Source organism: Nocardioides sp. (assembly GCF_044226765.1).
In the GTDB taxonomy this organism is placed as follows: Bacteria; Actinomycetota; Actinomycetes; order Propionibacteriales; family Nocardioidaceae; genus Nocardioides.
Genome location: NZ_JBGAGJ010000018.1, coordinates 1 through 47,155, shown reverse-complemented (window position 1 = coordinate 47,155; position 47,155 = coordinate 1). Strand labels below are relative to the sequence as shown.

49 protein-coding genes are annotated in these 47,155 nt (G+C 73.0%); 25 read left to right on the top strand and 24 right to left on the bottom strand.

Translation table 11 applies throughout. The features are described 5' to 3' along the window. Positions 1-143: 143 nt before the first annotated feature. The gene (locus ACILRH_RS22975) at positions 144-2,546 is read right to left on the bottom strand and encodes a penicillin-binding protein (protein WP_395696406.1); all 2,403 of its coding nucleotides are present in this window, start codon (positions 2,544-2,546) and stop codon (positions 144-146) included. A 249-nt stretch (positions 2,547-2,795) separates the two neighbouring features. Here ACILRH_RS22975 and ACILRH_RS22970 point away from each other — a divergent pair, with 249 nt between their 5' ends. Next, positions 2,796-3,083, top strand: a complete 288-nt coding sequence (locus ACILRH_RS22970) for a WhiB family transcriptional regulator (protein WP_395696405.1) — start codon at positions 2,796-2,798, stop codon at positions 3,081-3,083. Between the two features lie 8 nt (positions 3,084-3,091). Here ACILRH_RS22970 and ACILRH_RS22965 read toward each other — a convergent pair whose 3' ends face one another. Genes ACILRH_RS22965 through ACILRH_RS22955 form a run of 3 tightly spaced genes read right to left on the bottom strand, consistent with a single transcriptional unit; the run spans position 3,092 to position 6,085 of the window. Continuing rightward, a complete protein-coding gene (locus ACILRH_RS22965; RefSeq protein WP_395696404.1) occupies positions 3,092-4,291 on the bottom strand; it encodes an ArsA family ATPase in 1,200 nt (399 codons plus the stop codon). Further along, positions 4,288-5,295: an ArsA-related P-loop ATPase gene (locus tag ACILRH_RS22960; protein WP_395696403.1), complete on the bottom strand. Its 1,008-nt coding sequence runs from the start codon at positions 5,293-5,295 to the stop codon at positions 4,288-4,290. Before ACILRH_RS22960 ends, ACILRH_RS22965 begins: the two co-directional genes overlap by 4 nt. A gap of 31 nt (positions 5,296-5,326) precedes the next feature. After that, on the bottom strand, positions 5,327-6,085 hold the full coding sequence (locus ACILRH_RS22955; RefSeq protein ID WP_395696402.1) for an IclR family transcriptional regulator: 759 nt from the start codon (positions 6,083-6,085) through the stop codon (positions 5,327-5,329). Between the two features lie 104 nt (positions 6,086-6,189). On the opposite strand from ACILRH_RS22955, the gene ACILRH_RS22950 reads away from it, so the two are divergent. After that, the gene (locus tag ACILRH_RS22950) at positions 6,190-6,963 is read left to right on the top strand and encodes a CoA transferase subunit A (RefSeq protein WP_395696401.1); all 774 of its coding nucleotides are present in this window, start codon (positions 6,190-6,192) and stop codon (positions 6,961-6,963) included. Then, a complete protein-coding gene (locus ACILRH_RS22945; protein WP_395696400.1) occupies positions 6,963-7,601 on the top strand; it encodes a 3-oxoacid CoA-transferase subunit B in 639 nt (212 codons plus the stop codon). Before ACILRH_RS22950 ends, ACILRH_RS22945 begins: the two co-directional genes overlap by 1 nt. Here ACILRH_RS22945 and ACILRH_RS22940 read toward each other — a convergent pair. Beyond that, positions 7,570-8,946 (bottom strand): MFS transporter, encoded by a 1,377-nt coding sequence (locus ACILRH_RS22940; RefSeq protein WP_395696399.1) that lies wholly within the window; start codon positions 8,944-8,946, stop codon positions 7,570-7,572. The two genes, ACILRH_RS22945 and ACILRH_RS22940, sit on opposite strands and share 32 nt — an antisense overlap. A 61-nt stretch (positions 8,947-9,007) precedes the next feature. On the opposite strand from ACILRH_RS22940, the gene ACILRH_RS22935 reads away from it, so the two are divergent. The 7 genes from ACILRH_RS22935 to ACILRH_RS22905 all read left to right on the top strand — a co-directional run bounded on the left by ACILRH_RS22935 (position 9,008) and on the right by ACILRH_RS22905 (position 13,734). Further along, positions 9,008-9,676 (top strand): VOC family protein, encoded by a 669-nt coding sequence (locus tag ACILRH_RS22935; RefSeq protein ID WP_395696398.1) that lies wholly within the window; start codon positions 9,008-9,010, stop codon positions 9,674-9,676. 75 nt (positions 9,677-9,751) lie between these two features. Further along, entirely contained in the window at positions 9,752-10,351 is a 600-nt protein-coding gene (locus ACILRH_RS22930; protein ID WP_395696397.1) for a dihydrofolate reductase family protein, read from the top strand. Between the two features lie 32 nt (positions 10,352-10,383). Next, on the top strand, positions 10,384-10,539 hold the full coding sequence (locus tag ACILRH_RS22925) for a DUF4177 domain-containing protein (protein ID WP_395696396.1): 156 nt from the start codon (positions 10,384-10,386) through the stop codon (positions 10,537-10,539). Next, entirely contained in the window at positions 10,536-11,000 is a 465-nt protein-coding gene (locus tag ACILRH_RS22920) for a RidA family protein (RefSeq protein WP_395696395.1), read from the top strand. Before ACILRH_RS22925 ends, ACILRH_RS22920 begins: the two co-directional genes overlap by 4 nt. Before the next feature lie 10 nt (positions 11,001-11,010). Further along, positions 11,011-11,880 carry an NUDIX hydrolase gene (locus ACILRH_RS22915; RefSeq protein WP_395696394.1) on the top strand — a complete coding sequence of 290 codons (870 nt, stop codon included), beginning with the start codon at positions 11,011-11,013 and terminating at the stop codon, positions 11,878-11,880. Then, positions 11,877-12,686: an MBL fold metallo-hydrolase gene (locus tag ACILRH_RS22910; RefSeq protein ID WP_395696393.1), complete on the top strand. Its 810-nt coding sequence runs from the start codon at positions 11,877-11,879 to the stop codon at positions 12,684-12,686. The genes ACILRH_RS22915 and ACILRH_RS22910 overlap by 4 nt, the downstream gene beginning before the upstream one ends. A 145-nt stretch (positions 12,687-12,831) precedes the next feature. Next, entirely contained in the window at positions 12,832-13,734 is a 903-nt protein-coding gene (locus ACILRH_RS22905; RefSeq protein ID WP_395696392.1) for a DUF559 domain-containing protein, read from the top strand. Positions 13,735-13,814: 80 nt separating this feature from the next. Here the strand turns inward: ACILRH_RS22905 and ACILRH_RS22900 are convergent, their stop codons facing one another. Next, positions 13,815-14,492, bottom strand: coding sequence for a Crp/Fnr family transcriptional regulator (locus ACILRH_RS22900; RefSeq protein WP_395696391.1), 678 nt, complete (start codon positions 14,490-14,492; stop codon positions 13,815-13,817). Between the two features lie 155 nt (positions 14,493-14,647). Here ACILRH_RS22900 and nth point away from each other — a divergent pair, with 155 nt between their 5' ends. From nth to ACILRH_RS22880, 4 genes are read left to right on the top strand one after another with little or no spacing between them, the layout of a single operon-like run. Further along, positions 14,648-15,361 (top strand): endonuclease III, encoded by a 714-nt coding sequence (gene nth / locus ACILRH_RS22895; RefSeq protein ID WP_395696390.1) that lies wholly within the window; start codon positions 14,648-14,650, stop codon positions 15,359-15,361. Next, positions 15,358-15,966 (top strand): TlpA family protein disulfide reductase, encoded by a 609-nt coding sequence (locus ACILRH_RS22890; RefSeq protein WP_395696389.1) that lies wholly within the window; start codon positions 15,358-15,360, stop codon positions 15,964-15,966. The genes nth and ACILRH_RS22890 overlap by 4 nt, the downstream gene beginning before the upstream one ends. A gap of 20 nt (positions 15,967-15,986) precedes the next feature. Next, entirely contained in the window at positions 15,987-16,682 is a 696-nt protein-coding gene (locus ACILRH_RS22885) for an NUDIX hydrolase (RefSeq protein ID WP_395696388.1), read from the top strand. Then, complete coding sequence (locus ACILRH_RS22880; protein WP_395696387.1) at positions 16,679-17,854, top strand: MarP family serine protease; 1,176 nt, start codon at positions 16,679-16,681, stop codon at positions 17,852-17,854. Before ACILRH_RS22885 ends, ACILRH_RS22880 begins: the two co-directional genes overlap by 4 nt. A 150-nt stretch (positions 17,855-18,004) precedes the next feature. On the opposite strand, the gene ACILRH_RS22875 is transcribed toward ACILRH_RS22880, so the two are convergent. Both ACILRH_RS22875 and ACILRH_RS22870 read right to left on the bottom strand, forming a co-directional pair. Further along, a complete protein-coding gene (locus ACILRH_RS22875; RefSeq protein ID WP_395696386.1) occupies positions 18,005-18,406 on the bottom strand; it encodes a phage holin family protein in 402 nt (133 codons plus the stop codon). Between the two features lie 66 nt (positions 18,407-18,472). Continuing rightward, on the bottom strand, positions 18,473-19,747 hold the full coding sequence (locus ACILRH_RS22870) for an ArsB/NhaD family transporter (protein WP_395696385.1): 1,275 nt from the start codon (positions 19,745-19,747) through the stop codon (positions 18,473-18,475). 123 nt (positions 19,748-19,870) lie between these two features. On the opposite strand from ACILRH_RS22870, the gene ACILRH_RS22865 reads away from it, so the two are divergent. Then, complete coding sequence (locus tag ACILRH_RS22865; protein ID WP_395696384.1) at positions 19,871-20,341, top strand: CBS domain-containing protein; 471 nt, start codon at positions 19,871-19,873, stop codon at positions 20,339-20,341. On the opposite strand, the gene nhaA is transcribed toward ACILRH_RS22865, so the two are convergent. The 12 genes from nhaA to ACILRH_RS22805 all read right to left on the bottom strand — a co-directional run bounded on the left by nhaA (position 20,328) and on the right by ACILRH_RS22805 (position 31,848). Next, complete coding sequence (nhaA, locus tag ACILRH_RS22860; protein WP_395696383.1) at positions 20,328-21,629, bottom strand: Na+/H+ antiporter NhaA; 1,302 nt, start codon at positions 21,627-21,629, stop codon at positions 20,328-20,330. The genes ACILRH_RS22865 and nhaA overlap by 14 nt on opposite strands. A 60-nt stretch (positions 21,630-21,689) precedes the next feature. Beyond that, entirely contained in the window at positions 21,690-22,139 is a 450-nt protein-coding gene (locus ACILRH_RS22855; RefSeq protein WP_395696382.1) for a hypothetical protein, read from the bottom strand. 92 nt (positions 22,140-22,231) lie between these two features. After that, positions 22,232-24,226, bottom strand: a complete 1,995-nt coding sequence (gene acs / locus ACILRH_RS22850; RefSeq protein WP_395696381.1) for an acetate--CoA ligase — start codon at positions 24,224-24,226, stop codon at positions 22,232-22,234. 98 nt (positions 24,227-24,324) lie between these two features. After that, positions 24,325-24,552 carry a GPR1/FUN34/YaaH family transporter gene (locus tag ACILRH_RS22845; RefSeq protein ID WP_395696380.1) on the bottom strand — a complete coding sequence of 76 codons (228 nt, stop codon included), beginning with the start codon at positions 24,550-24,552 and terminating at the stop codon, positions 24,325-24,327. Then, positions 24,549-24,929: an acetate uptake transporter gene (locus tag ACILRH_RS22840; RefSeq protein WP_395696379.1), complete on the bottom strand. Its 381-nt coding sequence runs from the start codon at positions 24,927-24,929 to the stop codon at positions 24,549-24,551. Before ACILRH_RS22840 ends, ACILRH_RS22845 begins: the two co-directional genes overlap by 4 nt. 171 nt (positions 24,930-25,100) lie before the next feature. After that, a complete protein-coding gene (locus ACILRH_RS22835; RefSeq protein WP_395696378.1) occupies positions 25,101-26,738 on the bottom strand; it encodes a cation acetate symporter in 1,638 nt (545 codons plus the stop codon). Between the two features lies 1 nt (position 26,739). Continuing rightward, on the bottom strand, positions 26,740-27,105 hold the full coding sequence (locus tag ACILRH_RS22830; RefSeq protein ID WP_395696377.1) for a DUF485 domain-containing protein: 366 nt from the start codon (positions 27,103-27,105) through the stop codon (positions 26,740-26,742). 168 nt (positions 27,106-27,273) lie between these two features. Further along, a complete protein-coding gene (locus ACILRH_RS22825) occupies positions 27,274-28,779 on the bottom strand; it encodes a cation acetate symporter (RefSeq protein WP_395696376.1) in 1,506 nt (501 codons plus the stop codon). Continuing rightward, entirely contained in the window at positions 28,776-29,168 is a 393-nt protein-coding gene (locus ACILRH_RS22820) for a hypothetical protein (RefSeq protein ID WP_395696375.1), read from the bottom strand. Before ACILRH_RS22820 ends, ACILRH_RS22825 begins: the two co-directional genes overlap by 4 nt. Next, complete coding sequence (locus ACILRH_RS22815; protein WP_395696374.1) at positions 29,165-29,896, bottom strand: LytR/AlgR family response regulator transcription factor; 732 nt, start codon at positions 29,894-29,896, stop codon at positions 29,165-29,167. The genes ACILRH_RS22820 and ACILRH_RS22815 overlap by 4 nt, the downstream gene beginning before the upstream one ends. After that, a complete protein-coding gene (locus tag ACILRH_RS22810; RefSeq protein ID WP_395696373.1) occupies positions 29,893-31,005 on the bottom strand; it encodes a sensor histidine kinase in 1,113 nt (370 codons plus the stop codon). Before ACILRH_RS22810 ends, ACILRH_RS22815 begins: the two co-directional genes overlap by 4 nt. A gap of 27 nt (positions 31,006-31,032) precedes the next feature. Then, positions 31,033-31,848, bottom strand: coding sequence for a class I SAM-dependent methyltransferase (locus ACILRH_RS22805; RefSeq protein WP_395696372.1), 816 nt, complete (start codon positions 31,846-31,848; stop codon positions 31,033-31,035). A gap of 35 nt (positions 31,849-31,883) precedes the next feature. Between ACILRH_RS22805 and ACILRH_RS22800 the strand changes: the two genes are divergently transcribed. Beyond that, complete coding sequence (locus ACILRH_RS22800) at positions 31,884-32,606, top strand: oxidoreductase (RefSeq protein WP_395696371.1); 723 nt, start codon at positions 31,884-31,886, stop codon at positions 32,604-32,606. A 674-nt stretch (positions 32,607-33,280) separates the two neighbouring features. On the opposite strand, the gene ACILRH_RS22795 is transcribed toward ACILRH_RS22800, so the two are convergent. Next, complete coding sequence (locus ACILRH_RS22795) at positions 33,281-34,078, bottom strand: HAD family hydrolase (RefSeq protein ID WP_395696370.1); 798 nt, start codon at positions 34,076-34,078, stop codon at positions 33,281-33,283. A 120-nt stretch (positions 34,079-34,198) separates the two neighbouring features. Between ACILRH_RS22795 and ssd the strand changes: the two genes are divergently transcribed. The 4 genes from ssd to ACILRH_RS22775 are packed head-to-tail and all read left to right on the top strand — an operon-like array spanning position 34,199 to position 37,903. Beyond that, on the top strand, positions 34,199-35,257 hold the full coding sequence (gene ssd, locus ACILRH_RS22790; protein WP_395696369.1) for a septum site-determining protein Ssd: 1,059 nt from the start codon (positions 34,199-34,201) through the stop codon (positions 35,255-35,257). Continuing rightward, entirely contained in the window at positions 35,254-36,417 is a 1,164-nt protein-coding gene (locus ACILRH_RS22785; RefSeq protein ID WP_395696368.1) for a TadA family conjugal transfer-associated ATPase, read from the top strand. The genes ssd and ACILRH_RS22785 overlap by 4 nt, the downstream gene beginning before the upstream one ends. Continuing rightward, the gene (locus ACILRH_RS22780; protein ID WP_395696367.1) at positions 36,414-37,184 is read left to right on the top strand and encodes a type II secretion system F family protein; all 771 of its coding nucleotides are present in this window, start codon (positions 36,414-36,416) and stop codon (positions 37,182-37,184) included. The genes ACILRH_RS22785 and ACILRH_RS22780 overlap by 4 nt, the downstream gene beginning before the upstream one ends. Continuing rightward, positions 37,181-37,903 carry a type II secretion system F family protein gene (locus ACILRH_RS22775; RefSeq protein WP_395696366.1) on the top strand — a complete coding sequence of 241 codons (723 nt, stop codon included), beginning with the start codon at positions 37,181-37,183 and terminating at the stop codon, positions 37,901-37,903. The genes ACILRH_RS22780 and ACILRH_RS22775 overlap by 4 nt, the downstream gene beginning before the upstream one ends. Here ACILRH_RS22775 and ACILRH_RS22770 read toward each other — a convergent pair. Beyond that, positions 37,880-40,186, bottom strand: coding sequence for a glycoside hydrolase family 3 N-terminal domain-containing protein (locus ACILRH_RS22770; RefSeq protein ID WP_395696365.1), 2,307 nt, complete (start codon positions 40,184-40,186; stop codon positions 37,880-37,882). The genes ACILRH_RS22775 and ACILRH_RS22770 overlap by 24 nt on opposite strands. 218 nt (positions 40,187-40,404) lie before the next feature. Between ACILRH_RS22770 and ACILRH_RS22765 the strand changes: the two genes are divergently transcribed. Genes ACILRH_RS22765 through ACILRH_RS22755 form a run of 3 tightly spaced genes read left to right on the top strand, consistent with a single transcriptional unit; the run spans position 40,405 to position 41,332 of the window. Then, entirely contained in the window at positions 40,405-40,590 is a 186-nt protein-coding gene (locus tag ACILRH_RS22765) for a DUF4244 domain-containing protein (protein WP_395696364.1), read from the top strand. Further along, the gene (locus ACILRH_RS22760) at positions 40,587-40,967 is read left to right on the top strand and encodes a TadE family type IV pilus minor pilin (protein WP_395696363.1); all 381 of its coding nucleotides are present in this window, start codon (positions 40,587-40,589) and stop codon (positions 40,965-40,967) included. Before ACILRH_RS22765 ends, ACILRH_RS22760 begins: the two co-directional genes overlap by 4 nt. Next, entirely contained in the window at positions 40,964-41,332 is a 369-nt protein-coding gene (locus ACILRH_RS22755; protein WP_395696362.1) for an Rv3654c family TadE-like protein, read from the top strand. Before ACILRH_RS22760 ends, ACILRH_RS22755 begins: the two co-directional genes overlap by 4 nt. 7 nt (positions 41,333-41,339) lie before the next feature. On the opposite strand, the gene ACILRH_RS22750 is transcribed toward ACILRH_RS22755, so the two are convergent. Continuing rightward, a complete protein-coding gene (locus tag ACILRH_RS22750) occupies positions 41,340-41,642 on the bottom strand; it encodes a hypothetical protein (RefSeq protein WP_395696361.1) in 303 nt (100 codons plus the stop codon). A 65-nt stretch (positions 41,643-41,707) separates the two neighbouring features. Beyond that, entirely contained in the window at positions 41,708-44,023 is a 2,316-nt protein-coding gene (locus ACILRH_RS22745) for a DEAD/DEAH box helicase (RefSeq protein ID WP_395696407.1), read from the bottom strand. A gap of 262 nt (positions 44,024-44,285) precedes the next feature. Between ACILRH_RS22745 and ACILRH_RS22740 the strand changes: the two genes are divergently transcribed. Further along, on the top strand, positions 44,286-44,624 hold the full coding sequence (locus ACILRH_RS22740) for an STAS domain-containing protein (protein WP_395696360.1): 339 nt from the start codon (positions 44,286-44,288) through the stop codon (positions 44,622-44,624). A gap of 225 nt (positions 44,625-44,849) precedes the next feature. After that, positions 44,850-47,155: sodium-translocating pyrophosphatase (locus tag ACILRH_RS22735; protein WP_395696359.1), on the top strand; the 2,306-nt coding region annotated here is incomplete at its 3' end.

Sequence of the window (47,155 nt, the reverse complement as noted above, 5' to 3'; positions counted from 1 at the left end):
CAGCGAGGTCGAATACGTCAGCGTGGGCGCCCCGGCACCCCACAGCCAGGCACGCCGACAACACGCCCGCCACCAGCTCCCAGCGCGGAGTTAACGAAGCGCGCCCGACCAGAGACTTGACGCGACCTACAGCCAGCTAGGGCCTAGCGGCGCCCGTTGCCCCCGCCGTTGCCGCCACCGTTGCCGCCACCGTTGCCGCCACCGTTGCCGTGGCCACCGCCGTGACCCGGCGGCGGGGCGGGTGGGATGCCGTTGGACTCGTAGATGGTGATCACCGAGCCCGACGGCGCCGAGGAGCCGCCGGAGGGCGAGGAGTAGGCGACGGTGCCCGCGGGCGAGGTCGAGTTGGCCTGGCCGCCCTCGATCGGCGTGAAGCCCGCGCTCGACAGGGTGCTCTTAGCCGCCTCCACCGACATGCCCGAGACGCTCGGGACGGTCGTCGGCACGCCGTTGACCGCCTGGGCCTCCGGCGCGTGGAAGTCCTCGTAGTCGAGCCGGCCCTGGATGGCGTGCATGGCCTCGGCCCACATCGGACCGGCGAAGCCCGAGCCGCTGACCGAGGAGATGTAGGTGCCGTGGATAGTCTGGCCGGCCAGCGGGATCGGCCGCTGGCCGTCCTTGCTGGCACCGGCGATCATCGCGGCGGTCGCGATCTGCGGCGTGTAGCCCATGAACCACACGGACTTGCCGTCCTGCGTGGTGCCGGTCTTGCCGGCGGAGGGGACCGTCAGCCCGGTGCCGCCGTAGTCGTAGCCGAACCCGCCCGGCTCCTGCACGCCGCGCAGCACGTCGTTGACGGCGTCCGCGGTCGACTGCGGCAGTGCCTGCTGGCACTGCGCGGGGTACTTGCGGATCTCGTTGCCGGTCGAGTCGTCGATCGTCGTCACCGGCCGGGCGTCGCAGTGCAGGCCGCGGGCCCCGAAGGTCGCGTACGCCTCGGCCATCTCCAGCGGGCTGGCGTTGGCGATGCCGAGGGTGAACGTCGGCACCCGCTCCGCGCCGTAGCCGTGGGAGTCGCCGGTCGGGTCGGTGAGGTCGACGCCGAGCGCGCGGGCGATCTTGTAGGGCTCACAGACCCCGGTCACCTTCTCGAGCATCGCGTAGAAGGTGTTCACCGACTCCCGGGTGCCCCGGTAGACGTCCATGGTGCCGTCGCTGGTCGAGCTCGAGACCGTCCACTCGCCGACGAAGTTGCCGGCGCCCGGGCAGTTCGCGAACTCGTCCTGCGGGATCGTCATCGTCCGCGGCGCGTTGAAGGTGGTGCTCAGCGGCACGCCCTTGTTGATCGCCGCGGCCAGCACGAACGGCTTGAAGGTCGACCCTGCCTGGAACCCGGCGGAGCCGCCGTACTGCGTGGGCACGCTGTAGTTCAGGTAGGTCTCGCCCTTGGGCTCCGAGCGGCCCATCGGGCGGGACTGGGCCAGGGAGAGCACGTTGCCGGTGCCGGGCTGGATCATCGCCATCGCGCCCACGGCCTGGTCGCCCTGGGCGACGTGGTCGCGGACCGCCTGGTCGGCGGCGTTCTCGTCGGGCAGGCTCAACGTGGTGTGGATGACCAGACCGCCGGACTTCAGCAGCTTCTTGCGGTCCTCGTAGGTGGCGCCGAGCCGCGGGTCGGTCAGCAGCCAGCTGATCGCGTAGTCGCAGAAGAACGGCGCCCGCGAGTTCAGGCAGCCGTTCTTGGCCGGGATGACGTGCAGGCCGAGACCCTGCTTCTTGGTCTCCTCGGCCTTGGCGTGGCTGATCACGTTGAGCTGGGCCATCCGGTCCAGGACGACGTTGCGACGCTCGAGGGCGGCGTCGGGGGAGTTCGTGGGGTCGTAGCCGGTGGGGTTCTTGACCAGCCCGGCCAGCAGGGCCGACTGCCGCAGGTTCAGGTTCTTGGCGTTCGTGCCGAAGTAGTGCCGGGCGGCGGACTGGACGCCGTACGTGCCGTCGCCGAAGTAGGCGATGTTGAGGTAGCGCTCCAGGATCCAGTCCTTGGAGTGCTGCTGCTCGACGGCGATCGCGTAGCGCAGCTCGCGCAGCTTGCGCGCGTAGGTGTCGTCGGTCGCGGCCTCGCGCTCGGCCTTGGTGTCGGCCTGGGTGAGCAGCGTCATCTTCACCATCTGCTGGGTGATCGACGACCCACCCTGCACGACGCCGTTGTTGGCCTCGTTGGTGATCAGGGCGCGCAGCGTGCCCTTCATGTCCAGCGCGCCGTGCTCGTAGAAGCGGTAGTCCTCGATCGCGACGATCGCCTGGACCATCGTCCGCGAGACCTGGTCCAGCGGGACGTTCACGCGGTTCTCGTCGTAGAGCGTCGCGATCAGGCTGCCGTCGGCGGCCAGCACCTTCGTCTTCTGCGGCAGCGGGTCGGTCTCGAGCTCGGCCGGCAGGCTGTCCATGGCGTCGGCGACCTGCCGGGCGCCGATGCCGGCGACTCCGGCGAAGGGGATCGCGAGCCCCGCCACGACGACGCCGAGGATCGCGGCCACCGCGAGCATCACGCCGAGATGGGACGCCACCCGGGCCGGTGGCAGGCGGTCGCTGCGCGGACGAGGCATGTCTCCCAGGGTACGGGAGCCCCCCTACCACGACCCACTCGGCGACGCCGGTGCCCCCGCCACTCCGGCCTCCGTCGACCCGGGTCCGGCCTGCCCCGGACGGACTAGTCATTTCGGACTACGATTATTGGACCGGATGTGTCTGCCCCACCGAAGAACATCTCCTTAACTTCTACGTGAGGGGAGTCATCCCGGGTGGGCGTCATGGGGACGCTGCCTATCTCGGACGGATGGATGTGGGGACATCTCATGTGGGTTGAGGATTGGGCGCCGGCGGCCGCATGCCGTGAGACGCACCCGGACCAGCTCTTCGTACGTGGTGCGGAGCAGAACAAGGCCAAGCAGCTGTGCTCGGGGTGCTCGGTGCGCACCGAGTGTCTCGCGGAGGCGCTCGACAACCAGATCGAGTGGGGTGTCTGGGGCGGCATGACCGAGCGTGAGCGACGTGCGCTCCTGCGTCGCCGCCCGACCGCGTCGTGGCGTGCGGTCCTCGAGGCCGCCCGCGAGAGCTCCGCCGCGAGCGCCGTCTCCGTCTAGGAGTCGGCTCAGCCCTCGGCGCCGCCGAGCAGCTGGCCCACCCGGCGCAGGCCCGCGAGGTCGTGCACGTCGCCGGGGAGCGCCGGCACGACGGCCGTCGGCACCTGCGGGTGGGCGGCGGCGAAGCGGGAGCGCAGCAGCGCCTCGCGCTCGACCACCCGGGTCTGGTCGGCGTGGAGCCGCAGCAGCCCGGCAGTGAGCGACGTCGGCTCGCGCTTGCGCAGCCGCGCGGAGGCAGCCATCGCCTCGTCCGCGGACAGCGTCCCGGCCGGGACCGGGCCCGCCCGGTTGACGATCAGCCCGGCCAGCGGCATGTCGTCCTCCCCGAGCCGCTCGACGAAGTACGCCGCCTCGCGCAGCGCGTCGGGCTCCGGCGCCGCCACCACCAGGAACGCGGTCTTGTCGGCCTGCAGCAGCTCGAAGGTCTTCTGGGCCCGCTGGCGGAACCCGCCGAAGAGCGTGTCGAAGGCGGACACGAAGGTCTGCATGTCGCTCAGAACCTGGGTGCCGAGGATCTTGTTGAGCGCGTTGGTCACCACGCCGAGCCCGGCGGTCATCAGCCGGGCCGGGCCGCGGGCGGGCGTCAGGAGCAGCCGGATGAACCGGCCGTCGAGGAAGCTCGAGAGCCGCTCGGGCGCGTCGAGGAAGTCCAGCGCGGAGCGTGACGGCGGGGTGTCGACGACGATCAGGTCGTAGGTGCCCTGCGCCTGCGCGTCGGCGTGGATCTGGCCCAGCTTCTCCATCGCCATGTACTCCTGGGTGCCGGCGAAGGAGCTCGACAGCGCGATGTAGAAGGGGTTCTCCAGGATCTGGCGGGCCTTCTCGGGGGTGGCCTGGCTCTCGACCACCTCGTCGAAGGTGCGCTTCATGTCCAGCATCATCGCGTCGAGGCTGCCGCCCCGGCGGTTGCCCTTGATGTTCGCGCGCAGCCCGGCGACCGGACGCGGAACGTTGTCGAGCCGCTCGATGCCCATCGACTGCGCCAGCCGCCGGGCGGGGTCGATGGTCAAGACGACGACCTTGCGGCCGCGCTCGGCGGCACGCAGGGCGAGCGCCGCGGAGGTCGTCGTCTTGCCGACCCCGCCCGAGCCGCAGCACACGATGATCCCGGTGGTGCGGTCGTCGAGCAGCGCGTCGACGTCCAGCGCGGGTGCCGGGCCCGGACTGGTGGCCAGGGGTCCGACCCGGGGGCGGGAGGTCGTGCTCACGCCAGCCCCTCCTTCTTCAGCGTCGCGGCGAGCTCGTAGAGGCCACCGAGGTCGACCCCACCGGGGAGACGGGGGAGCTCGTAGGTCGGGCGGCCGAGGCCGTCGACCACCGCGCGCTGTGCGTCCTCGAGCGCCCGGCGCTCGGCGTGGTCGCGCGCCTCGGCGACCAGGCCGCTGACCAGGTCCGCGCCGCCGTCGATGCCGGCCTCGCCCAGGTCCGCCGCGATCCGCTCGGTGTCGAGCCGCCCCTCGAGCGCCGCCCGGAGGTCCGCCGGGGCGATGTCGCGCGGCCGGACCTGGTTCACGACCACCGCGCCGACCGGCAGGCCCGCCCGACGCAGCTCTGCGATGCCGTCCGCGGTCTCCTGCACCGGCATCTCCTCCAGCACGGTGACCAGGTGGACCGCCGTGCGCGGGGACCGGAACAGGGTCATCACCGTGTCGGCCTGGCTCCGGATCGGACCGACCTTGGCGAGCCCCGCCAGCTCATCGTTGACGTTGAGGAACTGCGCGATCCGGCCGGTCGGCGGCGCGTCGAGCACGACGGCGTCGTACTGCGTCGCGCCCTTGTTGCGGCTGTTGCGCTGCACCGCCTCGAAGACCTTGCCGGTCAGCAGGACGTCGCGCACGCCCGGCGCGATCGTGGTGGCGAACTCGATGACCCCGAAGCGGTCGAGGGCGCGACCGGCGCGGCCGAGCTTGTAGTACATCGCCAGGTACTCCAGCAGCGCCGACTCCGGGTCGATGTGCAGCGCGTGCACGGCGCCCGGCCGGTCGCCGTTGTGGCGCAGGCCCGCCGCGATCCGTCGCTCGGCGTACGGCAGCGGGTCGACGTCGAACATCCGGGCGATGCCCTGCCGGCCCTCGACCTCGCACAGCAGCACCTGCTTGCCCTCCGACGCCAGGCCCAGCGCGAGGGCGGCCGCCACGGTGGACTTGCCCGTGCCGCCCTTGCCGGTGACGACGTGCAGGCGCAGGCGCGACCAGTCGGCGGGATCGGGCATGTGGACAGCGTATTGCTCGGGTGGGGAGCGATCAGCGGCGGCGCAGCGCCAGCGTCAGCTCGTGAGCGGCGCGGAGCAGGAGCGGGCCGAGCTCGCGCCGGCGGCCGGCGGTGAACCGCTGCTCGATCCCGGTGAGGCTCAGCGCCCACTGCGGCCGCTCGTCGCGGTCGAACACCGCGGCGCCCATGCCCCAGCTGCCCTCGACCAGCAGGCCCGGGTTCAGGGCGTAGCCGTGGGACCTGGTGTCCGCGATCCGCTGCCGCACCGCGGCGGCATCGTGGTTCCCGCCGTACGTCGCGACCAGGTCGGTGCGGGCCAGGTAGGCCTCGACCTCGGCGTCGGTGAGGTAGGCGAGGACGACCATCCCGGCCGACGCGACCCCGAGCGGGAAGCGGATGCCCTCGTGGAGCACGTGCGAGCGGATCGGGAAGCTCCCGTCCTCCCGGAGCAGGCACACCGTCTCGTCCCCCCGGCGCGCGGAGAAGAACGCGCTCTCCCCGGTCGCCAGCGAGAGCTGGCGCACGAACGGCTGGGCGACCTCGGTGACGTCGTAGCGGCTGCTGGCCGCGCTGCCGAGCAGGTAGAGCTCGGGCCCGAGGAGCCACCGACCGTCCGCGGCGCGGTCGACCAGGCCCTCGCCGAGCAACGAGGTCAGCATCCGGTGGGCGGTCGGCCGGGCCAGGCCCGCGCTCCGCGCGACCGCCGAGGTCGAGCCACCCGTCGGCTCGTGTGCCGACACGGCCCGCAGCACGGCGCCGATGCGCCCGACGACGTCTCCGGGGGTGTCCACTCAGTGGACGCTAGCCCATCGCGATGTCCGACTGGTGAGTGATCGCCGACCGGTGGGTGGTCGGTCGTTGACCGCGGCCGCCCGGCGGGGCTTTGATCGAGGGCATGGACAAGGTGGTGGGCTCGGCCGCGGAGGCGGTGGCGGACATCCCCTCCGGCGCGACGTTGTCGGTGGGTGGGTTCGGGTTGTGCGGGATCCCGTCGGTGCTGATCGCGGCGCTGCTGGAGGCGGGCACGACGGACCTGGAGGCGGTGTCGAACAACTGCGGTGTGGACGACTGGGGGCTGGGGCTGCTGCTGTCGCAGAAGCGGATCCGGCGGATGATCTCCTCCTACGTGGGGGAGAACAAGGAGTTCGCCCGGCAGTACCTGCACGGGGAGCTGGAGGTGGAGCTGACCCCGCAGGGCACGCTGGCGGAGCGGATGCGCGCGGGCGGCTCCGGGATCCCGGCGTTCTTCACTGCGACCGGCGTGGGCACCCAAGTGGCCGAGGGCGGCCTGCCGTGGCGGTACGACGATGCCGGCAACGTGGTCGTGTCCAGCCCGCCCAAGCAGACGCAGGTGTTCCCGACGCCCGAGGGGGACAAGGAGTTCGTGCTCGAGCACGCGATCGTGGCGGACTTCGGGCTGGTGCGGGCCTGGAAGGGCGACCGGCACGGCAACCTGGTGTACCGCGACTCCGCGCGCAACTTCAACCCGCTGGCCGCGATGTGTGGTCGCGTGACGATCGCGGAGGTCGAGGAGCTGGTCGAGCCCGGCGAGCTGGACCCCAACCAGGTCCACACGCCCGGGGTGTTCGTGCAGCGCGTCGTCCCGCTCACTCCGGAGCAGGCCGCGGACAAGCGGATCGAGAAGCGGACCGTGAGGAGTCGAGCCTGATGGCGTGGACGCGTGAGGAGATGGCCGCGCGGGCGGCCGCGGAGCTGCACGACGGGTCGTACGTGAACCTGGGGATCGGGCTGCCGACGCTGGTGCCGAACTACGTGGGTGACGACGTGGAGCTGGTGCTGCAGTCGGAGAACGGGATCCTCGGTGTGGGCGCCTACCCGGTCGACGGCGAGGAGGACCCCGACCTGATCAACGCGGGCAAGGAGACGGTCACGCTGCGCCGCGGTGCGTCGTTCTTCGACTCCGCCACGTCCTTCGGGATGATCCGGGGCGGCAAGATCGACGCCGCGATCCTGGGCGCGATGCAGGTCTCCAAGAGCGGGGACATCGCGAACTGGATGATCCCGGGCAAGATGGTCAAGGGCATGGGCGGCGCGATGGACCTGGTCCACGGCGCGAAGCAGGTGATCGTGCTGATGGAGCACGTCGCCAAGGACGGGTCCTACAAGATCGTCGAGGAGTGCTCGCTGCCCTACACCGGCCGCGGGGTCGTGCAGCGGATCATCACCGACCTCTGTGTCATCGACGTCACCCCCCCATCAGAGGGCGGCGGCCTGCGCCTCGTGGAGCTCGCGCCCGGCGTCACCGAGGACGAGGTCAGGCAGAAGACGGAGCCGCCGCTCCGCTGACCCCGGTCCGGGTCGCGGTGACCACGGCCAGTGCCCCGAGCGCCAGGGCGATCACGAACACCGCGAGGAAGGCATCGACGCCGGCCCGGGACGCGGCGGCGAACGCCACCCCGGAGACCGAGAGCGCGATCGCGCCGCCGAGGGAGTCGGCGACCGACAGCGCCGAGGAGTTGAACCCGCGGTCGGCGTCGGTCGAGGCGGCGAGCATCGCCACGCTGGTGCGCGGGTAGCCGAACCCCATGCCGGCGCCGGCGACGACGTACGACGCCATCGCGAGCGCCCACGGCAGGTCGACTCGGACGACCGCGGCGAGGGCGAGAGTGCCGGCGGCGACGAGGGCACTGCCCCACACCATCGCCGCCGTGTTCGACACCCGGTCGCCCAGGCGGGCCTGGACCTGGCTGGCGCCGGCCCAGCTGAGCCCGACGCCGGTCAGCGCGAGACCGGCGGTGCCGGGGGTCAGGCCCCAGTGGTCCTGCAGGACGTAGACGATGTAGGCCTCGACGCAGAAGAACGAGGCGCTGAAGAGCCCGCGGGTCGCCACAACCGCCGGCAGCCCCCGCCTGCCGACGAGGCTGCCGGCCGGGAGCAGGCGCTGCAGCGCCAGGACGACGAGCACGAACGCGGCCACCGCCGCCACTGCGGCGGCGCCGTGGTGGGAGCCCAGCAGCTCCAGGGCCAGGACGGCGACCGCTCCGACGACCGACCAGGCCAGGCGGCCCCACGGGGTCGGTCCGTCCCCGTCGAGCGGGGTGATCCCGCGCAGGGCCGGGACGATGAGCACGGTCGCGACGGCGACGAGCACGACGACCCCGAGGAAGACCCAGCGCCACCCGAGCAGATGGGCGACGTACGCCGCGAGGGCCGGCCCGAACAGGGTGGGCAGCACCCAGGCCGCGGCGAAGCTGGCGAAGAGAGCGGGCTGCAGCGCCGCGGGGAAGCCCAGGCCGACCACGACGTAGAGGCAGACGGTCATCGCCCCCGCGCCGAGACCCTGCAGCACCCGGCCCGCGACCAGCACCTCCATCGTCGGAGCGAGGCCGCAGACGACCAGGCCGACCGAGAAGAGCACGAGTGACACCACCAGCGGCGCCACCGGCCCGCGCCGGTCGCTGCGGGCGCCGGCCGCCACCATGCCGACGACGCCGCTGGCCAGCGGTGCCGCGAACGAGAGGGCGTAGAGACCGAGCCCGTCCAGGTCCCGTGCGACCGTGGGCATCACCGTCGTGACCGCCGTCGCCTCGAACGCGCTGAAGGCGACCAGCGCGAACATGCCGATGGTCGTGGCGGCGTACGCCGGCGCGAGCAGGCGCGGGGCGCGGCTCGCGGGCGCGGTCGAGGTCACGCCGAGGACGGTAGGACCTCGACCGCGGTTGAGGTCAAGCGGGTTGGGACACCATGGAGGCGTGATCGCTTCCTGGAAGGACCTGTGCATCGACGCCGTCGACACCGGCCTGCTCGGCCGGTTCTGGGCGGACACCTTGGGCCGGGAGGTGACCGAGCGCGGCGACGGCCTGCTGGAGCTGACCGGGCCGACCCCGCACCACCGGGTGTGGATCAACCCGGTGCCGGAGCCCGTGACGGTCAAGCAGCGCGTGCACCTCGACATGCACGCGGCGAGCACCGGCGAGGTGGTCGCTCGGGGGGCGACGCCGCTGGACCTCACGTCCTTCCGGTGGGACGTGCTGCGCGACCCCGAGGGCGGAGAGCTGTGCGTCTTCCCGCGGGAGCAGGTGCCCGACGAGCGGCTCTACGAGATCGTGGTCGACTCGGTCGACCCGGCCGCCCAGGCGCGGTGGTGGGCCGAGGCGATCGGCGGCCGGTGGGAGCACGACGAGGAGCACGGCTGGGCCTGGGTCGAGGAGATCCCCGGTGCGCCGTTCGAGTGCCTCGTCTTCGTGCCCGTCCCCGAGCCGAAGACCGTGAAGAACCGGATCCACTGGGACGTCGACACCGCCGACGTGGGCCTCCTGGTCGAGCACGGGGCGACCGTGCTGCGCGAGCCCGACGACGACATCTCCTGGACGGTGCTGGCCGACCCGGAGGGCAACGAGCTCTGCGCGTTCGTCCAGTGACCGTCGGCGGGCCGCGATGAGTCGGGTCCGTCCGCCGGGTCTGTCCGGGTGCAGGTCCCCAGCACAGGAGGAGCCATGGGCAAGGTCGTCGCATCCATCACCACATCGGTCGACGGCTACGTCACCGGCCCCGACGACGGGCCCGGCCAGGGCCTCGGGCGCGGCGGGGAGCGGCTGCACTACTGGGTGATGGGCGGCCCGTGGACGTACGACGGTGAGCACGACCTCGCGATGCACGGGCCGGACCAGGAGTTCTTCGACGAGCTGACCGCCGGGCTCGGTGCCGGCGTGGTCGGTCGTGGGATGTACGACGCCGCCGGCGCGTGGGGCGGCACGAACCCGTTCGGCGGCCCGCTCTTCGTGCTCACCCACCGGGTCGAGGACCAGCCGGCCGCCGAGAGCGGCTTCACCTTCGTGCCGTCGCTGGACGAGGCGCTCGACCGGGCGGTGGCGGCCGCCGGTGACGGTGACGTCTCGGTCGGGGGTGGCGCGAGCACGATCCGGCAGGCGCTGGCGGCCGGGCGGGTCGACGAGCTGGTCATCTCGACCGCCCCCGTCGTCCTCGGCGGCGGCAAGCGGCTCTTCGAGGGCTTCGAGCACGACCTCGACCTCGAGGTGCTGACGACCGTCGGCTCGCCGTACGCGACCCACGTGCGCTACGCCGTCGTCCGGTAGCGCCGCGTCACCGCCTGGGTAGAGTCCGCGGCATGACCAAGTGGGAGTACCTCACCGCGCCGATCCTCACGCACGCGGCCAAGCAGATCCTGGACAACTTCGGGTCCGACGGCTGGGAGCTGGTGCAGATCGCGCCGGGTCCGAACCCGGAGAACCTGGTCGGCTACTTCAAGCGGCCGCTCGCATGAGCGTCGTCGAGGAGCGCCTCGCGGCGCTGGGTCTGGCGGTGCCGGAGGTGGCCGCGCCGGTCGCGAAGTACGTCCCGGCCGTGGTGTCGGGCGACCTGGTCTTCACCTCCGGGCAGCTGCCGATGCGGTCGGGCGAGCTGATCGCGACCGGCAAGGTCGGTGGCGAGGTCGGCGTCGAGGACGCGGTCGCCTGTGCCCAGCAGTGCGCGCTCAACGCGATCGCGGCGGTCAAGTCGATGGTCGGCGACCTCGACCGGGTCGCCCAGGTCGTGAAGGTCGTGGCCTTCGTCGCGTCCACGCCCGACTTCACCGGGCAGCCGGGGGTCGCCAACGGTGCCTCCGAGCTGCTGGGCGAGGTCTTCGGCGACGCCGGCGTGCACGCCCGCTCGGCGGTGGGGGTGCCGGTGCTGCCGCTCGACGCCCCGGTCGAGGTGGAGATCGTCGTCCGGGTCGCCCCGTGAGGCGGCTGCGGTGAGGATCCCGCTGCCGCCGGTCCCGCTGCCGGACCGGCTGGTCGAGGTCGCGCGCGAGTTCGAGGACGGCCGGCAGGTGCCGGCCGACCCCCGCAACGCCGCGACCGTCATCCTGATGCGGCCCTCCGACCAGGGCCCCGAGGTCTACTACCTGCGCCGGCACGTCTCGATGGACTTCGCCGGCGGCATGTGCGTCTACCCCGGCGGCGGCGTGGACCCGCGCGACTTCGACGCCGCCGTGGCCTGGGCCGGCCCGCCGCCCGAGGCCTGGGCCGCGCGGCTGGGGTGTGACGAGGAGACCGCGCGGGCGCTCGTGTGCGCCGCCGTACGCGAGACGTTCGAGGAGTCCGGCGTGCTGCTGGCCGGTGCGTCGGTCGACTCGGTCGTCGCCGACACGACCGGCGCGGACTGGGAGGCCGACCGGGTGGCGCTGGAGTCGCGCGACCTGTCGATGACCGACTTCCTCACCCGGCGCGGTCTCGTGCTGCGCACGGACCTGCTCGGGGTGTGGGACGCGTGGCTGACGCCCGTCTTCGAGCCGAAGCGCTACCGCACCTGGTTCTTCGTGGCGCTGCTCCCCGAGGGCCAGGTGACCCGGGACGTCTCGTCGGAGTCCTCGGAGGTCGCCTGGATCCCGGCCCGGGTGGCGGCGGAGCAGGCCGACGCCGGTGCGCTGGCGCTGATGCCGCCGACGTACCTCACCTCGATGGAGATCGGGACGCACGCCTCGCCCGACGAGGTGCTCGAGGTCGCGGCCTCGCGGTCGGTGGAGATGTTCTGCCCGGCCGTGGAGCCGCTGGGGTCGGGCTGGACGCTCTCGATGCCCGACCGGCTGCGGCCGATGGTCGCGGAGCGGCGGCGCGGGTGACGCCCTGGTCCGGCGGCATTTTCGGGTCGCGCGGGCGCTGCCTGCTCGCGCCGAACCCCGGGATCATGACGCTGGACGGCACCAACACCTGGGTGCTGCAGGAGCCGGGCGCCTCCGGGCTGGTCGTCGTGGACCCGGGGCCGGTCGAGGACGGCCACCTGGAGCGGCTGACCGCCGAGCTGGGTGACGTGCGGCTGGTGCTGGTCACCCATCATCACTTCGACCACGCGGAGGTGGCGGCCGAGCTCGGCCGGCGCAAGGGCTGCCCGGTGCGTGCGCTCGACCCGGCGCTCTGCGTGGAGGCCGCTCCGCTCGCCGACGGCGAGACGCTGTCGGTCGACGGGCTGGAGCTGCGGGTGCTGACCACGCCGGGCCACACCGCCGACTCGGTGTCGCTGGTGCTCCCCGGGGACGGGGCGATGCTCACCGGCGACATGGTGCTCGGTCGCGGCACGACGGTCGTGGCGCACCCGGACGGCCAGCTGGCGCCCTACTTCGACTCGATCGGCCGGATGCGGTCGCTGGCGGCGACCGGCGAGGTCCGCACCCTGTGGCCCGCGCACGGGCCGGTGCTCGAGGACGCCCTCGGTGTCCTGGACTTCTACCTCGCCCACCGGCGCGAGCGGCTGGCGCAGGTCGAGCGGGCCCTCGCCGAGCTGTCGGTCGCGGTCTCGCCCGAGCTCGCCGAGGACCCGACCCTGCCCCGCCGGGTGGTCGAGGTCGTCTACGCCGACGTCGACGAGTCGCTCTGGGGCGCCGCCGAGCTCTCCGTCCGCGCCCAGCTCGCCTACCTCGCCTCCCGTTGAGTTGAGGGTTGCGACCGGTCGAGTTGAGGGTTGCGACCCGCTGACGGCCCGCCTGTCGTCCACCGACGGCGCCCAGTAGTCCCCTCGTCCACAGGCCATCGTCGAGGTGGTGGTGCGCTCGGGGCTCCGGCCGCAAGGTCGGCGGATGAACGAGCCCTTCACGCGTCGTGACCTTCCGACCCTCGGTCTCACGGCCAACGACCTGCGCGCCGCTGTCCGACGTGGCGAGGTTCGCGTGGTGCTCCGTGGCGTCTACGTCTGCGCCGGTGTCGCCGACACGCTGGAACTGCGCGCTCGAGCCGTCGCGAAGGTCGTGCGTCCCCACCACGTGATCGTCGACCGGACGGCTGCGTGGCTGCACGATGTCGACGTCCATGTGTACGCCGAGCACGACGGGGTCGTTCCCGTCGAGACGTGCGCCCTGCGCGGCCGAGCCATCACGACCCGCGCCGGCGTCGACGGCCGCACTCGTGACCTGGCTCCGGTCGACGTGATGAAACTGCACGGCGTCCGGCTGACCACACCGCTGCGAACGGCGCTCGACCTGGGGTGCTCGCTCAGGCGACGTGAGGCCTTTGCTGCCATGGCCATGATCGCCGGCCGTCACGGGCTTACGCAGCGGGACATGGAGCGAGAGCTCGGTCGATTCCGCAGACGCCGCGGCGTGATCCAGCTGCGCGAGCTGGTAGGTCTGCTCGATCCGCGCCTGGAGTCACAGCGAGAGGCTTGGGTGCTGCTGGCGATCGCCGACGCCGGGCTCGCCCTCCCCGAGCCACAGTTCTGGATCGTGGTGGATGGTGTCCCGACGTACCGGCTCGACTTCGCCTACCCCAGGTCGCGGGTGTGCGTCGAGTACGACGGCTTCGAGGCGCACGAGAAGTCGATCCAGCAGCGCGACGCCGACCGTCGTCGACGTCAGTGGCTCCGGGAGCACGGATGGACCGTGATCGTGGTGCGCAGGGGCGACTTCACCGGAGACGCACTCGACCAGTGGCTCGGAGCGCTCCGTGCCGCCCTCGTCCCGACATACTCGAACCGGCGCTGGTGACCACAACCCTCAACTCGAGTGGTCACAACCCCCAACTCAACGGGTCACAACCCCCAACTCAACGGGTCACGACCCCCAACTCAACGGGCGCGGCGGGCCAGGCGCTCGACGTCCATGATCACGACCGAGCGGGGCTCCAGGCGCAGCCAGCCGCGGGAGGCGAAGTCGGCCAGGGCCTTGTTGACGGTCTCGCGGGAGGCCCCGACCAGCTGGGCGAGCTCCTCCTGGGTGAGGTCGTGGTGCACGTGCACCCCGTCGTCGGCGGTGCGGCCGAACCGGTCGGCCAGGTCGAGCAGCGCCTTGGCGACGCGGCCGGGGACGTCGGAGAAGACCAGGTCGGCCACCACGTCGTTGGCCTTGCGCAGCCGGCCGGCCAGCTGAGCGAGCAGGCCGCGGGCGACGACCGGTCGGCCCTCGAGCCAGCGCAGCAGGTCCTCGTGGGAGAGCGAGGCGAACGTGGCGTCGGTGACCGCGGTGACGGTGGCCGAGCGCGGGCCGGGGTCGAAGAGCGACAGCTCGCCGAACATCTGGCCGGGGCCGAGGATCGCCAGCAGGTTCTCGCGGCCGTCGGACGACGTGCGCCCGAGCTTCACCTTGCCGTCGAGCACGATGTAGAGCTTGTCGCCGGAGTCGCCCTCGTGGAACAGCACGTCACCGCGGCGCAGCTTGGCCTCCGCCATCGACGCGCGCAGGGCGGTGGCGGCCTCGTCGTCGAGCGCGCTGAAGAGCGGCGCCTGGCGAAGTACGTCGTTGTCCACGAATCCTCCTCGTGACGGGCCCGCACGCACGGGCTCCGCGCAGATCCTATCCAGTGGGGAAGTTCACATCGACACCCGCCGCTCGGCGAGATCGTGGTCGTCGCGCCGTGGTCGCGAATCGGGGAGTGTCCGTCCGCCGCCGTACGCTGGGGCGCGTGCCCGCCCCCGCCGCCGCCGAGACCCGCACCGCGCTGGTGCGGCGCGCGCGCAAGATCGACCGGGTCCTGGGCGAGACCTACCCCGACGCCACGACCGAGCTCGACTTCGACGACCCCTTCCAGCTGCTCGTCGTGACGGTGCTGTCCGCCCAGACGACCGACCGCCGGGTCAACGCCGTCCGCCCGACGCTGTTCGCCGCCTATCCCGACGCCCGGGCCATGGCGGCGGCCGACCGGGCCACGCTCGAGGGGATCGTCGGCCCGCTGGGGTTCTTCCGCGCCAAGACCGAGTCGCTGCTCAAGCTCAGCGCCGCGCTCGTCGAGCGGCACGGGGGTCAGGTGCCGCCGCGGCTCGAGGACCTGGTGCAGCTCCCGGGCGTGGGCCGCAAGACCGCCAACGTCGTGCTCGGCAACGCATTCGGCATCCCGGGCATCACCGTCGACACCCACTTCGGCCGGCTGGCCCGCCGCTTCCGCTGGACCGCGGAGACCGATCCGGTCAAGGTCGAGCACGCCGTCGGTGCGCTGTTCGCGAAGAAGGACTGGACGATGCTCAGCCACCACCTGATCTGGCACGGGCGGCGGGTCTGCCACGCCCAGAAGCCGGCGTGCGGCGCCTGCCCCGTGGCGCGCTGGTGCCCGTCGTACGGCGAGGGCCCGACCGACCCGGTCGCGGCCGCCAAGCTGGTGAAGACCGAGGGTCGCGCTTGACCACCCGGTGGCCGGGGCGGCTGCTCGTCGTCCTGGCGGCGCTGACCCTGACCGGGTGCTCGGGCTCCGACCTGCCTGCCCAGCCCGGCGCGGCCCGGGTCGACGTCGGCACCGAGGAGCTGCAGCAGGCCAAGGCCCGCACCCGGGTCGCGGACTGCGAGCCCGGCCCGGCGACGGACGGACCGCTGCCCGCCGTCACCCTGCCCTGCCTCGGCGGCGGTCCCGACGTCGACCTGTCCACGCTGCGAGGGCCGCTCGTCGTCAACCTCTGGGGCTCCTACTGCGGCCCGTGCCGGGAGGAGATGCCGGCGCTCCAGCAGTTCTACGAGCGGTACGGCGACCGCGTCGGCGTGCTGGGGGTCGACTACCAGGACACCCAGCCGATGGCCGCGCTCGAGCTCGCGCGGAGGTCCGGGATCACCTACCCGCTCGTGGCCGACCCCGGTGGGGACGTCAACGGAGCCAGCCCGATCTCGGTGGTGCGCGGCGTGCCGTGGTTCGTCTTCGTCGACGCCGACGGCAACGTCAGCAACGCCCCGGGCGGCGTCGACTCCGCCGCAGACCTGGCCCGCCTGGCCAACGAGCACCTCGGGACCGACCTGTGATCCCCGCGTGGCTCGAGCCGGTGCGAGCAGGAGCCGCCGACATCTCGGTGCACGACCTGACCCGGTTCACCCCGCCGCCCGGCAGCGACACCCGGCAGGGTGCCGTGCTGATGCTCTTCGGCGAGGGCGCCCGCGGCGGCGAGGTGCTGCTGACCGAGCGTGCCCACGACATGCGATCCCACCCCGGCCAGGTCTCGTTCCCCGGTGGCTCGGTCGACCCCGGCGAGACGGTCGTCGAGGCCGCCCTGCGCGAGGCCGAGGAGGAGGTCGGCCTCGACCCGGCGTCGGTCGAGGTCTTCGGCCGCCTGCCCGAGCTGTGGCTGCCGCCGAGCAACTTCGCGGTGACGCCGGTGCTGGGCTGGTGGCGCGAGCCGAGCGAGGTCAGCATCGTGAGCCCCGCCGAGGTGCACGCGATCCACCACGTCCCGATCGAGGAGCTGCTCGACCCCGCCCACCGGATCATGGTGCGGCACCCGCTCGTCGACTACGTCAGCCCGGGGTTCCTGATCGGCCCCGACAAGAACGTCATCCTCTGGGGCTTCACCGGTGGCATCATCGCCCGGCTCTTCGACTTCCTGGGCTGGACGCGCCCGTGGGACCGGTCCCGCGTGAAGGACCTGCCGTCGTACATGCTGCAGGCTGACCCACGACGATCGCGCCTGCTGGACATCGAGGACCACGCCGCACCCGAGGACGCCGAGGAGGGCGAGGAGTGAACCTGCTCGACTGGCTCCTGGTCTTCCTGGTGCTGGCCTACGCGCTGTCGGGCTACTGGCAGGGCTTCATCGCCGGGGCCTTCGCCACCACCGGCCTGCTCCTCGGCGGCCTGTTCGGCGTGTGGCTCGCTCCGGTCGCCCTGGGTGACGCGACACCGTCGCTGATGGTGTCGCTCGGCGCTCTGTTCATCGTGATCCTGGCGGCCTCGCTGGGGCAGGCGGTGTTCCAGTTCGCCGGCACCCGGCTCCGGGACCGCATCACCTGGCAGCCCGCCCGGGCGCTGGACGCGGTGGGCGGCGCGATGCTCAGCGCGGTCGCCGTGCTCCTGGTCGCCTGGGCCCTCGGCGTCGCGATCTCGGGCTCGCAGATCGGTGGCATCACCCCGCTGGTGCGCAGCTCGGCGGTGCTCGGTGAGGTCGACGACGTGCTGCCGCCGTCGGCCGGCAACGCCCTGCAGGCGTTCAACGACGTGGTCGGCACCAGCTTCTTCCCGCGCTACCTCGAGCCGTTCGCGCCCGAGCGGATCGTCGACGTCGGCCCGGGTCCCAAGCGCCTGCTCGAGGACCCCGACGTCCAGCAGGCCGAGGCGAGCGTGGTCAAGGTGCGCGGCGCCAACGAGTGCGGGCGCGGCGTCGAAGGATCCGGGTTCGTGTACGCCGACAACCGGCTGATGACCAACGCCCACGTGGTCGCCGGCATCGACGACCCCGAGGTCGTCGTCGGCGATGCCTCCCTGGACGCGGAGGTCGTCTACTACAACCCCGACATCGACGTCGCGGTGCTCGCGTTCGACAGCGGTGGGCTGCCCGCGCTGGACTTCACGCGGGCCGCCAAGCCGCAGCAGGGCGTGGCGGTGCTCGGTTACCCCCAGGACGGTCCCTACCGCGTCGAGCCGGCCCGGATCCGCTCGCAGCAGCGGTTGCGATCGCCGAACATCTACGGCGACGGGGCCGTCATCCGCGACGTCTACTCCCTGCGCGGCCAGGTCCTCCCCGGCAACTCCGGCGGACCGATCGTCACCGGGTCGGGTGCCGTGGCTGGCATGGTGTTCGCGGCCTCGGTCACCGACCAGGACACCGGCTACGCCCTCACGGCCGCCCAGGTCGCCGACGCCGCAGAGACCGGCCTGAGCAGCTCGGTGCAGGTGTCGACCGGTGGGTGTGCGGGATAGCTGCTGGGGTCCGTCTCACCGGGTCTCGCCCCGCCGGTCGCGGCGTCGTCCCTCAGCCGCGCGGCTTGGTTCCTGAGGAGCCGAGGAACGAGGCGTCTCGAAGGGCGCTCGACCGCCGGCCGTTGAGCGGTCCCGCTGGCGCGGTCCCGCTCAGGCCCGGCCCTTGAGCGCGTCCGGGATCTTCTGGCCCTGCTCGATGGCCCGCTCGGGCGCCTTGACCTGCTTGACCTTGCGCACGCCGAGCCAGCCGAGCAGCGCGGTGAGCAGCACGTAGACGAAGAACACGATGAGGAAGGCCCACTGCAGGGCCAGCCCGTCGCCGTTCCAGTTGATGAAGTAGGCGAAGGCCACCGACAGCATGATGATCGCCAGCACGAGGACGAACGCCGCGGCGGCGAACAGCCCGATCCCGGCGCCGCCGGCCCGCACGCTGACCTTGAGCTCGGACTTCGCGAGCTGGATCTCCTTCTGGACCAGCGAGGAGATGTCTCGGGAGGCGTCGTGGACCAGCCGCCCGATGGTGGGGTCCGAGTCGTTCACCTGCTGCGCCATGCTCATCCCTCGCGTCGATCTCCGGCTGTCGGGTCCGACCTTACCGACCGCGGCCGGTGGGCCACCTCACAAGTACCTCAACCAGAGGTAGGGGATGCACACCGCCACGGTGGTGACCGTGACGACGATCCCGTAGCGGGTGAACTCCCAGAAGCCGATCGGGTGACCCTCGCGCTCGGCCAGGCCCAGCGCGACGACGTTCGCCGAGGCACCGATCGCGGTCGCGTTGCCGCCGAGGTCGGCACCGAGGGCGAGTGCCCACCACAGCACGTGGCCGGCCTCGCCGTGACCGGCGGCGAGCTCGGCGACGACCGGGCTCATGGTGGCGACGTAGGGGATGTTGTCCACGATCGCCGACAGCACCGCGGAGCCGCCGAGCAGGACCATCGTCGCGGTCGTGAGGTCACCCCCGGTGACGTCCGCGGTGGCCTCGGCCAGCTTCCCGATCACCCCGGTCTCGACCAGCCCGCCGACCATGATGAACAGGCCGGCGAAGAAGGCGAGCGTGGGCCACTCGACCTCGCGCATCGTCGCCATCGGGTCGACGTCGGTCACCAGCAGCAGCAGCCCGGCCCCCAGGAGGGCCACGACCGCCGGGTCATAGTGGACGAGCGGGTGGAGGACGAACGCCGCCATCACCAGGCCCAGGACCACGACGGACGTCACCAGCAGGCGAGGATCGGTGATCGCCTCGCGCTCGTCGAGGCGCATCACCGACGCGGCCCGCTCCTCGTCGTAGACGAAGTAGTCGCGGAACATCCGCCGGCACAGGAGCAGGAAGACGACCATGAGCACCACGACGATCGGGGCCAGGTTGACGAGGAAGTCGTTGAAGGTCAGATCTCCCTTGGAGGCGATGATGATGTTCGGCGGATCACCGACCAGCGTGGCCGTGCCGCCGATGTTGGACGCGAAGACCTCGGCCATCAGGAAGGGCGCGGGCCGCAGCCCCAGACGCTGGCAGACGAGGAAGGTCACCGGGGCGATGAGGAGCACGGTGGTGACGTTGTCGAGCAGCGCCGATGCGACCGCCGTCAGGACGCACAGCATCACCATCAACGGATAGGGACGTCCCCGGGTGCGCTTGGCGGCCCAGATCGCGACGTACTCGAAGACGCCGGTGCGGCGCAGTACCGAGACGATGACCATCATGCCCAGCAGCAGGAAGATGACGTCCCAGGCGATCCCCGTCCGCTCGGAGAAGAAGGCGCGCTCGGAGTCGGAGACGTGCAGCAGGAGCATCAGGCCGGCACCCACCAGCGCGACCTTCGTGCGGTGCACCTTCTCGGTCGCCAGGACGACGTAGGCGACGACGAAGATGACGACGGCTGCTGCTGCCACGGGCGGCTCCTGGGGTCGGGTCGACGACGCCGACCAGGCTTCCCGGCACACCCGGGGCCGACCCTATCCCGTCGCGGCCGTCGGTGGGCGCGCCGGGCGGGGCACTGGGATAGCGTCGTCGCCATGCTGGCCCGCGACCTGGTCGAGCCCTACCCGACGGTCCGTCTCGACGACGACGCCGTCGCCGCCGCACGGCTCCTGACCGAGCAGAACCGCCCCGGCCTGATCGTGGTGGACGACCGCTCGCACCCGGTGGCCGTGCTGCCCGCGGCCCAGGTGCTGCGCCTGGTGATCCCGGGCTACCTGCGCGACGACCCCAACCTGGCCGGCGTGGTCGACCAGGACTTCATCGACCACATGTGCGACGCACTCGAGGGCACCACCGTTCGCGCCCTGCTGCCCTCGGAGCGGTCCCGACTCCCGGTCGCGGCCCCGGACGACTCGGTGCTCGAGGTCGCGGCGGTGATGGCCGCCGAGCGGGTCCCGCTGGTGGTCGTGGTCGACGGTGGCGGCGGCTCGGCACCGCTCGTCGGCGTGGTCACGGTCGGACCGGTGCTGGCGGCGCTGCTGCCGAGGCGGCTCACGGATCGGTGAGCGCGTCGCGTTCGAAGACGTCGGGCACGCCGTCGTGGTCGTCGTCGCGCTCCTCGACCTCGCACAGCCGGCGGTAGACCCGGTTGCGGGCCCGGAGCACGACGGTCGCGAGCAGCGCGGCCACCACGGACCCGAGCAGCACCGCCACCTTCACGTGGTCGTCGTCGGCCGAGCCGCTGCCGAAGGCGAGCTCGCCGATGAGCAGCGACACGGTGAAGCCGATCCCGGCCAGCATCGCCATGCCGATCACGTCGATCCAGCTCAGCTCGTCGTCGAGCTCGGCCCGGGTGAACCGGGCCAGCAACCAGGTCGACCCGGCGACGCCGACCGTCTTCCCCACGACCAGGCCGGCGACGATCCCGAGCGAGATGGGGTCGGAGACCGACGAGACGAGCCCGTCCCACCCACCGATCGTCACACCGGCGGCGAAGAAGGCGAAGATCGGTACGGCGATGCCGGCCGACACCGGCCGGACCAGGTGCTCGAGGTGCTCGGCGAGCCCGGGGCCGTCGCCGCCGTCGCGGCGGAGGACGGGGACCGTGAAGCCGAGCACGACGCCGGCGTGCACGCCGGACGCGTGCACGCAGGTCCAGGCGGCGAAGGCCAGCGGGAGCAGGAGCCACCAGTGCCAGATCCGCCGCTGGACCAGGACCGCGAACAACGCGATCGGGACGACGGCCGCGACGAGCCAGACCGGGTGCAGGTCGGCGGTGTAGAAGAACGCGATCACGAGGATGGCGAGGAGGTCGTCGACGACGGCCAGGGTGAGCAGGAACGTCCGGAGTCCGGACGGGAGGTGGGTGCTGATCACCGCGAGCACGGCCACGGCGAACGCGATGTCGGTCGCGGTGGGGATCGCCCAGCCCGACAGGTCGCCGCTCGGGCCCAGGTTGCACAGCACGTAGATGATCGCGGGAGCGACCATGCCGCCCACCGCAGCGACGACCGGCAGCGCGGCCCGGCGCGGGTCGCGCAGGTCGCCGGCGACGAACTCCCGCTTCAGCTCCAGACCTGCCACGAAGAAGAAGATCGCCAGCAGACCGTCCGCGGCCCACGCCTCGAGCGTCAGGTGGAGGTGGAGGGCCTCCGGTCCCACGGCGACCTGCCCGAGGTCGTAGTAGGACGCCGACCACCGGGTGTTCGCCCACACGAGGGCGACCGCCGCGGCGAGGATGAGCAGGAGACCACCGGTGGTCTCGGCGCGGAGGATCTCGGCGGCCCTGGAGCTCTCCAGGAACGAGCCGCGCTGGAAGAGGCGCTGGCGCTGCCGTGGTGCGGGGCTGGTCATCGGGCTCCTCGGAGGTCGTCAAGATCTGCCGACCAGGCTTCCCGGCGCACCGCCGTCAGCCTACAAGGGGCGTCGCGGCAGGGAGTACTGGGCGTTGCGCTGCTCGCCGCCCCGCACGTAGGTCACGCCGAGGCGGGTGAAGAGGGGCCCGTGGCTGGTGTGGACGACGCGGTGGAAGCGGAAGGTGGCCGGGAAGGAGTGGAAGGTGCCGTCCGCGCAGCTCGGCTCGCAGTCGTTCAGGTGCAGGCGACCCTGGCCGAGTGCGGCGGTGGCGCGCCACGAGCCGTAGCTCTTCACGACCGCGTAGACGCCCGCGTCAGCACAGGTGACCACGACGTGGTGAGGCTTGATCGATCGGTGGGCGCAGTCGGCGATGACTCGAGTCCGCGCCGCGGCCGATGCCGCGGACCGCTCGCTGGCCGGGGAGGTGGCCGAGCTCCCCGGGGCCGACACGAGGAGGGCGCCGAGCAAGGCGACGGCCACCAGGACGGGGGCGCGCAGGATGGTCATGGGACCATCACACACCCGCCGGGCCCCGGCCGCAGACGCTCCTCGCAAAGAAGTGCCGACGGAGCGCCGCGGCCCGGGGTGATCTCGGTCGGTCAGCCCTCCGCGGTGCCCGAGCCCAGGCCCTTCGAGATGAGGTCCATGACGGAGGAGTCGGCGAGGGTGGTGACGTCGCCGACCTCGCGGTGCTCGGCGACGTCCTTGAGGAGGCGGCGCATGATCTTGCCGGAGCGGGTCTTGGGGAGCTCGGGGACGATCATGATCTGGCGGGGGGTGGCGATCGGGCCGATCTCCTTGCGGACGTGCTGGCGCAGCTCGGCGACGATGTCGTCGCCCCCATCACCTCCCCCAGAATCCAGTGCAGACTCGCGGAGGATGACGAACGCGCAGACGGCCTGGCCGGTGTCCTCGTCCTTGGCGCCGACGACGGCGGCCTCGGCGACCTTGGGGTGGGAGACCAGGGCGGACTCGATCTCGGTGGTCGAGAGGCGGTGGCCCGAGACGTTCATGACGTCGTCGACCCGGCCCAGCACCCAGATGTCGCCGTCCTCGTCCTTCTTCGCGCCGTCGCCGGCGAAGTAGTAGCGCTGCTCCTTGAACCGGGACCAGTAGGTGTCCTTGAACCGCTGGTCGTCGCCCCAGATGGTGCGCAGCATCGAGGGCCACGGCTGGGTGAGGACGAGGTAGCCGCCCGACCCGTTGGGGACCGGCTCGCCGGCGTCGTTGACGACCTCGGCGCCCACGCCGGGGATCGGGGTCATCGCCGACCCGGGCTTGCCGTGGGTCACCCCGGGGAGCGGGCTGATCATGATCGACCCGGTCTCGGTCTGCCACCAGGTGTCGACCACGGGGGTGCGGCCGCCACCGATGACCTCGCGGTACCACACGTAGGCCTCGGGGTTGATCGGCTCACCGACCGACCCGAGGATCCGCAGCGACGACATGTCATAGCGGTCGGGGATCTCGCGGCCCTGCTTCATGAACGACCGGATCGCGGTCGGGGCGGTGTAGAAGATCGTGACGCCGTAGTCCTCGATGATCTTCCACCAGCGGCCCCGCTCGGGGGAGTCGGGCGTGCCCTCGTACATCACCTGGGTCGCGCCGTTCGCGAGCGGCCCGTAGACCATGTAGGAGTGGCCGGTGACCCAGCCGATGTCGGCCGAGCACCAGTAGACGTCGGTGTCGGGCTTGAGGTCGAAGACCGCCCAGTGCGTGTACGACGCCCCGGTCAGGTAGCCGCCGGTCGTGTGCAGGATCCCCTTGGGCTTCCCCGTCGTCCCGGAGGTGTACATGACGTACAGCGGGTGCTCGGAGTCGAACGCCTCGGGCGTGTGCTCGGCCGACGCCGAGTCCACGACGTCGTGCCACCACACGTCGACCTCGTCGTCCCAGGCCACGTCCTGGCCTGTGCGGCGCACGACCAGCACCTTCTCGACCGTGTGGCCCAGCTCCGCGGCCTTGGCCCGGCCCTCGTCGACCGCCGGCTTCAACGCCGACGCCGACCCGCGCCGGTAGCCGCCGTCGGAGGTGATCACGACCTTGGCCTGGCAGTCCTCCAGCCGCGAGGCCAGCGCGTCGGCGGAGAACCCGCCGAACACCACCGTGTGCGGCGCCCCGATCCGCGCGCACGCCAGCATCGCGACCACCGCCTCGGGGATCATCGGCAGGTAGATCGCCACCCGGTCACCGGTGCCCACGCCGAGCTCGGTCAGCGCGTTCGCGGCCCGCGACACCTCGTCCTTGAGCTGGGCGTAGGTGATGTCGCGCTTGTCCTCGACCGGTTCGCCGACCCAGTGCAGCGCGACCTTGTCACCCCGCCCGGCCTCCACGTGCCGGTCCACGCAGTTGTACGACGCGTTCAGCCGCCCACCCACGAACCACTTCGCGAACGGCGGGTCCGACCAGTCCAGCACCTGGTCCCACGACTGCGCCCAGTCCAGGCGCCCGGCCTGCTCGGCCCAGAACGCCTCCGGGTCCGCCGCCGCGCGCTCGTACGCCTCGGCCTTGAGGTTGGCATGCTCCGCGACGGCAGCCGGCGGCTCGAACCGCCGCTCCTCGTGCAACAGGTTCGACAGGGTCTCTTCGGTCACGGTCGATCACTCCTGGATCCAGGTCGAAGTGGCACGGGCCACACTAGGGTCGCCCCGCCCATGGTGGCGACGGGGGGTTGCAGGGAGGTTGCGTCCGGTCACCGGGGGCCGACCGGGAAGACCGTCCTCTGTTGGGTGAAGGCGGTGACGCCGGCCAGCGAGGCGTACCAGGCCGCGAGGGCGGTCGCGACGCCGACCCAGCCGCCGACCTTGTGGATGCCGTCCGAGGTCGCGAACTCGCCGAGGGCCAGCAGCAGGAAGGTGAGCGTCAGCAGCACGAAGACGACCAGGACGGCACCGCTGACCCGCGTGGCCGCGACCGTCATGTAGGCGGTGAAGATGCCCCAGGCCAGCAGGTAGGGCCGATCGTGTTCGCCGCGTCGCCCGCGCTGAACGTCGAGAGGTCGGTGTGGCCGGTCAGCCACCAGAACGACACCCAGAACGCGCCGTACGACGAGAACGCGGTCGCCCCGAAGGTGTTGCCCTTCGCGAACTCCCACATCCCGGCCGCGAACTGCGCGATGCCGCCGTAGGCCAGCGCGAGGCCGAAGACCACCGGCTCGACCTTGAACAGGCCTGTGTTGACGAAGCTCAGGACGAAGGTCGTCAGCGCGAACGCCGCCAGCCCGAGCGGTGCCGGGTCGGCGAGGTGCGCGCCGGGGACGTGACGGTCGAGCGGGCGTTCTGCCTGGGTGCTGGACATCGAGGCTCCTCACCTGGAGAGGGGAGGACTGCCGTGCCGGCGACCGCTCCGAGGTCGGGTCGTCGCCACGGACGGTCCCTGCGGTGACCCGCGCGGTACCCCGCCCCTGCCGTGGACAAACGTCTCGCCCCGTGCGGTGCGGCCGCCGGCCGCCTGGTCGACGTCCCATCGTCAGTGCTGGACCGCCTGCTCGGCGCCCGCACCGGTCAGGGCTCGGACCTCGAGCTCGGTGTACTCCTCCTCGGCGGTGACCTCCCGCTTGCTGATGGTCCCGAGGAACCCGAAGAGGAAGCCGAGCGGGATCGAGACCAGGCCCGGGTTCTCCAGGGGGAACCAGGAGATGTCGATGCTGGTGGGCAGCAGCGACAGGTTCGCCCCGGTGACCGGGTCGAGCCCCTTGCCCGACATGACCGGGGAGAACAGCACGAGCAGCAGCGACGACGCCAGGCCGCCGTAGATGCTCCAGACAGCGCCGCGGGTGTTGAAGCGCCGCCAGAACATGTTGTAGACGATCGCCGGCAGGTTGGCCGACGCCGCGACGGCGAACGCGAGCGCGACCAGGAAGGCGATGTTGAGGTTCTGCGCCGGGATCGCCAGCAGGATCGCGATCAGGCCGATGGTGAACGCCGCGATCCGGGTCACCCGGATCTCCTGCTTCTCGGTCGCCTCGCCGTTCTTGATCACGTTGCTGTAGATGTCGTGGGCCACCGACGCCGACGACGTCAGGGTGAGACCGGCGACCACCGCGAGGATCGTCGCGAAAGCGACCGCAGCGATGACGGCCAGCATGACGGCACCGCCCGTGGAGTCGGCGCCACCGCCGACCTCCTGGGCGAGCAGCGGGGAGGCGAGGTTGCCCTTGCTGGCCGCCATGTCGGCCGCCTCATCGCCCTTGAGCATGGCGGCGGCTCCGAAGCCCAGCACGAGGGTGAACAGGTAGAAGGTGCCGATCAGGCCGATGGCCCAGAGGACCGACTTCCGCGCGTCGCGCGAGGTCGGGACCGTGTAGAAGCGGATCAGGATGTGCGGCAGGGCGGCGGTGCCGAGGACCAGCGCGATCGCGAGCGAGACGAAGTCGAGCTTGCTGGTGGTGGTCAGGCCGTACTTCAGGCCCGGCTGCAGGAACGCGTCACCCTTGCCCGAGTTCGACGCCGCCGTCCCGAGCAGGTCGGAGAGGTTGAAGTGGAAGTGGGCGAGCACCAGGACCACGATCACCGCCGATCCCGCCATCAGCAGCACCGCCTTGATGATCTGCACCCAGGTGGTGCCCTTCATCCCGCCGACGGTCACGTAGAAGATCATCAGCAGGCCGACCCCGAGGATGGTGAGGTTCTTGATGGCGTGGCTGTCGACCCCGAGCAGGAGCGCGACGAGCGTGCCGGCCCCGACCATCTGGGCGAGCAGGTAGAAGATCGACACGACGACCGTCGACGTCGCGGCGGCCATCCGCACCGGCTTCTGCCGCATCCGGAAGGCGAGCTGGTCGGCCATCGTGTAGCGGCCCGAGTTGCGCAGCATCTCCGCGACGAGCAGGAGCGCCACGAGCCAGGCGACGAGGAATCCGATCGAGTAGAGGAACCCGTCGTACCCGGAGAGCGCGATCGCCCCGGAGATGCCGAGGAAGGAGGCGGCCGACATGTAGTCGCCCCCGATGGCCAGGCCGTTCTGCAGCGGCGAGAAGGAGCGCCCGCCGGCGTAGAAGTCGGCGGCACCGGAGTTCTGGCGGCTGGCCCAGAAGGTGATGGCGACCGTCAGGCCGACGACCGAGAGGAAGAGGATCGTCGTGAGGAGCTGGTGGGAGTCGTTCATGTCAGTGCTTCCGTCCGTCCTCGTCGGCGAGCGCGGCCTCGTACTCGTCGTTCAGCGACCGGGCCAGCGGGTCCAGGCGGTTGGTCGAGAAGCGGCTGTAGAGCCAGGCCAGGAAGAAGGTCGTCACGAACTGCAGGAGCCCGAAGACCAGGGCGACGTTGACGTTGCCGACGACGTCCTTGCTCATGAAGCCGGGCGCCCAGTTCGACATGACGACGTAGAGCATGTACCAGGTCAGGAACGCGACCGTGGCGGGGAAGACGAACCCGCGGTAGCGCCGTCGCAGCTCGACGAAGTCCGGTTCGGCGGCCAGCCGGTCGTAGACCGGGTCACGCCGCGACGCGTGGGTGTGGCTGGGATGGGTCACGGTGGTCCTCTTCCTGCCGATGTGCCGATGTGATGGGCGTCACCGTAGGAGCGGGAGCCGGGCGCGCCGAGACGTACGCCGGCGGCGATCGGCGGACGGCGGCTCTGCGTCGCCCAATGGTCGGGTGGGCGCGACGAACGGTCGTTGCGGGGGAGGTTCGTCCGCTGGTCAGCCGCGGCCGAGGTCGAGGTCCTCCGGCGCGTGCAGCCGGACGAGGAACCTCGCTGCGCCGCGCGGGACGCGGGCGGCGGTCGCCAGGGAGGTCGCCACCATCACTCCGAGCGCCAGCGGCACCGTCCAGGCCGCGGGCTGAGCCATCAGGGTGTCGAGCCAGCCGGTCGGATCGGGAGTCGCGAGGGTCCACCCGATCGCGACCCCGCACGCGACGCCGCCGACCAGCATCCCGGCGACCGCACCGACGTCGGTCAGCCGTCGCCACCAGATGCCGAGCAGCAGGAGCGGGCAGAAGGTCGATGCGGCCATGGCGAACGCGAGCCCCACCGTCCGGGCCACCCCGACGTCCGGTGCGGCGAGCGCGACCAGGCACGGGACGGTCACCGCGACCACGGCCGCCACCCGGAACGCCGGGACCCCGCCGAGCCGGCGACCGCCCGGGACCCGCCCGATCAGGTCCTGGCCGAGCACGCCGGCGACCGCGATCGCGAGCCCCGAGGAGGTCGACAGGAACGCGGCGAACGCTCCCGCGGCCACCAGCCCGGTCAGGACCTCGCCCAGCGGTCCGCCGACCATCAGGCGGGGCAGCTCCAGCACCACCGTGTCCGAGCGGCCGGTCGCCGCCAGCTGCGGGGCGTAGATGCGCCCGAGGGCGCCGTACACGGGCGGGATGAGGTAGAAGACGCCGAGCAGCACGATCACCACGAGGGTCGTCCGGCGAGCCGCGCGGCCGTCCGGGTTGGTGTAGTAGCGCACCACCACGTGCGGCAGCCCCATCGTGCCGAGGAAGGTGGCCACGATGAGCGAGTACGTCAGGTAGAGGCCCTCACCGCCGCCGGTGGCGAGCGGCGCCGACCACTCCTCGCCGCCCGGGACGGCCGGCCGGCCGTCGCCCGACCAGACCGCGAGCAGCACCATGGCGGGGACCAGCAGCGCGGTGAGCTTCAGCCAGTACTGGAACGCCTGGACGAAGGTGATGCTGCGCATGCCACCGGAGGTGACGTTGGCGAGGACGACCACGCCGATCAGCACCGGCCCCACCCAGGTCGGGGCTCCGGTCGTCGAGCGCAGCGTGATGCCGGCGCCCTGGAACTGGGGGAGCAGGTAGATCCAGCCGATCGTGACGACCATGAGCGAGCACACGGCTCGGACCCCGGGAGAGCCGAGCCGGGCCTCGGCGAAATCCGGCAGCGTGTAGGCGCCCGAGCGTCGCAACGGCGCGGCGACCAGGACGAGCAGGACGAGGTAGCCGGCCGTCCAGCCGACGGGGTACCAGAGCATGTCGGCGCCGAAGGTCAGCACCAGCCCGGCGACGCCGAGGAACGACGCCGCCGAGAGGTACTCGCCGCCGATGGCGCTGGCGTTGAGCCCGGGGCGCACCGTGCGGGAGGCGACGAAGAAGTCGCTGGTGGTGCGAGACAGCCGCAGCCCCCACGAGCCGATGACCAGGGTCGCGACCGTCACCAGCGTCACCGCGACGATGCCGGGTGCGGCGTTCATGCGTCGCCCCCGTCGTGGTCGGCGAGGAGGTCGGCGAAGTCGCGCTCGTTGCGCTCGGCGCGCCGGACGAACGCCCAGCCGAGTCCGAGCAGGACCGGGTAGACCCCGACGGCCAGCAGGAGCCACGGCACCGGCAGGCCGAGGAGCTGCCGGGACGCGAGGCCCGGTGCCACGTGGAACAGCAGCGGCAGCGAGCCGACGAGCAGCACCAGCACCACGACGACGACGGCCGCGAGCCGCAGCTGCTCGCGCAGTAGCGAGCCGAGGAAGACGCCGCCGACTCGGGTGCCGGGGTCCAGGTCGGCGGACCGGGCCACCGGCGTACGACGCCGCGGCGGGCCGGTGACGCGCACGCGCTCGGGCGGCTTGCCGGCGCCCTCCTGCGTCATGGGGCCGTCCGGTGGCGCAGCAGCAGGTCGCGCAGCTCGCGGGTGTGCCGGCGGCTGACGACCAGCTCGACCGGAGCCGGGCCGACCATCACCGTGCAGCGGCCACCGTCCATCCGGACCTCGCGGACGTGGGCCAGCGACACCAGCAGGGACCGGTGGATCCGGACGAACCCCGCGTCGGCCCACTCCGCCTCGAGCGTCGCGAGCGGGGACCGGACGAGGTAGGAGTCGGCCGCGGTGTGCAGCCGGGCGTAGTCGCCCTGGGCCTCGACGTGGGTGATGTCCGCGCGGCTGATGAAGCGGGTCACGCCGCCCCGCTCGACCGCCACCTCGGTGTCGCGGGTCGGCAGCGGCTCGGCGCCGACCGCGCGTCGTACTGCCTCGGCGAGCCGTTCGGCACGCACCGGCTTGAGGACGTAGTCGACGGCGTGCACGTCGAAGGCATCGACCGCGTGGCCCTCGTGCGCGGTCACGAAGACGAACCGCGGCGGCTGCTTGAACCGGGACAGCACCTGGGCCAGCTCGATGCCCGTCAGTCCCGGCATCTGCACGTCGAGGAAGACCACGTCGACGTCGGCCTCCTGGAGGATCCGCAGGCCGTCCGTCGCGGAGTCGCTGGTGAGCACGTCACCGACCCGAGGGTCCTGGGAGAGCAGGAACGCCAGCTCGTCGAGGGCCGGTCGCTCGTCGTCCACGAGGAGGACGCGCAGCGGCGGCGACGCCGTCATGCGCGGACCCCCGGCGCGAACTTGGGCACCCGGACGACCACCTTGGTGCCGGCCCCCGTGTTCGTCTCGACCACCAGCCCGAAGTCGTCGCCGTACGCGTTGCGCAGGCGGGCGTCCACGTTGCCGAGGCCGATCGAGTCCAGGGTCGGGTCGCCGGCGAGCGCGCGACGCACGATCTCGGGATCCTCGCCGGACCCGTCGTCCTCGACCTCGATGACGCACTCCTGGCCGCGGTCGCGGGCGATGATCTGGATGTGACCGCCCTCGGCGCCCTCCAGACCGTGCCGGACGGCGTTCTCGACGAGCGGCTGCACGCAGAGGAACGGTACGGCGACCGGCAGCACCTCGGGCGCGATCCGCAGTGTCACGCGCAGCCGGTCGCCGAACCGCGCCTGCTCGAGCAGGAGGTACTGCTCCACCGACCGCAGCTCCTCCGCCAGCGTCGTGAACTCGCCGTGGCGCCGGAAGGAGTAGCGGGTGAAGTCGGCGAACTCCAGCAGCAGGTCGCGCGCCCGGTCGGGGTCGGTGCGCACGAAGCTCGCGATCGCCCCGAGCGCGTTGTAGATGAAGTGCGGGCTGATCTGGGCGCGCAGGGCACGCACCTCCGCCTCCATCAGCCGGGTCCGGCTGGCGTCGAGCTCGGCGAGCTCGAGCTGTCCGCTGACCCACAGGGCCACCTCGTCCGCGGCACGGACGAGGCCGGCCGAGGTGTAGGACGTGAAGATCTGCAGAGTGCCGACGACGCGCTCGTCCACGACGAGGGGGCTGGCGATGGCGGTGCGCAGGTCGCACCCGGTGACGTCGCACGGCAGGTCCGCCCGGTCGAACACGCGGGTGGTGCCGCTCTCCACGGTCGCGACGGCGAGCTTGGCCGTCTGCTCCTCGTGGTGCTGACCGTCGCCGTGCCAGGCGAGCAGCGCGGCGGTGTCGGTCAGGGCCAGCGCGGGCGTGCCGAGCAGGTCGTGCAGGTGGCGGATGCTGCGCAGGGCACTGACCGGGTTGAGGCCGGTCCGCAGCGCGGGGGACGCCAGCGACGCGCTGTGGAGCGTCCGGAAGGTCGTCCGGTCGGCCTCCGTGCCGAGGTGCCGGCGTCGCCAGGGCCGCGTCATGCGGGACATCGTGGCCCGGCGGGCGGCTCAGCGGAAGTCGATCAGCAGGACGTCGGCGTCCGAGCCGTCGTCGGACACCGGCTCCTCCGCGGTGGTCGCGTGGTCCGCAGGCGTCGGCTCCGGACGGTCCAGCACGGTCGCCCGGTAGCAGCGGGCGAGATAGGGCAGCTGCATTCCGTCCATGCCGCGGCCGTAGTCGTCGTAGAAGGCGAGGACCTCGGCCAGCTTGGCCGCGCGGTCCGGCTCGTCGAGCACCGCGACGTTGGACCGCGACAGCACCAGCTCCTGGATCGACACCCGGTCGACGGCCTGCCAGTGCCGGAACGCCTGCTCCTCCACGAAGCCGAAGTGCGAGGAGGCCACCAGCGGCGACTCGGACTCCTGCTGCTCCTGACGACCGATGATCGTCCCGAGCCGCCGCACCCAGGGGATCTTCTCGTCCCGCCAGTTCCAGACGAGGGCCAGGCGGCCGCCTGGCTTGAGCACCCGCGCGATCTCCGGGAGGGCGCGGTCGTGGTCGAACCAGTGGAACGCCTGCGCGGCCACCACGACGTCGTACGACGCGTCGGCCGCCGGGACCTCCTCGGCGCCGCAGACCGACGTGCGCACGTCGGGCAACCGCTCGTGCAGCCGGGCGAGCATCTGCTCGTCGGGATCGGTGGCGTGCACGTCGTGCCCCAGACCCACGAGCACCTCGGTGAGCTTGCCGGTGCCGGCTCCGAGCTCCAGCACCGTCGTGGGCTGGTCGCCGGTCAGCCAGGCCGCGGCCTCGCGGGGGTAGGTCGGCCGGGCCCGGTCGTAGGCGTCGGCCACGCTGCCGAAGGAGCGGGAGGGATCGGTCATCGAGGTCACCGTACCCGCCGATACGGTGGGATCCCGTGAGCCCAGACCCGTTGTCCCGCCTGGCGTCCCTCGAGGGCGTGCCGTCGGCGTACGCCGCCGCCCGCGACGGCATCGACGCCCTCCTGCGCGACCGGGGACTGCGCCGCACCTCACCCGAGACGACCGCCGAGTCGCTCCTGCTGGGGGCGCACGCGAGCGGTGTCCTCGAGGGGTCGGTCTCGACGCTCGAGGAGGTGCGATCGGGATCCTGTGACGAGGTGGCGCAGGACGCCGTCCGGGTCTCGACCGAGCTGCTCGGCCTCGCCCCCACCCTGTCCCGAACGCCCCTGCAGGCGCTGGCCCGGATCCACGTGCTCGCCGCGGCCGACCTGCCCGAGCCGCAGCGTGGCCGGCCGCGGGATGCCTCCGCCGCGCAGCGCCTGCGCGGCGTGGGCGAGCTACTGACCGGCTCGGCCGACGTGCCCGCCCTCCTCGTAGCCGCGGTGGTGCACGCCGAGCTGGCGACGGCGGCCGCGTTCGCCTCCCACAACGGCATCGTCGCGCGGGCCGCCGAGCGGCTGGTCCTCGTCGCCCGCGGCGTCGACGAGAAGTCGCTCACCGTCCCCGAGGCCGGCCACCTCGCGCTGCGCCCGGCGTACGAGTCCAACCTGCGCGGGTACGCCGAGGGTGGGGCGGCCGGCGTGCACGCCTGGCTGCTCTACGCGGCCGAGGCCTACGCCGCCGGCGCCGAGGCGAGCCCGGTGCGGCGGGCCGGGTAGGGCTGTGGCCGCCGGTGGGTCGCAGTTTCATCACGGTCTGTTGGTGAGCCTGCACTTCCCGTGGTGGGCATGGCGTGGGAGGTGTGGGTTCGTCTGCATCCCTTGATGAACCTGGGACGGGTGGGCTGGGTCGACGCCGTGCTCGTCCGTGGTGCCGTGCCGCCGCAGCTTCATCATGGTCTGTTGGTGAGCCTGCACTTCCCGTGGTGGGCATGCCGTGGGAGGTGCGGTTTCGCCTGCATCCCTTGATGAACCTGGGGGTCGTGAGGACGCGGGCTGACCGCACCCAGGTCGCCTTCCGTCTCGCCGGGTTCCGAGACGCGCCGTCGCGACCTCCTTCTTCGGTCGCGGGCGCTCCTCAACCTCCTCGCACGACGCGAGCCCGCTCCTTCGTCGCGGCCTCGCTGCGCTCGGACATGCGAACGGCACCCGGCGTGTCGAGTCGTTGGTCCGGGTGCCGTCGCTGACACGTGAGTCCGTGGGCTACCAGGCGTGCATCATCAACTACTGCCGCGGGATTCTCCCGGCTCGGCAAGCGCCCTGTAGGAAGGGTAGATCGCCGCGTGGGTACCCGGCTCACGTGCTGCTGTTGAGTTCTGAGTCCTGTCTACGCCTGTTCCGCCGCACCTTCAAGGGTTGACATTTCGGGCGCGGGAGCGATCGGTCCGGGGCCGTCAGGCGTCGAGCCGGCGCCGCCGGCTGGCCCACAGCACCCCACCGACGGCCACCACGCCACCCACCGCGATCGCGGCCAGCGTCGGACCCGCGGGCGGCAGCGGCACCCGGGCGCGCAGCGCGACCGGCCGGGTGAACACCAGGACCGGCCAGCCCCGCTCCGTCGCGGTCCGGCGCAGCTCCTTGTCCGGGTTGACGGCGTACGCGTGGCCGACGGACTCGAGCATCGGGACGTCGGTCACCGAGTCGCTGTAGCCGTAGCTGTCCTCGAGCACGTAGCCACGCAGCGCGGCGAGCTCCTCGATGGCGCGGGCCTTCTCCTCCGCATAGGCGTAGTACTCGATGCCGCCGGTGTAGCGGCCGTCCTCGATCTCCATGCGGGTCGCGATCACGTGGTCGGCGCCGAGCATCTCCGCGATCGGCTCGACCACCTCGGCCCCGGACGCCGACACGATGACGACGTCACGGCCGGCGAGGTGGTGCTCCTCGATGAGCGAGACGGCCTCGTCGTACACGAGCGGGTCGACGACGTTGTGGAGGGTGTCGGCGACGATCTCCCGCACGGTGGCGACGTCCCAGCCGGCGCACAGCTGCGACATGAACTGCCGCATCTTCTCCATCTGGTCGTGGTCGGCACCGCCGACGAGGTAGACGAACTGGGCGTACGCCGACCGCAGCACGGCGCGCCGCGAGATCAGGCCGCCCGCCTGGAACGGCTTGCTGAACGCGAGCGTGCTCGACTTCGCGATGACCGTCTTGTCGAGGTCGAAGAAGGCCGCTGTCGGCCGGTGCGCCATGGGTCCATGGTAGGCGCCCGCAGGCCAGTTGCCCTCCACAGCGACGCTCCGGACCCCCTTGCCCACAAGGGCACTCGGTCCGCGCTGCGGATGTCCGGACCCGTGGGGAGCATGCTCGCCATGACTGCACCACTCCTCATCACCCGTGACCAGGCTCTGCTCGACGAGCTGCTCCGACTCGCGGCGGCAGCCGGCGTGACCCCGGACGTGGCGCCCGACGGAGGGGCCGCGCTCCGCGGCTGGCCCGCGGCCCCGGTCGTGCTCGTCGGGGCCGACGTCGCCGAGGACCTCGCTCGGCTCTCACCGGCCCGCCGTCGACGGGTGTACGTCGTCGCGTGGGGCGCGGTGCCCGACCAGATGTTCCGCGTGGCGATGGCGGTGGGCGCCGAGAGCGTCGCCCAGCTGCCCCGGTCCGAGGGCTGGTTGACCGAGCTGCTCACCGACCTCGCGGACGGTGGGGACGGTCCGGCCAGGGAGGGACTGCTGCTCGGCGTCCTCGGTGGCAGCGGCGGCGCCGGCGCGACGACGTTCGCGTGCGCGCTCGGGCAGGTGGCCGGCCGGCACCGGCGGGCCGTGGTCGTGGACGCCGACCCACTCGGTCCCGGTGTCGACCGGGTCCTGGGTCTCGAGGGTCGCGACGGCGTCCGCTGGGACGGTCTGTGCGACGCCACCGGCCGGTTGAGCGCCCGGGCCCTGCGCGAGGCGCTGCCCCGCCGCGACGCCCTCGCGGTGCTCACCTGGCGCGCGGGCCGGACCGGCTCGCTGCAGGCCTTCGCCGTCCGCGAGGTGCTCTCCGCCGCGCGGCGCGGCCACGAGGTGGTGGTGGTGGACCTGCCGCGCACCTCGGACCCGGTGGTCGACGAGGTCGCGGCCCGGTGCGACCGGCTGCTGGTCGTCGTCGTGCCGACCGTGGCGGGTGTCGCCTCCGCGGCACGGACCTGCGCCCGGCTCGGCGACGCGTCGCGGGTCCGCCTGGTCGTGCGGGGCAGTGGTGTGGACACCACGGCCGTCGCTCGCGCCACCGGGGTGCCGGTGCTCGCCCGGATGGCCGACCAGCGTGGACTGGGTGAGGCCATCGACCTCGGCCTGGGCCCGGTCCGCTCCCGTCGTGGGGCGCTGGGTCGGGCCGCCGCCGAGGTCCTCGACCAGCTGACGCTGCTGCAGGCGGAGGCCGCATGAGCATCGACGCCGGCGTGATGGTGGACGACCTCGAGGCGGTGCGGGACCGGTTGGCGCGCAGCCCCGGTGAGCTCACGCCGCACCGGGTGGCGGAGGCGCTGCGCGAGAGCGGCCGGCCGGTGGGAGACGCGGCGGTGCTCGCCGTCTACGAGATGCTGCGCCGCGACGTCGTGGGCGCGGGCCCGCTGGAGCCGCTGCTGCGCACCCCGGGAGTGACCGACGTCCTGGTCAACGGCGCCGACCGGGTCTACCTCGATCGGGGGGCGGGTCTGGAGCTGACGTCCGTGCGCTTCCCGGGCGAGGAGGCGGTGCGGCGGCTCGCGCAGCGCCTGGCCGCCCTGGCCGGCCGCCGCCTGGACGACGCGACACCGTACGCGGACCTGCGCCTGCCCGACGGCACCCGGTTCCACGCGGTCCTCGCGCCGCTCGCCCGTCCGGGCACCGTCATCTCGCTCCGCGTGCCGCGGGCGCGGATGTTCTCGGTGCCCGAGCTGGTGGCGGCGGGGATGCTGACCGCGGACATCGCGCCGGTCGTGGAGGCGGTGGTCGCCGCTCGCCTGGCGTTCCTGGTCTCCGGGGGGACCGGCACCGGCAAGACGACGCTGCTCGCGGCGCTGTTGTCCCGGGTCGCCCCGGAGGAGCGGCTGGTCCTGGTCGAGGACGCGAGCGAGCTGCGTCCCGACCACCCGCACGTGGTCGCACTGGAGGGCCGGCCGCCGAACATCGAGGGGGCGGGGGGCGTCGACGTCCGGACGCTGGTCCGGCAGGCGCTGCGGATGCGCCCGGACCGGCTGGTCGTCGGTGAGGTGCGCGGCGCCGAGGTGGTCGACCTGCTGGCCGCCCTCAACACCGGCCACGAGGGCGGCTGCGGGACCCTGCACGCGAACTCGGCGCTCGATGTGCCGGCCCGGGTCGAGGCGCTGGCCCTCGCGGCCGGCCTCGGTCGGGAGGCGGCGCACAGCCAGCTCGCCTCGGCCGTCGACGTCGTGCTCCGCCTGACCCGGGGCGACGACGGCGTCCGCCGGCTGCGCCAGGTCGCCGTGCCGGGCCGGGGCGCCGACGGCCTGGTGGTGATGGCCTCCGCGATCGACGTCGACGCTCGGGGCGCCGCGGTGCCCGGGCCCGGCGCCGGTGCGCTCGCGCGGCGGCTCGACCGGTGACCGCCCTGTCCGCCCTGTCCGCGCTGTGCGCCGCGGCGGCCGTGTGGCTGTGGGGACGGCCGCCGGCGCGGCTGTCCGCGCCGTCCTCACCACGTCCGCTCCTGCTGGTCGTGCCAGCCGCCGTCACCGTCGCAGCGGTGGTGCCGCGCTTCGGGGCGCTCGTGGCCGTGCTCGGCGCCGGTGCCCTGGGCGGGCTGGCCCTGTGGCGTCGCCGCCGGGCCCGGCAGGAGGCGGCTGGGGTCGCGCTCCGGGTCCTGGAGACCTGCGAGCTGCTCGCCGGCGAGCTCGCGGCGGGCCGGCCGCCCGGCGTCGCGCTGGACCGGGCCGCCGCGGACTGGCGTGCGCTGGCGCCGGTGGCGGAGGCGTTCCGGGTGGGGGCCGACGTGCCGGACGCCTGGCGCGCGGTGGGCGCCGACCTCTCCGGGGCCGCGGACCTCCGGGTGGTCGCGGCGGCGTGGCAGGTCGCCCACCGGACCGGACAGGGTCTCTCGTCGGCCGTGGAACGGGTGGCGTCGGGCCTGCGCGCCGCAGCCGCGACCCGGCGCCTCGTGGAGGGCGAGCTCGCCTCGGCGCGCGCGACGGCCCGCCTGGTGGCGGGCCTGCCGGTGCTCGCCCTGCTGATGGGGTCCGGTGCCGGGGGCGACCCGTGGGGGTTCCTGCTGCGCACGCCGGGCGGGCTGGCCTGCCTCGCCGGCGGCATCACCTTCGGGCTCGCCGGGCTCTGGTGGATCGAGGCCATCGCGGCCGAGGTCGAGGCCCGGTCATGACCTGGCTCCCGGTCCTGTGCGCCGCCGCGGCGGCGGCCCTCGCCGTCCCGGTCCGGCCCGCCCTGATCGATCGTCCGACCGTCGCGGCGTCGGTGCCGCCGCCGGCGGCAGGCTGGCTGCACCGCCACCGGCTGCTGTGGAGCGCCCTGGCGGGCCTGGGGGCGTTCCTGTTCCTGGAGGGTGGGGTCGCTCCCGTCGCCGCCGTCGGTGTGTCGGCCGTCGTCTGGGCGACGATCGGCCGGGCCGAGCCCGCCGGGGTCCGTCGTCGCCGGGCGGAGGTGCGCCGCGACCTCCCGCACGTCGTCGAGCTGTTCGCGGCCACCCTGCGCGCCGGGTCCGCGCCCGCAGAGGGGGTCGCGGTCGTGGTGGCGGCGCTGCCCGGTGCTGCGGCCGACCGGCTCGGCGCCGTCGCGGCCCGCCTGGCGATCGGCCTCGACCCGGGACAGGTCTGGGAGGGGCTCGCCGCGGACCCCGAGCTCGGCCGGCTCGGGCGCGCCCTGGCCCGGGCCCAGGCGTCCGGTGCCCCGGTGGTGGCGACCGTCGAGCGGCTGGCCGACGAGCTCGCCGAGGCGGGTCGGGCCGAGACCGAGGAGCGGGCGCGAGCGGTCGGGGTCAAGGCCGCCCTGCCGCTCGGTCTGTGCCTGCTGCCCGCCTTCGTCCTGGTCGGGATCGTGCCCCTGGTGGTCGCCCTGCTCTCAGCCCTCGACCTCGGTGGGTGAGGGTGGCGGTGCGGCGCCCGGTGGTGGCACCGGCGAGCGGGTGCGTTCGACGAGGTCGTGCTCCTCCTCGGGGTCCAGCTCGACCGACGCCATCGCGAGCAGGGCCCGCAGTGGCATCGAGCCGGCGAGACGCAGCAGGGACTCGTCCGGGGCGTCGATCCCGGCGGACCGGGCGCGGTCGGTGACCAGCTGCAGGAGCACCTCGGAGCCGAGCGGGTGGTCAAGCCACGCTCCGACCGGCGACTCGAGGTCGAGCAGGTCGGCACGGTCCGGCATCTCGAGCACCAGCGTGTCCATCAGGCGCGGATCGCGCGACGAGGCGCCGACGACCACGTCGTAGGCGCCGGGGCGCACCACCCAGTCCCGGTGGCGGGACTCCCACGCGGCGAAGTCGCGCTCCTCGAGCTCCAGGACGACCTCGGCGGATCGTCCGGGCTCCAGGCGCACCTTGCGGTAGCCGCGGAGCTCCTGCGCCGGCCGGTCCACCCGGGGGTCCTGCGGCCGCAGGTAGAGCTGGGCGACCTCGGACCCCACGCGGTCACCGGTGTTGGTGACGGTGCAGCGCACCGTGGCCTCCGCGCGGGTCGGGTCGGGCACCTCGACGACCAGGTCGGAGTAGGCGAAGGTCGTGTAGCCCAGCCCGTGGCCGAAGGGGTGTGCCACCTCGCGGTCCAGGGCGTCGTACCCGCGGTAGCCGACGTAGAGGCGCTCGCCGTAGAGCACCCGCTCCCCGTCCCCGGTGAGATTGAGGTACGCCGGGTGGTCGGCGAGACGGACGGGGACGGTCTCGGGGAGCCGGCCGCGGGGGTCGTCGAGTCCGAACAGCAGGTCCGCGCAGGCCGCCGGACCGGCCTGCCCCGGCAGCCACATCTCCAGCAGCGCCGCCGCCGGACCGTCGAGCGCGGCCGTGGCCACGATGCCGCCGTTGAACAGGCAGACGACCGGCCGGTGCCCGGCCGCGGCGAGCGCCTCGACGACGGCCAGCTGCCCCGCAGGGAGGTCGATGCCGGTGCGGTCGGTGCCCTCGGTGTCCGCGTCGGGGAGGCCCAGCACGACCACCACGTCGGTCGCCGTCGCGGCGGCTCCCACCGCCTCGTCCACCAGCGCCGGGTCTGCCGCGTCCTGGGCGCGGTCGTAGCCCCGCACCCAGGTGACCTGCCGCTCCCCGGCGGCGCGGCGGACCTCGGTCAGGAGGTCCTCCTCGCGCGTCGGCACGACCCGCGAGCTGCCACCACCCTGCAGGGGCGGCTGGGCGACCAGGTCGCCCACGACCAGCACCGTGCCACCGGCGCGGGCGAGGGGGAGGGCGCCGTCGTTGGTGAGGAGCACGGCACCCTCGACCGCCACGCGCCGCGCGAGCTCGTGGTGGGCCGACCAGTCCGGCTCGAGGGCCTCCGGCGCGGCGGCGGCCGCACGGCTGAGGGCGGCGATCCGGCCCACGGCTCGCTGCAGCGAGCCGAGGGACAGCCGGCCCTCGGCCACCGCGGTGCCGATCCGCGCCGCGGTGGCGGCGTTGTGCGGCATCTCCAGGTCGAGCCCGGCCTCGACGGCCGCGACGGGGTCGGGCACGCCGCCCCAGTCGGAGACCACGAGCCCGTCGAACCCCCACTCGCCGCGCAGCACGTCGGTGAGGAGCCAGCGGTGCTGGGAGCAGTGGACACCGTTGACCGCGTTGTAGGCCGTCATCACCACCCGTGGCCGCCCGAGCGTGACGGCCCGCTCGAAGCCGGCCAGGTAGATCTCGCGCAGGGTCCGCTCGTCGACCTCGGCGCTGACGGCCATCCGGTCGGTCTCCTGGTTGTTGGCCGCGAAGTGCTTCAGGCACGCCGCGGTCCCGGTCGACTGCACGCCGACCACCTGGGCGGCGGCGAGGTCCCCGCTGAGCCGCGGGTCCTCGGAGAAGTACTCGAAGTTGCGGCCGCAGGTGGGGATCCGCTTGACGTTGAGCCCTGGGCCGAGCAGCACGTCGACCCCGTGCCACCGGGCCTCGCCCCCGAGCGCGACACCGACCTCCCGGACCAGGTCGGGGTTCCACGAGGCGCCGGCGCTCGCGGCGGTCGGGAAGCAGGTCGCGGGCAGGGAGTCGAAGATGCCGAGGTGGTCGGCGGAGTCCTGCTGCCGGCGCACGCCGTGCGGTCCGTCGGTGAGGACGACCGGCTCGATCCCGAGCGACGGTGCCGCCGCCGTCGACCAGAAGTCGGCGCCGGTCACCAGCAGCGCGAGCTCCGCGGGGTCCGCCGCTCCCGCTCCGCTCCCGCTCGTGTCGTTGGTGCTGCCGTCCATGCCGGCCACCTCCCTGTCGGCGATCCGTGCCGCAGCCTAGGGCCGCGCCACGGTGGGCGGACGCGGATTCGCGGTCGCCGTCCGGCCCGGTCACCGTGCACCGTGCCCCGTGCCGACCGGCCACTCCACAGCGGTGGGCGGACTCCGGGCGGGACGTCCGCGCGGTCGCGCAGGGTGGCCGGGTCGGTCGCACCCGCGACCGGGAAACGGAGCGCTCCATGACCCTTCACCTCGTCCCCGTCCGCCGCGACCAGCGGGGCATCACCACCGCCGAGTACGCCGTCGGCACGGCCGCCGGCGCCGGCCTCGCCGGGCTGCTCTACAAGCTGCTCACCGGAGGCTTCGGCGACCAGCTGCTCAAGACCCTGTTCGACCACGTGCTCGGCCTGCTGGGCATCGGATGACCCAGCCCGACGGGCAGCCGCCGCCCGAGGAGCGGGGGGCCGCGACGGCCGAGCTCGTCATGGTGCTCCCGCTCCTCGTGGCGGTGACCATCGGGCTGGTCTGGCTGCTCGCCGTGGGGTCGGCCCAGGTGCGGGCGGTGGACGCGGCGCGCGAGACGGCCCGGGCGGTCGCCCGCGGTGACGCAGCCGGGGAGGCGGTCGCCCGCGGCCGTCAGGTCGCGCCACCGGGGAGCCGGATCAGCGTCCACGACGACGGTGGCCAGGTCACCGCCGTCGTCGTGGGCCAGGTGGCGGGCCCAGGCGGCCTGTTCGGTCGGCTCCCGGGGGTGACCGTGTCCGCCGAGGCGGTCGCGGCGACGGAGGAGCAGGCGCCGTGAGGACCTGCGGGCGGCCCCGCCCGGGCGGCGGCCCCGAGCGTGGCTCGGCGACCCTGTTCGCGATCTCCTGCCTCGGGGTGCTCCTGCTGGTGGGAGCGGCGCTCGGTGTGGTCGCGGCGATGGTCCACGCCCACCGCTCGGCGCAGTCAGCGGCCGACCTCGCGGCGCTCGCGGCGGCGGACGCCGTCGGGTCCGGTCGCGACGCGTGCACAGCGGCCGGGACGATCGCGGGAGCCAACGGAGCCCTGCTGACCGGGTGCGCCCTCGAGGGTCGCGACGTCGTCGTCGACGTGACCGTGCCGGGTCCGCACTGGCTGGGTCAGGTCGCGGACCTCTCCGCCGAGGCCCGGGCCGGCCCGGCCTGACCGCTGCTCAGACCGAGCGGTCGTCCCGGTCGGCGTCGCCGTCGCGCTGCTCGGCCTCCCGCTGCTCCAGCTTCTCCGACAGCTCGCCCAGGCGCTTGCTCTCGCGGCGCTGACGCAGGGTCCGCTTGGTGCCCCATTTGGAGAACCCGAACCCCCAGAGGATCGCGAGGCCGGCGCCGAGGCCGACGAAGAACATCGCCGTCGCGCTGATGTCGGTGCCGAGCAGCTCGACGGTGCCGTGTGCGGTGAAGAGCGCGGCCACGATCGCGATCGCGCCGAGCGCCATGAGGATCAGACCGAGGACGACCATGGTCGGAGGGTAGGGCGTGGACCGCGGCGGGGGGAAGCGCCGCCCCCGACGCTCCACCTGGTCGGCTACCCGTCGAGGAGGACGTCGAGGAGTCGGGCGGCCCCCGCCTTGTCGAGCGGGTTGTTCTGGTTGCCGCACTTGGGTGACTGGATGCACGACGGGCAGCCCTCGTCGCAGCCGCAGGACACGATGGTGTCGCGGGTCGCGGTCAGCCACTCCCGGGCCGCGCGGAACCCGCGCTCGGCGAAGCCGGCACCCCCGGGGTGGCCGTCGTGGACGAAGACGGTCAGCCGGCCGGTGTCGGGGTGGACCGCGGTCGAGACGCCGCCGATGTCCCACCGGTCGCAGGTCGCGAAGAGCGGCAGCAGCCCGATGGAGCAGTGCTCGGCGGCATGCGCCGCCCCCGGCAGGTCGTGGGCCGTGAGCCCGCCCTCGGCGAGCGCGTCGTCGGGCACCGTCCACCACACTGCCGCGGTGCGCAGCGAGCGGACGGGCAGGTCGAGCGGCTCCTCGCCGAGGACCTCGCCGCCCGGCTGGCGGCGCTTGAGGAACGACACGACCTGGTGCGACACGTCGACATCGCCGAACGAGAGCCGGCACCCGCCCCAGTCGGCGTGCTCGCGCTCGCGCACGATCGCGATGTCGGTCACCTCGCGCGCCGACGTCGAGTAGCCGGGGTCGGTGCGCTCGATCTCCGCGACGTGCTCGTCGAGGTCGAGCGACCGGACCAGCCAGGTCTCGCCGCGATGGACGTAGACCGCGCCGGCGTGGGCGGTGCCGTGGGCGCTGGACGCGTCGACCGTGCCCACCACCCGCCCGGTCCCGGCCTCGACCAGCTGCACCGGCGCGCCGCCGGTCGACCGGATGTCCGCGAGGTCGCTGGCCCTGCGACGGTCGGTCCAGAACCAGCCGCGCGGGCGGCGGCGCAGCAGTCCGCCGGCGGTCAGCGCGTCGAGCACGTCCGGCGCGGTCGGACCGAACAGCGGCAGGTCGGCCTCGGTGAGCGGTGCCTCGTGCGCCGCGGCGCACAGGTGCGGACCGAGCACGTGGGGGTTGGAGGGGTCGAAGACGGTCGCCTCCACCGGGCGTCCGAGCAGGGCGTCGGGGTGGCTCACCAGGTAGGTGTCCAGCGGGTCGTCCCGCGCCACGAGCACCCCGAGCGCGTCCTGCGCGCCCCGCCCCGCGCGGCCGACCTGCTGCCACAGGGCGGCCCGGGTGCCGGGGAAGCCGGCCATCAAGACGGCGTCCAGGCCGCTGATGTCGATGCCCAGCTCCAGGGCGTTGGTGGCGGCCAGCCCGGTCAGCTCTCCGCGCCGCAGCGCCTCCTCGATCGCCCGGCGCTCCTCGGGCAGGTAGCCGCCCCGGTAGGACGCCACCCGGGCGGGAAGTGACGGGTCCACCTCGGCCAGCAGGTCCGCGGCCGTCATCGCGACCTGCTCGGCGCCCCGGCGCGACCGGACGAACGCGAGCGTGCGGACGTCCTCGGCGACCAGGTCCGCGAGGAGGTCGGCGGTCTCCGACGACGCGGCCCGGCGGACCGGGGCGCCGTTCTCGCCGGTGAACGAGGTGAACGGGGGCTCCCAGAGCACGAGCGAGACCTCGCCGCGCGGCGAGCCGTCGGCGGTCACCGGGAGGACGTCGAGACCGGTGAGCCGGGACGCGAACACCTCCGGCTCGGCCACGGTCGCGGACGCCAGGACGAAGGTCGGGTACGCGCCGTGCAGCGCGCAGACCCGCCGGAGGCGGCGCAGCACGTGGGCGACGTGGGCGCCGAAGATCCCGCGGTAGTGGTGGCACTCGTCGACCACGACGTAGCGCAGCGACCCGAGGAACGCCGACCAGCGGGCGTGCCCGGGCAGCAGCGACCGGTGGAGCATGTCGGGGTTGGTGAGGACGTACTCGGCGTGGTCGCGCGCCCAGTCCCGCTGCTCGCGCGGGCTGTCGCCGTCGTGGGTCGTGACCCGGACGTCCACCCCGAGGGCGGTGATGCCGGCCAGCTGGTCCTGCGCGAGCGCCTTGGTGGGCGCCAGGTAGAGCACGGTGGCGCCCCGCTGGCCGCGGACCCCCCGGGAGGCCCGGACCTCGGAGAGGGCGGGCAGCTGGTAGCCCAGGCTCTTGCCGGAGGCCGTGCCGGTCGCCATCACGACGTGCTGACCGTGGTGGGCGGCCTCCGCCGCGACCGCCTGGTGCTCCCAGGGCCGGACCACGCCGCGGGAGCCGAACCCGGCCACGACCTCGGGGTCGGCCCAGTCGGGCCAGTCGGCCTGCCGGGCCGCCCGGGGCGGGAGCACCTCGAGGTGGCGCAGCCGGTCCTCGCGCCCGGGGACCGCCGCCAGCCGCTCGACCACGCCGGCCACGCCGGGGGAGCGGGAGCCGAGCATCGAGGTCACCTCCGCATTGTCGCCGACGGGGCCGACACCGGCGCCGGCCAGGCTGCGGACCGCCACCCACACGGGTGACCTCGGGGCGGGGCGCCCGGCGTCCTGGGGCGGAGGGCGTAGCCTGGGCCGGGCTCGCCCCCCGGTCGTCGGCACGACGATGTGTGCGTCCGACGGTGCGAGCGTGGTTACATTGTGCAGGCCGGATGCCGGGGTCGACGCCGCGGCAGGACCGGGAACCGACCAGCGGCACCGGGAGACATAGGTGGACCTGACTCTGACGACGCGCGAGGCGGGCGGCAAGACCGTCGTCGCCGTCGGGGGCGAGATCGACGTCTACACGGCCCCCAAGCTGCGCGACAAGATCACCGAGCTGGTCGCTGACGGCGTCTACGACATCGTCATCGACATGGAGGAGGTCGAGTTCCTCGACTCCACCGGTCTCGGCGTCCTCGTCGGCGGCCTGAAGAAGGTCCGCGCCCACGACGGCTCGCTCCAGCTGGTCTGCAACCAGGACCGGTTGCTGAAGATCTTCCGGATCACCGGCCTGGCGAAGGTGTTCGTCATCCACGACTCCGCCGACGCCGCGCTCGCCGGCAGCTGAGCCGCGCCGGACCAGCACCCACCGACCAGCCGTCACCCGACCCACCGGGCCCGTCGTCGTACGACGACGGGCCCGTCGCCGTTCTCGTCCCGGCTCGGCGGCCGACGCGCCGGTGTGCGTCAGGTCACACCTCCGTGTCGGTGGGCGGTGCACCATGCGTAGACTCCGGCGCGTCCGTGAGGTGGATCACTCACCCGCTCACCAGTCACTCCCAGGAGGAACCGCATGACGGGGATCGTTCCCGCAGTCGTGGACGTCTCCGGTGGCAACCTCGTCCTGGTCATCGTCGTCGCACTGATCGCGCTGGGCGCGCTCGCGATGGCGGCGATGTTCCGCCAGGAGGTTCTTGCTGCCGGTGAGGGCACCGACAACATGAAGAACATCGCGCAGGCCGTGCAGGAAGGCGCGAACGCCTACCTGCAGCGGCAGTTCCGGACCTTGGCGATCTTCGCCGCCGTGGCGTTCTTCCTGCTGCTCGCCCTGCCCGCCGACGACACCACCGTGCGGATCTTCCGCTCGGTCTTCTTCCTGGTCGGGGCCGGCTTCTCGGCCGCCGTGGGCTATCTCGGCATGAACCTCGCCGTGCGCGCCAACCTCCGGGTCGCCGCCGCCGCGCAGGCCGAGGGTCGCAACCCCGCCATGAAGATCGGCTTCCGCACCGGCGCCATGGTCGGGATGCTCACGGTCGGTCTGGGCCTGCTCGGCGCCAGCGTCGTGGTGCTGCTCTTCCAGCACGACGCCCCGGCCGTGCTCGAGGGCTTCGGCTTCGGTGCCGCGCTGCTCGCGATGTTCATGCGGGTCGGCGGCGGCATCTTCACCAAGGCCGCCGACGTCGGTGCCGACCTGGTCGGCAAGGTCGAGCAGCACATCCCCGAGGACGACCCGCGCAACGCGGCGACCATCGCCGACAACGTGGGCGACAACGTGGGCGACTGCGCCGGCATGGCGGCCGACCTGTTCGAGTCGTACGCCGTCACCCTGGTCGCGGCGCTGATCCTCGGCTCGCAGGCCTTCGGCGACAAGGGACTGGTCTTCCCGCTGCTGATCCCGGCCATCGGTGCCCTCACCGCGGTGCTCGGCGTCTACCTCTGCCGTCCGAAGACCGGCGAGAACGGCCTGACCACCATCAACCGGGCGTTCTACATCTCCGCCGCCGTCGGTGCGGTCGCGAGCGTCGTGCTGTCGTTCGTCTACCTGCCCGGCAGCTTCGGCGACCTGGCCAACTCCTCGGTCACCTCCGACTCCGACCCGCGTGTGATCGCGTCGCTGGCGGTCGTGATCGGCATCGTGCTGGCCTCGATCATCCTCAGCCTCACCGGCTACTTCACCGGCACCGACCACCGTCCGGTCAAGGACGTCGGCCAGACGTCGCTGACCGGTGCGGCCACGGTGATCCTCTCCGGCCTCTCGGTCGGCTTCGAGTCCGCGGTCTACACGGCGCTGGTGATCGGCGCGGCCGTCTTCGGCGCGTTCCTCATCGGCGGCGGCTCCGTCGCGATCGCGCTGTTCGCGGTGGCGCTGGCGGGCTGCGGCCTGCTCACCACGGTCGGCGTCATCGTCGCGATGGACACGTTCGGACCGGTGTCCGACAACGCCCAGGGCATCGCCGAGATGTCCGGGGACGTCGACGCCGCCGGCGCGCAGATCCTCACCGAGCTCGACGCGGTGGGCAACACGACCAAGGCCATCACCAAGGGCATCGCGATCGCGACCGCGGTGCTGGCGGCGAGCGCGCTGTTCGGCTCGTACGTCGACGGCGTCTCGCAGTCCCTGCGCGACGTGCGGATGACCGAGAAGCCCAGCGAGCTCACCCAGCTGGCGTTCAGCTTCGACATCTCCTTCCCCAACGTCCTGGTCGGCGCGCTGCTCGGTGCCGCCGCGGTGTTCCTGTTCTCCGGCCTGGCGATCAACGCCGTCGGCCGGGCGGCGGGCGCGGTGGTCTTCGAGGTGCGGCGCCAGTTCCGCGAGATCCCCGGGATCATGGAGGGCACCGGTCGTCCCGAGTACGGCCGCGTCGTCGACATCGTGACGAAGGACTCGCTGCGCGAGCTCGCGACGCCTGGCCTGCTGGCCGTGCTCGCCCCGATCGCCGTCGGCTTCGGACTCGGGGTCGGCCCGCTGGCCGGCTTCCTGGCCGGCGCGATCGCGACCGGCACGCTGATGGCGGTGTTCCTGGCCAACTCCGGTGGTGCCTGGGACAACGCCAAGAAGCTGGTCGAGGACGGCAACCACGGCGGCAAGGGCTCCCCGGCCCACGACGCCACCGTCATCGGTGACACCGTCGGCGACCCGTTCAAGGACACCGCCGGACCGGCGATCAACCCGCTGCTCAAGGTGATGAACCTGGTGTCGCTGCTGATCGTGTCGGCGATCGTCCAGCTCTCGGTGGGCGAGGACGCCAACACCCCGCTGCGGATCGTCATCGCCGTGGCCGCGTTCCTCGGGATCGTCGTGGCGGTCTACATCTCCAAGCGCCGCCCGGTGACGATCGACTCGGGTGACGTCGGCCAGGCCCCGCCGCCGCCCCCGCC

Excerpts from the sequence above, each read along its gene's own strand:
- ACILRH_RS22975 (WP_395696406.1), bottom strand. The coding sequence starts at position 2,546 with ATGCCTCGTCCGCGCAGCGACCGCCTGCCACCGGCCCGGGTGGCGTCC.
- ACILRH_RS22970 (WP_395696405.1), top strand. The coding sequence starts at position 2,796 with ATGTGGGTTGAGGATTGGGCGCCGGCGGCCGCATGCCGTGAGACGCAC.
- ACILRH_RS22960 (WP_395696403.1), bottom strand. The coding sequence starts at position 5,295 with ATGCCCGATCCCGCCGACTGGTCGCGCCTGCGCCTGCACGTCGTCACC.
- ACILRH_RS22950 (WP_395696401.1), top strand. The coding sequence starts at position 6,190 with ATGGACAAGGTGGTGGGCTCGGCCGCGGAGGCGGTGGCGGACATCCCC.
- ACILRH_RS22945 (WP_395696400.1), top strand. The coding sequence starts at position 6,963 with ATGGCGTGGACGCGTGAGGAGATGGCCGCGCGGGCGGCCGCGGAGCTG.
- ACILRH_RS22930 (WP_395696397.1), top strand. The coding sequence starts at position 9,752 with ATGGGCAAGGTCGTCGCATCCATCACCACATCGGTCGACGGCTACGTC.
- ACILRH_RS22925 (WP_395696396.1), top strand. The coding sequence starts at position 10,384 with ATGACCAAGTGGGAGTACCTCACCGCGCCGATCCTCACGCACGCGGCC.
- ACILRH_RS22920 (WP_395696395.1), top strand. The coding sequence starts at position 10,536 with ATGAGCGTCGTCGAGGAGCGCCTCGCGGCGCTGGGTCTGGCGGTGCCG.
- ACILRH_RS22905 (WP_395696392.1), top strand. The coding sequence starts at position 12,832 with ATGAACGAGCCCTTCACGCGTCGTGACCTTCCGACCCTCGGTCTCACG.
- ACILRH_RS22875 (WP_395696386.1), bottom strand. The coding sequence starts at position 18,406 with ATGGCGCAGCAGGTGAACGACTCGGACCCCACCATCGGGCGGCTGGTC.
- ACILRH_RS22865 (WP_395696384.1), top strand. The coding sequence starts at position 19,871 with ATGCTGGCCCGCGACCTGGTCGAGCCCTACCCGACGGTCCGTCTCGAC.
- nhaA (WP_395696383.1), bottom strand. The coding sequence starts at position 21,629 with ATGACCAGCCCCGCACCACGGCAGCGCCAGCGCCTCTTCCAGCGCGGC.
- ACILRH_RS22855 (WP_395696382.1), bottom strand. The coding sequence starts at position 22,139 with ATGACCATCCTGCGCGCCCCCGTCCTGGTGGCCGTCGCCTTGCTCGGC.
- ACILRH_RS22845 (WP_395696380.1), bottom strand. The coding sequence starts at position 24,552 with ATGACGGTCGCGGCCACGCGGGTCAGCGGTGCCGTCCTGGTCGTCTTC.
- ACILRH_RS22840 (WP_395696379.1), bottom strand. The coding sequence starts at position 24,929 with ATGTCCAGCACCCAGGCAGAACGCCCGCTCGACCGTCACGTCCCCGGC.
- ACILRH_RS22835 (WP_395696378.1), bottom strand. The coding sequence starts at position 26,738 with ATGAACGACTCCCACCAGCTCCTCACGACGATCCTCTTCCTCTCGGTC.
- ACILRH_RS22825 (WP_395696376.1), bottom strand. The coding sequence starts at position 28,779 with ATGAACGCCGCACCCGGCATCGTCGCGGTGACGCTGGTGACGGTCGCG.
- ACILRH_RS22820 (WP_395696375.1), bottom strand. The coding sequence starts at position 29,168 with ATGACGCAGGAGGGCGCCGGCAAGCCGCCCGAGCGCGTGCGCGTCACC.
- ACILRH_RS22815 (WP_395696374.1), bottom strand. The coding sequence starts at position 29,896 with ATGACGGCGTCGCCGCCGCTGCGCGTCCTCCTCGTGGACGACGAGCGA.
- ACILRH_RS22810 (WP_395696373.1), bottom strand. The coding sequence starts at position 31,005 with ATGACGCGGCCCTGGCGACGCCGGCACCTCGGCACGGAGGCCGACCGG.
- ACILRH_RS22805 (WP_395696372.1), bottom strand. The coding sequence starts at position 31,848 with ATGACCGATCCCTCCCGCTCCTTCGGCAGCGTGGCCGACGCCTACGAC.
- ACILRH_RS22795 (WP_395696370.1), bottom strand. The coding sequence starts at position 34,078 with ATGGCGCACCGGCCGACAGCGGCCTTCTTCGACCTCGACAAGACGGTC.
- ssd (WP_395696369.1), top strand. The coding sequence starts at position 34,199 with ATGACTGCACCACTCCTCATCACCCGTGACCAGGCTCTGCTCGACGAG.
- ACILRH_RS22785 (WP_395696368.1), top strand. The coding sequence starts at position 35,254 with ATGAGCATCGACGCCGGCGTGATGGTGGACGACCTCGAGGCGGTGCGG.
- ACILRH_RS22775 (WP_395696366.1), top strand. The coding sequence starts at position 37,181 with ATGACCTGGCTCCCGGTCCTGTGCGCCGCCGCGGCGGCGGCCCTCGCC.
- ACILRH_RS22770 (WP_395696365.1), bottom strand. The coding sequence starts at position 40,186 with ATGGACGGCAGCACCAACGACACGAGCGGGAGCGGAGCGGGAGCGGCG.
- ACILRH_RS22765 (WP_395696364.1), top strand. The coding sequence starts at position 40,405 with ATGACCCTTCACCTCGTCCCCGTCCGCCGCGACCAGCGGGGCATCACC.
- ACILRH_RS22760 (WP_395696363.1), top strand. The coding sequence starts at position 40,587 with ATGACCCAGCCCGACGGGCAGCCGCCGCCCGAGGAGCGGGGGGCCGCG.
- ACILRH_RS22750 (WP_395696361.1), bottom strand. The coding sequence starts at position 41,642 with ATGGTCGTCCTCGGTCTGATCCTCATGGCGCTCGGCGCGATCGCGATC.
- ACILRH_RS22745 (WP_395696407.1), bottom strand. The coding sequence starts at position 44,023 with ATGCTCGGCTCCCGCTCCCCCGGCGTGGCCGGCGTGGTCGAGCGGCTG.